This is a genomic window from Brevibacterium permense (assembly GCF_025506275.1).
GTDB lineage: Bacteria > Actinomycetota > Actinomycetes > Actinomycetales > Brevibacteriaceae > Brevibacterium > Brevibacterium permense_A.
In genome coordinates this window covers 1-57,671 of the sequence record NZ_QYCP01000074.1, presented here as the reverse complement: position 1 = coordinate 57,671, position 57,671 = coordinate 1, and the positions used below count along the sequence as shown (strand labels likewise).

48 protein-coding genes and 1 pseudogene (1 of these 49 running past the window's edge) are annotated in these 57,671 nt (G+C 64.8%); 28 read left to right on the top strand and 21 right to left on the bottom strand.

Annotated elements, in window-relative coordinates; translation table 11 throughout:
- Window positions 1-851: the 3' portion of an RNA polymerase sigma factor gene (locus D3I60_RS03990; RefSeq protein ID WP_262774848.1), read on the top strand. Its footprint begins 565 nt before the window's first position; only the last 851 of its 1,416 coding nucleotides appear in the window; its start codon lies off the left edge, out of view; it ends in the stop codon at window positions 849-851.
- Between the two features lie 84 nt (window positions 852-935).
- On the opposite strand, the gene D3I60_RS03985 is transcribed toward D3I60_RS03990, so the two are convergent.
- Window positions 936-1,784, bottom strand: coding sequence for an N-acetylmuramoyl-L-alanine amidase (locus D3I60_RS03985; protein WP_262774847.1), 849 nt, complete (start codon window positions 1,782-1,784; stop codon window positions 936-938).
- Between the two features lie 126 nt (window positions 1,785-1,910).
- Between D3I60_RS03985 and D3I60_RS03980 the strand changes: the two genes are divergently transcribed.
- Window positions 1,911-4,022: a DNA gyrase/topoisomerase IV subunit B gene (locus D3I60_RS03980; protein ID WP_262774846.1), complete on the top strand. Its 2,112-nt coding sequence runs from the start codon at window positions 1,911-1,913 to the stop codon at window positions 4,020-4,022.
- A 58-nt stretch (window positions 4,023-4,080) separates the two neighbouring features.
- On the opposite strand, the gene D3I60_RS03975 is transcribed toward D3I60_RS03980, so the two are convergent.
- Both D3I60_RS03975 and D3I60_RS03970 read right to left on the bottom strand, forming a co-directional pair.
- Window positions 4,081-4,974, bottom strand: coding sequence for a M56 family metallopeptidase (locus D3I60_RS03975; protein ID WP_262774845.1), 894 nt, complete (start codon window positions 4,972-4,974; stop codon window positions 4,081-4,083).
- Window positions 4,975-4,992: 18 nt separating this feature from the next.
- Window positions 4,993-5,355: a BlaI/MecI/CopY family transcriptional regulator gene (locus tag D3I60_RS03970; RefSeq protein WP_092013109.1), complete on the bottom strand. Its 363-nt coding sequence runs from the start codon at window positions 5,353-5,355 to the stop codon at window positions 4,993-4,995.
- A gap of 243 nt (window positions 5,356-5,598) precedes the next feature.
- Between D3I60_RS03970 and D3I60_RS03965 the strand changes: the two genes are divergently transcribed.
- From D3I60_RS03965 to cydC, 3 genes are read left to right on the top strand one after another with little or no spacing between them, the layout of a single operon-like run.
- On the top strand, window positions 5,599-7,170 hold the full coding sequence (locus D3I60_RS03965; protein WP_262774844.1) for a cytochrome ubiquinol oxidase subunit I: 1,572 nt from the start codon (window positions 5,599-5,601) through the stop codon (window positions 7,168-7,170).
- A gap of 12 nt (window positions 7,171-7,182) precedes the next feature.
- Window positions 7,183-8,205 (top strand): cytochrome d ubiquinol oxidase subunit II, encoded by a 1,023-nt coding sequence (gene cydB / locus D3I60_RS03960; protein ID WP_262774843.1) that lies wholly within the window; start codon window positions 7,183-7,185, stop codon window positions 8,203-8,205.
- Window positions 8,202-11,735, top strand: a complete 3,534-nt coding sequence (gene cydC / locus D3I60_RS03955; RefSeq protein ID WP_262774842.1) for a thiol reductant ABC exporter subunit CydC — start codon at window positions 8,202-8,204, stop codon at window positions 11,733-11,735. Before cydB ends, cydC begins: the two co-directional genes overlap by 4 nt.
- 2 nt (window positions 11,736-11,737) lie before the next feature.
- Here cydC and sepH read toward each other — a convergent pair whose 3' ends face one another.
- On the bottom strand, window positions 11,738-12,859 hold the full coding sequence (sepH, locus tag D3I60_RS03950; protein ID WP_262774841.1) for a septation protein SepH: 1,122 nt from the start codon (window positions 12,857-12,859) through the stop codon (window positions 11,738-11,740).
- Window positions 12,860-13,187: 328 nt separating this feature from the next.
- Between sepH and D3I60_RS03945 the strand changes: the two genes are divergently transcribed.
- Complete coding sequence (locus tag D3I60_RS03945) at window positions 13,188-14,300, top strand: ferrochelatase (protein WP_262774840.1); 1,113 nt, start codon at window positions 13,188-13,190, stop codon at window positions 14,298-14,300.
- A gap of 70 nt (window positions 14,301-14,370) precedes the next feature.
- Here D3I60_RS03945 and D3I60_RS03940 read toward each other — a convergent pair whose 3' ends face one another.
- Window positions 14,371-14,598 carry a hypothetical protein gene (locus D3I60_RS03940; protein ID WP_173152927.1) on the bottom strand — a complete coding sequence of 76 codons (228 nt, stop codon included), beginning with the start codon at window positions 14,596-14,598 and terminating at the stop codon, window positions 14,371-14,373.
- A gap of 287 nt (window positions 14,599-14,885) precedes the next feature.
- Here D3I60_RS03940 and D3I60_RS03935 point away from each other — a divergent pair, with 287 nt between their 5' ends.
- On the top strand, window positions 14,886-15,185 hold the full coding sequence (locus D3I60_RS03935) for a DUF4193 domain-containing protein (protein ID WP_135541258.1): 300 nt from the start codon (window positions 14,886-14,888) through the stop codon (window positions 15,183-15,185).
- Between the two features lie 73 nt (window positions 15,186-15,258).
- Here D3I60_RS03935 and D3I60_RS03930 read toward each other — a convergent pair whose 3' ends face one another.
- Window positions 15,259-15,708: a DUF3093 domain-containing protein gene (locus D3I60_RS03930; protein ID WP_262774839.1), complete on the bottom strand. Its 450-nt coding sequence runs from the start codon at window positions 15,706-15,708 to the stop codon at window positions 15,259-15,261.
- A 64-nt stretch (window positions 15,709-15,772) separates the two neighbouring features.
- Between D3I60_RS03930 and dut the strand changes: the two genes are divergently transcribed.
- From dut to D3I60_RS03915, 3 genes are read left to right on the top strand one after another with little or no spacing between them, the layout of a single operon-like run.
- A complete protein-coding gene (gene dut, locus D3I60_RS03925) occupies window positions 15,773-16,246 on the top strand; it encodes a dUTP diphosphatase (RefSeq protein ID WP_262774838.1) in 474 nt (157 codons plus the stop codon).
- A 6-nt stretch (window positions 16,247-16,252) separates the two neighbouring features.
- Window positions 16,253-17,098 carry a DUF3710 domain-containing protein gene (locus D3I60_RS03920; RefSeq protein WP_262774837.1) on the top strand — a complete coding sequence of 282 codons (846 nt, stop codon included), beginning with the start codon at window positions 16,253-16,255 and terminating at the stop codon, window positions 17,096-17,098.
- Between the two features lie 6 nt (window positions 17,099-17,104).
- Window positions 17,105-17,482: an OB-fold nucleic acid binding domain-containing protein gene (locus tag D3I60_RS03915; RefSeq protein WP_139469793.1), complete on the top strand. Its 378-nt coding sequence runs from the start codon at window positions 17,105-17,107 to the stop codon at window positions 17,480-17,482.
- Window positions 17,483-17,547: 65 nt separating this feature from the next.
- Here the strand turns inward: D3I60_RS03915 and D3I60_RS03910 are convergent, their stop codons facing one another.
- Both D3I60_RS03910 and D3I60_RS03905 read right to left on the bottom strand, forming a co-directional pair.
- On the bottom strand, window positions 17,548-18,234 hold the full coding sequence (locus D3I60_RS03910; RefSeq protein WP_262774836.1) for a potassium channel family protein: 687 nt from the start codon (window positions 18,232-18,234) through the stop codon (window positions 17,548-17,550).
- Window positions 18,231-18,905: a potassium channel family protein gene (locus D3I60_RS03905; protein ID WP_101546977.1), complete on the bottom strand. Its 675-nt coding sequence runs from the start codon at window positions 18,903-18,905 to the stop codon at window positions 18,231-18,233. Before D3I60_RS03905 ends, D3I60_RS03910 begins: the two co-directional genes overlap by 4 nt.
- A gap of 136 nt (window positions 18,906-19,041) precedes the next feature.
- Between D3I60_RS03905 and D3I60_RS03900 the strand changes: the two genes are divergently transcribed.
- Window positions 19,042-20,952, top strand: coding sequence for an APC family permease (locus D3I60_RS03900; RefSeq protein WP_262774852.1), 1,911 nt, complete (start codon window positions 19,042-19,044; stop codon window positions 20,950-20,952).
- A gap of 7 nt (window positions 20,953-20,959) precedes the next feature.
- On the top strand, window positions 20,960-22,345 hold the full coding sequence (locus tag D3I60_RS03895) for a class I SAM-dependent RNA methyltransferase (protein ID WP_262774835.1): 1,386 nt from the start codon (window positions 20,960-20,962) through the stop codon (window positions 22,343-22,345).
- Here the strand turns inward: D3I60_RS03895 and D3I60_RS03890 are convergent.
- Window positions 22,335-22,529 (bottom strand): hypothetical protein, encoded by a 195-nt coding sequence (locus D3I60_RS03890; RefSeq protein ID WP_101546980.1) that lies wholly within the window; start codon window positions 22,527-22,529, stop codon window positions 22,335-22,337. The two genes, D3I60_RS03895 and D3I60_RS03890, sit on opposite strands and share 11 nt — an antisense overlap.
- 310 nt (window positions 22,530-22,839) lie before the next feature.
- On the opposite strand from D3I60_RS03890, the gene acnA reads away from it, so the two are divergent.
- Window positions 22,840-25,524 (top strand): aconitate hydratase AcnA, encoded by a 2,685-nt coding sequence (acnA, locus tag D3I60_RS03885; RefSeq protein ID WP_262774834.1) that lies wholly within the window; start codon window positions 22,840-22,842, stop codon window positions 25,522-25,524.
- A 633-nt stretch (window positions 25,525-26,157) separates the two neighbouring features.
- Window positions 26,158-28,098 carry a 1-deoxy-D-xylulose-5-phosphate synthase gene (gene dxs / locus D3I60_RS03880; protein ID WP_262774833.1) on the top strand — a complete coding sequence of 647 codons (1,941 nt, stop codon included), beginning with the start codon at window positions 26,158-26,160 and terminating at the stop codon, window positions 28,096-28,098.
- 60 nt (window positions 28,099-28,158) lie between these two features.
- Here the strand turns inward: dxs and D3I60_RS03875 are convergent, their stop codons facing one another.
- Together D3I60_RS03875 and D3I60_RS03870 are read right to left on the bottom strand one after the other, a co-directional pair.
- Window positions 28,159-29,310 carry an HRDC domain-containing protein gene (locus D3I60_RS03875; protein ID WP_262774832.1) on the bottom strand — a complete coding sequence of 384 codons (1,152 nt, stop codon included), beginning with the start codon at window positions 29,308-29,310 and terminating at the stop codon, window positions 28,159-28,161.
- Between the two features lie 17 nt (window positions 29,311-29,327).
- Window positions 29,328-29,942 (bottom strand): DUF3000 domain-containing protein, encoded by a 615-nt coding sequence (locus tag D3I60_RS03870; RefSeq protein WP_173152837.1) that lies wholly within the window; start codon window positions 29,940-29,942, stop codon window positions 29,328-29,330.
- 168 nt (window positions 29,943-30,110) lie between these two features.
- Between D3I60_RS03870 and hemE the strand changes: the two genes are divergently transcribed.
- Genes hemE through hemQ form a run of 3 tightly spaced genes read left to right on the top strand, consistent with a single transcriptional unit; the run spans window position 30,111 to window position 33,310 of the window.
- Window positions 30,111-31,157, top strand: coding sequence for a uroporphyrinogen decarboxylase (gene hemE, locus D3I60_RS03865; RefSeq protein WP_262774831.1), 1,047 nt, complete (start codon window positions 30,111-30,113; stop codon window positions 31,155-31,157).
- Window positions 31,158-31,161: 4 nt separating this feature from the next.
- On the top strand, window positions 31,162-32,544 hold the full coding sequence (hemG, locus tag D3I60_RS03860; RefSeq protein ID WP_262774830.1) for a protoporphyrinogen oxidase: 1,383 nt from the start codon (window positions 31,162-31,164) through the stop codon (window positions 32,542-32,544).
- Window positions 32,545-32,599: 55 nt separating this feature from the next.
- On the top strand, window positions 32,600-33,310 hold the full coding sequence (hemQ, locus tag D3I60_RS03855; protein WP_262774829.1) for a hydrogen peroxide-dependent heme synthase: 711 nt from the start codon (window positions 32,600-32,602) through the stop codon (window positions 33,308-33,310).
- A gap of 130 nt (window positions 33,311-33,440) precedes the next feature.
- Here the strand turns inward: hemQ and D3I60_RS03850 are convergent, their stop codons facing one another.
- The gene (locus tag D3I60_RS03850; protein ID WP_262774828.1) at window positions 33,441-33,728 is read right to left on the bottom strand and encodes a hypothetical protein; all 288 of its coding nucleotides are present in this window, start codon (window positions 33,726-33,728) and stop codon (window positions 33,441-33,443) included.
- Between the two features lie 143 nt (window positions 33,729-33,871).
- Between D3I60_RS03850 and D3I60_RS03845 the strand changes: the two genes are divergently transcribed.
- The gene (locus D3I60_RS03845) at window positions 33,872-34,348 is read left to right on the top strand and encodes a MarR family winged helix-turn-helix transcriptional regulator (protein WP_262774827.1); all 477 of its coding nucleotides are present in this window, start codon (window positions 33,872-33,874) and stop codon (window positions 34,346-34,348) included.
- A 4-nt stretch (window positions 34,349-34,352) separates the two neighbouring features.
- On the opposite strand, the gene D3I60_RS03840 is transcribed toward D3I60_RS03845, so the two are convergent.
- Together D3I60_RS03840 and msrB are read right to left on the bottom strand one after the other, a co-directional pair.
- Window positions 34,353-34,886, bottom strand: a complete 534-nt coding sequence (locus tag D3I60_RS03840) for a GNAT family N-acetyltransferase (protein ID WP_262774826.1) — start codon at window positions 34,884-34,886, stop codon at window positions 34,353-34,355.
- Between the two features lies 1 nt (window position 34,887).
- A complete protein-coding gene (gene msrB / locus D3I60_RS03835; protein ID WP_262774825.1) occupies window positions 34,888-35,337 on the bottom strand; it encodes a peptide-methionine (R)-S-oxide reductase MsrB in 450 nt (149 codons plus the stop codon).
- A gap of 156 nt (window positions 35,338-35,493) precedes the next feature.
- Here msrB and D3I60_RS03830 point away from each other — a divergent pair, with 156 nt between their 5' ends.
- The gene (locus tag D3I60_RS03830; protein WP_262774824.1) at window positions 35,494-36,693 is read left to right on the top strand and encodes an alpha/beta hydrolase family protein; all 1,200 of its coding nucleotides are present in this window, start codon (window positions 35,494-35,496) and stop codon (window positions 36,691-36,693) included.
- A gap of 10 nt (window positions 36,694-36,703) precedes the next feature.
- On the opposite strand, the gene D3I60_RS03825 is transcribed toward D3I60_RS03830, so the two are convergent.
- Complete coding sequence (locus D3I60_RS03825; protein ID WP_262774823.1) at window positions 36,704-39,409, bottom strand: penicillin acylase family protein; 2,706 nt, start codon at window positions 39,407-39,409, stop codon at window positions 36,704-36,706.
- A gap of 34 nt (window positions 39,410-39,443) precedes the next feature.
- On the bottom strand, window positions 39,444-40,322 hold the full coding sequence (locus D3I60_RS03820) for a DUF817 domain-containing protein (protein ID WP_262774822.1): 879 nt from the start codon (window positions 40,320-40,322) through the stop codon (window positions 39,444-39,446).
- Between the two features lie 288 nt (window positions 40,323-40,610).
- On the opposite strand from D3I60_RS03820, the pseudogene D3I60_RS03815 reads away from it, so the two are divergent.
- Together D3I60_RS03815 and D3I60_RS03810 are read left to right on the top strand one after the other, a co-directional pair.
- Window positions 40,611-41,435: pseudogene (locus D3I60_RS03815) on the top strand (N-acetylmuramoyl-L-alanine amidase); the annotation flags it as partial.
- A 161-nt stretch (window positions 41,436-41,596) separates the two neighbouring features.
- On the top strand, window positions 41,597-42,271 hold the full coding sequence (locus D3I60_RS03810; protein ID WP_262774821.1) for an NAD(P)-dependent oxidoreductase: 675 nt from the start codon (window positions 41,597-41,599) through the stop codon (window positions 42,269-42,271).
- Between the two features lie 10 nt (window positions 42,272-42,281).
- Here the strand turns inward: D3I60_RS03810 and D3I60_RS03805 are convergent, their stop codons facing one another.
- On the bottom strand, window positions 42,282-42,929 hold the full coding sequence (locus D3I60_RS03805) for a hypothetical protein (protein ID WP_262774820.1): 648 nt from the start codon (window positions 42,927-42,929) through the stop codon (window positions 42,282-42,284).
- 31 nt (window positions 42,930-42,960) lie between these two features.
- Window positions 42,961-43,803, bottom strand: coding sequence for a L,D-transpeptidase family protein (locus D3I60_RS03800; RefSeq protein ID WP_262774819.1), 843 nt, complete (start codon window positions 43,801-43,803; stop codon window positions 42,961-42,963).
- A 60-nt stretch (window positions 43,804-43,863) separates the two neighbouring features.
- Between D3I60_RS03800 and D3I60_RS03795 the strand changes: the two genes are divergently transcribed.
- The 4 genes from D3I60_RS03795 to D3I60_RS03780 all read left to right on the top strand — a co-directional run bounded on the left by D3I60_RS03795 (window position 43,864) and on the right by D3I60_RS03780 (window position 48,685).
- On the top strand, window positions 43,864-45,150 hold the full coding sequence (locus D3I60_RS03795) for a DUF6636 domain-containing protein (protein ID WP_262774818.1): 1,287 nt from the start codon (window positions 43,864-43,866) through the stop codon (window positions 45,148-45,150).
- A 192-nt stretch (window positions 45,151-45,342) separates the two neighbouring features.
- The gene (gene leuA, locus D3I60_RS03790) at window positions 45,343-47,106 is read left to right on the top strand and encodes a 2-isopropylmalate synthase (RefSeq protein WP_262774817.1); all 1,764 of its coding nucleotides are present in this window, start codon (window positions 45,343-45,345) and stop codon (window positions 47,104-47,106) included.
- Window positions 47,107-47,183: 77 nt separating this feature from the next.
- The gene (recO, locus tag D3I60_RS03785; RefSeq protein WP_262774816.1) at window positions 47,184-47,912 is read left to right on the top strand and encodes a DNA repair protein RecO; all 729 of its coding nucleotides are present in this window, start codon (window positions 47,184-47,186) and stop codon (window positions 47,910-47,912) included.
- Window positions 47,909-48,685: an isoprenyl transferase gene (locus tag D3I60_RS03780; RefSeq protein WP_262774815.1), complete on the top strand. Its 777-nt coding sequence runs from the start codon at window positions 47,909-47,911 to the stop codon at window positions 48,683-48,685. The genes recO and D3I60_RS03780 overlap by 4 nt, the downstream gene beginning before the upstream one ends.
- A gap of 182 nt (window positions 48,686-48,867) precedes the next feature.
- On the opposite strand, the gene D3I60_RS03775 is transcribed toward D3I60_RS03780, so the two are convergent.
- The gene (locus D3I60_RS03775) at window positions 48,868-50,670 is read right to left on the bottom strand and encodes a DEAD/DEAH box helicase (protein WP_262774814.1); all 1,803 of its coding nucleotides are present in this window, start codon (window positions 50,668-50,670) and stop codon (window positions 48,868-48,870) included.
- A gap of 383 nt (window positions 50,671-51,053) precedes the next feature.
- On the opposite strand from D3I60_RS03775, the gene D3I60_RS03770 reads away from it, so the two are divergent.
- Window positions 51,054-52,436, top strand: a complete 1,383-nt coding sequence (locus tag D3I60_RS03770) for a glycine--tRNA ligase (protein ID WP_262774813.1) — start codon at window positions 51,054-51,056, stop codon at window positions 52,434-52,436.
- Between the two features lie 169 nt (window positions 52,437-52,605).
- Window positions 52,606-53,919: a YibE/F family protein gene (locus D3I60_RS03765; protein ID WP_262774812.1), complete on the top strand. Its 1,314-nt coding sequence runs from the start codon at window positions 52,606-52,608 to the stop codon at window positions 53,917-53,919.
- A gap of 79 nt (window positions 53,920-53,998) precedes the next feature.
- On the opposite strand, the gene D3I60_RS03760 is transcribed toward D3I60_RS03765, so the two are convergent.
- Both D3I60_RS03760 and D3I60_RS03755 read right to left on the bottom strand, forming a co-directional pair.
- Complete coding sequence (locus tag D3I60_RS03760; protein ID WP_167196763.1) at window positions 53,999-55,390, bottom strand: aspartate aminotransferase family protein; 1,392 nt, start codon at window positions 55,388-55,390, stop codon at window positions 53,999-54,001.
- Window positions 55,387-55,872 carry an Lrp/AsnC family transcriptional regulator gene (locus tag D3I60_RS03755; protein ID WP_101547408.1) on the bottom strand — a complete coding sequence of 162 codons (486 nt, stop codon included), beginning with the start codon at window positions 55,870-55,872 and terminating at the stop codon, window positions 55,387-55,389. Before D3I60_RS03755 ends, D3I60_RS03760 begins: the two co-directional genes overlap by 4 nt.
- A 424-nt stretch (window positions 55,873-56,296) precedes the next feature.
- On the opposite strand from D3I60_RS03755, the gene D3I60_RS03750 reads away from it, so the two are divergent.
- Entirely contained in the window at window positions 56,297-57,625 is a 1,329-nt protein-coding gene (locus D3I60_RS03750) for a M24 family metallopeptidase (protein WP_262774811.1), read from the top strand.
- Window positions 57,626-57,671: the final 46 nt, after the last annotated feature.

Below are 57,671 nucleotides of genomic sequence, written 5' to 3'. Positions count from 1 at the left end.
ATGCCGCCGAAGAGGTCGATCTCGCCAAGCGCATCGAAGCCGGAATGTACGCCGAGCACCTGCTCGACGGCGGAGAGGTGACCGACCCGCGCGAAACGATGGACTACAAGTGGATCATCCACGACGGTCGCATCGCGAAGAACCACCTGTTGGAAGCCAACCTCCGACTCGTCGTGTCCCTGGCCAAGCGCTACACCGGCCGCGGAATGCTGTTCCTCGACCTCATCCAGGAAGGCAACCTCGGCCTCATCCGCGCCGTCGAGAAGTTCGACTACACGAAGGGCTTCAAGTTCTCGACCTACGCCACGTGGTGGATCCGCCAGGCCATCACCCGCGCGATGGCCGACCAGGCTCGAACGATCCGCATCCCGGTGCACATGGTCGAGGTCATCAACAAGCTCGCCCGCGTGCAGCGCCAGATGCTGCAGGATCTCGGGCGCGAACCGACCCCGGAGGAACTCGCAAAGGAACTCGACATGACACCGGAGCGTGTCGTCGAGGTCCAGAAGTACGGTCGCGAGCCCATCTCGCTGCACACTCCGCTGGGTGAAGACGGCGACTCGGAGTTCGGCGACCTCATCGAGGACTCCGAGGCAGTTGTGCCCTCGGACTCGGTGAGCTTCACCCTCCTCCAGGAGCAGCTGCACTCCGTGCTCGACACGCTCTCGGAACGTGAGGCGGGAGTGGTGTCCATGCGCTTCGGACTCAATGACGGTCAGCCGAAGACCCTCGACGAGATCGGCAAGGTCTACGGCGTCACCCGTGAGCGCATCCGCCAGATCGAGTCGAAGACGATGGCCAAGCTGCGTCACCCGTCCCGCTCGCAGGTGCTGCGCGACTACCTCGACTGAGTCTCACCTCGGCCGGTCCATGAGACGGATCGGTCAGAAGCGAACGCCCCTGGGATCGTCCCAGGGGCGTTCGGCATTCACGAGTCAGAACCAGTCGACGATGCCGTCGAACAGGGCGTCGGCGTATTTCCTCTGCCCGGATTTCGACTCCATGAGCTTTGCCTCCGACGGGTTGCGCATCTCTCCGCATTCGACGATGACGGCAGGAACCGATGCGTTGTTCAACCCGGCCAGATCCGGGCGACGGCTGATCGCATCCTTTCCATAGGCCTTGTTCGGGGTGAATTCCTCACCCATCGCACTCCCCACGGACTTCGCCAGGTTCCCGGATGCCCTCTCGGTCTTCTCATCCTCACCGGGATCGGCGACGATGATGTGGAAGCCCTTCACCGAACTCGACTCGCTGCCGTTGGCATGGATGCTCACCAGCACGTCCGCGTCGTCGGCGAATGTCCCGCGCTCGTCCACGCACGGTCCGACTCCTGTGTTGTCCTTCCGGCTGAGCACGACCTCGGCTCCGGCGTCAGTCAGCGACTGCTCCAGCTTCTTCGTCACGGCCCAGGTGAAATCGGCTTCCGGATAATCGGAGTTCGTCGAGGTGCCCGTGGTGTTGCAGGCCTTCGTTCCGCCGCGTCCGTCCGGAACCTGTCGGTTGATCTTCTCCGGATGGTCCGCATTTCCGCCGTTGTGTCCCGGATCGATCGCAATGACCTTCCCTTTCAGATCCGCCACTTCCTCCTTCGCCGAGGCGGTCCCTGACTTCGCGTCGTCGCCTCCGTCCGCAACGTTGCCGGCAGTCGGAGACCCGTCGGTCGACTCGGCTGCCTGACTCGTTCGTCCGGGGGCACCTGCGTCCTGGGAGCAGGCCGCCAGTCCGGGCAGGCTGAAAGCGGCGGTGAGAAGGAGACTTGGGACGAGGAGGCGATGCGGCATGACTCCATTGTTTCAGCTCAGGAGTGCCCATGGTCGGGGTCGACCGGATGTATTCCCGACACGAGCCCGAGGGAATAGGGTCCTGAGCGCGCAGCGATTAGAATTTAATCGAACGAGAGGAATTGTGTGGAAGACGAAAGCTACGGCGCCAGGCACCTGTCCGTCCTGTCCGGTCTTGAGGCGGTTCGCAAGCGACCCGGCATGTACATCGGCACGACCGATTCCCGTGGACTCATGCACTGTCTGTGGGAGGTCATCGACAACTCCGTCGACGAGGCGCTCGGCGGACACGGTTCAGAGATCCTCATCGAACTCGCCGCTGACGGATCGGTGGCCGTCACCGACAAGGGCCGCGGCATCCCCGTCGACATCGAACCGAAGACCGGGCTGACCGGCGTCGAAGTCGTCATGACCAAGCTCCATGCCGGCGGAAAGTTCGGCGGCTCCTCCTACGCCGCTTCGGGCGGGCTGCACGGAGTCGGCGCCTCGGTCGTCAACGCCCTGTCCGCTCGCCTCGACGTCGAGGTCACTCGCGGATCGAAGGTGCACAAGATGTCCTTCCGCCGAGGCGTGCCCGGACGCTTCGACGACTCCTCCGGCACAGCGAGCCCCGACAACCCCTTCGAGGCCTTCCAGGAGCCGACCGGTCTCGACATCGTCGGCAAGGCCAAGCGCGGCGCCACCGGAACCCGAGTCCAGTACTGGGCCGATCCGCAGATCTTCCTGTCCAAGGCTCAGTTCGACTACCCGCATCTGGTCGAACGCGCCCGTCAGACCGCTTTCCTCGTGCCCGGTCTCGAGCTGCGCATCGTCGATCGTCGCGGTGTCGCCCGTGACGAGACCGGTGCCGTCATCGAAGAGCGCGAAGAGGTCTTCAAATTCGACGGCGGAATCACCGAATTCGTCGATCACCTCTCCATCGACCCGCCGCTCACCGACACCTGGCGATTGCAGAACACCGGCACCTTCAAGGAGACCGTCCCGGTCCTCAATTCCTCGGGTCACCTCGAGTCAAAGGAAGTCGAACGCGAGGTCGGCGTCGATATCGCTCTGCGCTGGGGGACCGGCTACGACACGAAGCTGAAGTCCTTCGTCAACGTCGTCGCCACCCCACAGGGCGGCACACACCTCGCCGGGTTCGAACAGGCCTGCCTGAAGGCGATGCGCAAGGCCGTCGACGCCAACGCACGCAAGCTCAAGGTCGGCAAGGACAAGCTCGAGAAGGACGATGTACTCGCCGGCATCACCGCCGTTGTCACCGTGCAGCTGGCCGAACCCCAGTTCGAGGGGCAGACCAAGGAGGTCCTCGGCACCGCAGCAGTGCGACAGATCGTGGCGAAGACCGTCGAGTCTCAGCTCGGCGAGGTGCTCGGCTCGACCAAGCGTGCTGAGAAGCAGCAGGCCGCTGTGCTCATGGAGAAAGTCGTGGCTGAGATGAAGTCGCGCATCTCCGCCCGCACCCACAAGGAGAACCAGCGACGGAAGACCGCGCTGGAAGCCTCGTCGCTGCCGGCGAAGCTCTACGACTGCCGTGACAACGGGGTGGAGAACACGGAGCTGTTCATCGTCGAGGGAGACTCGGCGATGGGTACGGCGAAGGCCGCTCGCAATTCCGACCACCAAGCGCTGTTCCCGATCCGCGGGAAGATCCTCAACGTGCAGAAGGCGACCTTGGCCGACATGCTCGCCAATGTCGAATGCTCAGCACTCATCCAGGTCATCGGCGCCGGCTCCGGGCGCAGCTTCGATATCGACGCTGCCCGGTACGGCCGAGTCATCATCATGACCGACGCCGATGTCGACGGAGCGCATATCCGCACTCTCCTGCTGACTCTGTTCTTCCGGTACATGAAGCCGCTGGTCGAGGCCGGTCGCGTCTTCGCGGCCGTGCCTCCGCTGCACCGAGTCGAGGTCGTGACGAAGCGCGGAACGCCCAACGACATCGTCTACACCTACACCGAAGCCGAGCTCCACGCTCTGCTGAAGAAGCTCGAGAAGCAGAAGAAGACCTACAAGGAACCGATCCAGCGGTACAAGGGCCTCGGCGAGATGGACGCCGATCAGCTGGCCGAGACGACCATGGACCCGAGCATGCGCACCCTGCGTCGGGTGACGATGGCGGATGCCGAGATGGCGGAGAACACCTTCGAGCTCCTCATGGGCTCATCGGTCGGGCCGCGCAAGGAATTCATCGTCTCCGGCGCTGCCGTCCTCGATGCCGAACGCATCGACAGCTGATCTCGACTGCTGAGTCAGCACCGCCTCATCTGAGCCCGGACCGAGAATCGGTCCGGGCTCAGATGCCGAATGCGGACGGTGTGACGATGAGCAGGGTCGGCAGGAGCAGCAGCAGAACGGCCAGGCCGATCGACATCAGCCGCACGGGGATCCGCGCCGGATCCAGGGGATGCGACAGGCGCTGGATGCGCTGAGCGGACAGATCACTGCGGTGATCGGGGCTGATCGCGGCGGCCGATCTCACTGCCTGAGCCAGGATCTGCGGATCGACATGGTCCCGGGCCTGATCATCGGCCATGAGTTCGATGAGCCGATTCACCGAGTTTAACCCGATCGCCGTGGCCGAGAAGTACGGCAGGGCCCGATGCCAGGCGGCGAAGGGGATGACGAGCACATCGTGCCGGAAATCCAGATGCGCCCGCTCATGGGCGATGACGGCAGTGCGCTCATCCTCGTCGAGGGCCTCGAGCAGACCGGTCGACAGAACGGCAGTGCCCTTCCGTGGACCCTTGGGCAGGCAGTAGGCGACGGCCTCATCGGTGGTGATGATGCGCGTGTCGGGATAGGCGATCGACGGTTCGCTGAGCAGATGCAGGATCTCGTCGTGGCGCAGGCGAGTCTGCCGAGCCGAATAGAGGGTCAGGATCAGGCAGCCGAGCAGCCGACCGATGAGGAGCACGGCGATGATGAGGAAGATCCAGGCCAAGAGCGACAGCTGTGTGTGGTCCTTGCCCCGGATGAGGTCGAAGAGTCCCTGCGGGAGACTCGTCGTTCCCGGGGCGACCGCGAAGGCGAGCGCAGCGCCGATGAGGGAGAGTCCTCCGGAGAGTCCGACAGCCTGCCAGAGGACGACCTCGGAGATCGGGTCACCGCGGAAACGCGCGAGTGCCGCAGGAATGGGCCATGCCAGCAGAAAAGCCAGCACGGCCAGAACGATTCCCACGATGGTCATTGAGGTGACCGGCCTGAGTCAGGACTGCGTCGAGTGATTGCGCCCGAGCAGATTGCGCAGCGCCTTGGTGTCGGCCTCCGAGACGGTGCCGAGGAAGCGAGCGAGGACAGCCTGACGATCCGGTGCCTGAGACAGCATCTCGGTCATCAGCTCCGCTACGTGATCCTCACGTGTCGATACCGCGACATAGCGATGCGGACGGATGCTGCGATCGCGAGTGACGAAGCCCTTCTTCTCGAGTCGAGACAGGACCGTATGGACCGTTGTCAGCGCGAGCTCGCGATCCGAGAGGACTTCGCGGAGTTCGGCGGCACTCAACCCGTCGTCGTGGACCCAGATGGCGTCCATGACGCTGCGTTCGAGTTCACCCAGTGTTCCCACAGTTCTTTCGCCCTCAATTTCTTTGTCGGTCTGATCGCTCCAGTATATCTCTACAGTCTGTCGAATTCCACATAGACGCGCGAGCGTCGGCAGAGGGGCGACCCTGGTCAGGGGAGCTTGCTCGAGAGCATACTTGGAACCGGGAGTCTTGAATGATGAAACCGCTCGGGCAGTGTTTCTACGGGACGTAGAATTCTACGTGACGTAGAAACATTGCTCGTGTGAAACCTGAATGGAGCACCCATGGAGCTGGACCCGGTCCTCATCGGACGGTGGCAATTCGGAATCACAACGGTCTACCACTTCTGGATGGTGCCGTTGACCCTGGGCCTCGGCATGCTCGTAGCGGTCCTGCAGACGTTCTACCACCGGACCGGGAACGAGGTGTACCTGCGGAGCACGAAGTTCTTCGGCAAGCTCTTCCTCATCAACTTCATCATGGGCGTGGCCACCGGCCTGGTCCAGGAATTCCAGTTCGGCATGGCTTGGAGCGAATACTCCCGCTTCGTCGGCGACGTCTTCGGTGCGCCCTTGGCGTTGGAGGCTCTGCTTGCGTTCTTCCTCGAATCGACGTTCCTCGGTCTGTGGATCTTCGGCTGGGGCCGACTGCCGCGGGCGGTCCACCTCGGCTCGCTGTGGCTGGCCGTCATCGGCACATGGATCTCGGCCTACTTCATCATCGTCGCGAACTCCTGGATGCAGCATCCAGTCGGCGTCGAGATGGTCGATGGTCGGCCCGTGATGACCGACGTCTGGGCGGTCCTCGGCAACAACACCGCCATCGCCGCCTTCACACATACGATCTTCGGTGCCCTGGCAGTGGGCGGATCCTTCCTCCTCGGCATCTCCTGGTACCACCTCTACCACCGGCGCAAGGCCGGAATCGACACCGTCGATGCCGACGGCAAGGTCATCGTGGGCTCCTCGGAGGAGCTGCCCGGACGGGACAAGACGGATCATGCTGTGTGGATCAAGTCTCTGCGCATCGGCGCGATCGTCGGCGTCCTCGCCTTCGCCGGCGTCTCGATCACCGGTGACGTCCAAGCCAAGCTGATGTTCGATCAGCAGCCCATGAAGATGGCCTCCGCCGAGGCGGCCTGCCACGACGGCACTCAGTTCTCCGTCCTCACGATCGCCGACCCTTCGTCGAACGACTGCGACGGAGTGCAGAACATCTTCGAGATCCCCGGTCTGCTGTCCTTCCTGGCCAACGGTGACTTCGACACCCCGGTCCACGGTGTGACGACGCTGTTGCCCGAATATCAGGAGCGCTACGGCACGCATATCCCCGACGACCCGCGGTATGGCGACCATGCCGGCGAACCCATCGACTACCAGCCGATCATGATCGTCACCTACTGGGGCTTCCGCATGATGATCGGCTTCGGCGCCCTGGCCGCCGGTGTCTGCGTCATCGGACTGTGGCTGGCCCGCAAGGGCACGGTACCCGAGTCGAAATGGCTCAGCCGCGGATTCGTCCTGGCCATCACGGCACCGTTCCTCGCGAATTCGGCAGGATGGATCTTCACCGAGATGGGACGCCAGCCCTTCGTCGTCGCACCGAATCCGGCTCAGCTCGACGGAGTGTACATGTACACCCAGGCGGCGCTGTCACCCGAGGTGACACCGGCGATGCTGCTGTTCTCACTGATCAGTCTCACCTCCGTCTACGGAATTCTGATGGTCGTCGAACTGCGGCTGATCACGAAGTACGTCAAGGGGGGAGTCGCCTCGGCGATGCCCGAACTCGACCAGACGAATACGAAACCCACGATCACCGACAACGGCGACGACGTCCTGTCGTTCGCGTACTGAGGGAAGGTCACGATGGAAATCCTCGCCACAATCTGGTTCGTCCTAATCGTCGTGCTCTGGATGGGATACCTGTTCCTCGACGGCTTCGACCTCGGCGTGGGCATGATGATGCCCTTCCTCAGCCGCAGCGAACGCGGCAAGCGCGTTCTGCTCAACTCGATCGGTCCGGTCTGGGAAGGCAACGAGGTCTGGCTGATCACCGCGGCCGGAGCGATGTTCGCCGCCTTCCCGCACTGGTACGCCTCACTGTTCTCCGCGCTCTACATTCCACTGACCATCTGCCTGCTCGCGCTGATCTTCCGCGCCGTGGCCATCGAATACCGCGGCAAAGGCCACTCGGAGAGATGGAAGACCTTCTGGACCTGGGCCCTGGCCGTGGGATCGGCCGGAACAGCCTTCTGCATCGGTGCGATGCTCGCACTGACGACCATCGGGCTGCCGCTCAATGATCGTGGCGACATGATCGGCGGTGCCTTCGCCTGGATGTCGTGGCCGGCGCTCGTCGGCGGACTCGGCGGACTCGGCTTCTCTCTGGCCCACGGGCTCATCTTCCTCGGTCTCAAGACTCAGGGCGAGGCCCGGGCGCGGTCGCGGCGCTGGGCCGGTCGGATCATGCTGCCGGCCGCGATTCCGTTCCTCATCTGGTTCGCCTCCTCGATCACCCAGCGGACCTGGCTCGTCGTTCCCGTGCTCATCGCGATCGTCGCTCTCATCTTCGCGTTCGTCGCGGTCCGCGCCGGTGCCGAGAAGCGCGCCTTCATCCTGCACGGGATCTACCTCATCGCCGGTCTGACCGCGGTCTTCGCCGGTGTCTTCCCGAACGTCCTGCCCTCGACGATCGACCCGGCGAATTCGCTGACGATCGCTGCGGCATCCTCGTCGGACTACACCTTGAACGTCATGCTCATCGTGACGATCGTGATCCTGCCGATCATCATCGCCTACCAGATCTTCAGTTACCGGATGTTCCTCGGCCGCATCGCCGAGACCCACATCCCCGAAGCTCACAAGCTGCCGGTGGCGATCCGATCGTGAGCTCACCCCTGTCGATCCTGCTCGAGTTGCCGACCGGTCGGCGGGGGTTGGCACTGTCAGTGCTCTCCGCCCTGAGCCGGTCGGTGGGAATCGTCCTCATCGCCGAAGCCCTGGTGAGAGCCATCATCGGCCACAGCGCGCCCGGGCTGTGGGTGGTCCTCGGAGCCCTCGGCGCGCTGCTGCGCGGCGGCGGTCTCTGGCTCGACCGCAGTCTGGGCACCAGCCTGGCAGCCGTTTCGAAACAGGGTCTGCGGCGCTCGATCCTCTCCGGTCTGCTGCGCGGACGGGGACGCCCACGGACGAATGCGGCGGTCACGGTCACCCGCGGAATCGACGATCTCGATGACTACTTCACCACGGTGGTGCCTGCCCTGACCGCGGCCGCAGTGGTGCCCATCGTGCTGCTGGTGCGCATCGTCTTCAGCGACGTCCTCTCAGCGGTCATCATCGCGGTGTGCCTGCCGTTGGTGCCGATGTTCATGGTGCTCATCGGCCGCTACACGGCGGAGTCGACCTCGGAGACCATGGCGGCTCTGGAGCGGCTGTCGGATCACCTGGCCGAACTCGCCGAGGGGCTGCCCGTCCTCATCGGCCTCGGCCGTTCTCGCGATCACGCGCGCCGGCTGCGAGAACTGGGGGAGCGCTACCATCAGGCGAACCTCACGACGCTGCGCATCGCGTTCCTCTCCAGTTTGGCACTCGAGCTCATCGCCACGATCTCGGTGGCGCTCGTGGCAGTGGTCATCGGTCTGCGCCTGGTCAACGGGACGATGGAGCTGGGCGATGGCCTGTTGGTCCTGCTCATCGCGCCCGAATGCTTCATCCCTCTGCGGGAGCTCGGGGCCGGCTACCATGCGAGCGAGAACGGACGCGAAGCTCGTGAGAGGGCCCGGTCGCTGCTGTCGGAGACCCGGTCGGCAGATGCGGAGACTCCGTCGGCGGAGTCGGCGACGGCGAGATCACGCGCACTCGATATCTCCGGCCGTCCGGGGGACCAATGGGTTCGCTACGCCGACGGCACACTCATCACGTGGTCTGGCGACATCGACACCCGGCCGGGAGTGACGACGATCAGCGGCAGGTCCGGAACCGGCAAGACGACCGTGCTCGGTGCGCTGGTCGGCAGTCTGCCTGTCGATGCGCACACCACTGCCTCTCCGATGAGCGCGGCCTACGTGCCGCAGGCTCCACGCATGTTCGCCGAGACCATCGGTGCCGAACTGGCGCTCTTCGGACTCGACGACGACCAAGCTCGGACGGCCCTGTCCACCGCCGGACTTCCCACCGATCTGCGTGTGCAGACGACGGCGCTGAGCCCCGGTCAACAGCGTCGGCTGGCCCTCGTGCGAGTACGGCACCGCCTCGATGACGGAGCACAGGTGCTCGTCCTCGACGAACCGACTGCCCACCTCGACGCCGATAATGCCGCCATCGTCATCGAGATGATCGCCGAGGCGGCCGCCACCCACCGCGTGATCCTCGCCAGCCATGACGAACAGGTACGCGCGCTGGCCGACACAGAGATCCGCACTGAGAAGATGCACTTCGAAGCGGCAGAGAACGGTGTACCTGCGGGCTCGAAGGCAACCGCGATCGTAGATCAGGCTCGCACCGACGTTGCCGAGGTTCCTGTTGCGCAGGCGTGGACTGAAGTTCCGGCTCCGGCGGAGCGGACGGGTTCGGGCTGCGAGCCCGGTCTTCGGTCCGGCGTCGAGCCGAGCCCGAACATCTCGACGCAGCACTCCGAAGGCGAGTCCTGGACAGCTGCACTGCGACGTCGCTGGTCGATTCTGGGCTCGAGCCTGCCGCTGTTCACCCCGACCATGCTGGTGGCCGCGCTCACCGCCTGCGCGTCCAGCCTCGCGGCCATCGCTCTGACTGCCGTCTCCGCATGGCTCATCGTCGAAGCTTCGTACCAGCCGCCGATCATGCTGCTCATGGTCGCCATCGTCGGTGTGCGCTTCTTCGGACTCAGTCGCTCCGTGCTGCTCTACGCCAGCCGGTTGAGACTCCACTCGGCGATCTTCGCCGCGCTCACGAAACTGCGCACACGTCTGTGGGAGCACTTCGAGCGCGTCGGCATGAGTGATCGGCGTCTGCTGACCTCGGATTCGGCGCTGCGCGCCATGGTCGCCGACGCCGACGACGTCCGAGACCTGGTGCCCCGGACTCTGTTCCCGCCTTTCGTCTCCATCATGGTCGTCATCGGCGTGAGCATCACCGCAGCACTTCTCGACGTGAGGTCACTGGTCTGGTTCGTCCTGGTGGGCGCCGTCAACCTCGTCATCGTCCCGATTCTCGTCATCCGGGCGGAGAGCCGGTTGGCGTACGGAATCAGGGAGGATCGCAACCGGATCCTGTCCGTGCTCACTCGCGCTCTGCACGCAAAGGACGATCTGCGCACTAACCGGGTCGACTCTGCGGTCCTCGGCCTGTTGGCCGACTTGGAGGCCGACCTCGAGAAGAAGCAGAAGGCCTCTGCCCGCAACTTCGGGCTCGCCCAACTGTGGCTGCAGCTGAGCACGTTCACCACCGCAGTGATCCTGGCGGTGTCCACGGATGCTCCGACCGAGATCGTCGCGGTGCTCTCCCTCATGACCTTGGGCCTGGGCGAAGTGTTCGCTTCGGCACTCGAAGCGTTCCGCCAGCTGCCCGCCCTGGGATCGGCACTGGACTGTCTGCCCGATGCAGACAGTGCGGCGGACCGCGAAGCCGAGGTTTCGAAACGCGACGTCGAAGTGCAGGCTCCTGCTGCCGGAACGACGGCCGGCGAGAGCGACGACTCGTCGCGCCGCTCTGGCCCGGTTGAGCTTGTCGGCGTCGGCGCCCTCGAATTCGATGAGATCACCGTCGGTTGGGACGATCAGGCTGTCGTCGCAGGACTTGCCCTGAGAGCTCAACGCGGCAGTTGGACCGTGCTGTGCGGTGACAGCGGAACCGGTAAGACGACGAGCCTGAGTGTGCTCCTGCGTTTCCTCGACCCCTGGTCCGGCAGCTACCGTGCCCGTGACCGGAGCGGGACCGACCACGATATGCTCATCTACTCACCCGAAGACCTCGTCGGCCGAATAGCCTGGTGCCCTCAGGAGGCACACGTCTTCCGCTCCACAGTGCGCGGCAATCTCGCCCTCGCCGGGCGGTCGGTTCCCGGGGACGACGAGATGATCTCCGTGCTGAGAGCGGCAGGACTGAGCGACTGGGCCGATGCAGAGGGGCTCGACCGGTGGGTCGGCGACCACGGAGCGGAGATCTCCGGCGGTCAGCGACAGCGATTGGCGGTGGCCAGAACCCTGCTGACCGGAGCCGATGTGATCGTCCTCGACGAACCGACAGCGCACTTGGACGATGAGACGGCTCGGCTGCTCATCGACGATCTCCGTCGGAGCTTGGGCGACCGCACGGTCGTCATGGTCACCCATGACAGGAGACTGATCTCGGACGGCGATGAGGTCGTCGACCTCGGCACAGTCGAACCGGGTGCAGCGGACCTCGGCTCACGCGATCCCGAGGGCGAACACTCGAGAGTCTGAGGTCAGTCCCGCTTCGACCCGAACATGATCTCGTCCCAGCTCGGGATCGAGGCACGCGAGGTCTTCTTCGACTTCGGCTTCGGATCCTTCGCCGAGGCGGAGTCCTTGAACTGGTCGTCGTGATCGCTCACTCCGGGCTCATTGAGCAGGGAGAGCTGATTCTCATCGTCGAAGACGCCGACCTTCTCGGTCGGCTCCTGCGGTTCCTCAGCCGAGGCAGCCGCATCTTCGAAGGCGAAGACTTCGTCATCGGTGGCGGCTTCGGGCTGGCCCGGAGCGGTGTGCGCTCCCTGCGGGTGAGTCTCGGGGTCCTCGGTTACCGCGCGCAGACGGGTCCGCGGCTCCTCCTCGGCGTGGCGGCGCTTGCGCAGGTTCTCCAGAATCCGACCGGTCTCGGCCTGATGATCGCGGGCTTGCTGCGACGGCGCCGAACCCGCGGTGGGGCGCACCGGTCCGTCTGCGGCGATCGACGCGGACGACTGATCGGTCGCCGGGAGGACATCGACCTCCTCGGTGTTCCTCTGTCGTTCGGCACCGCTGCCGTAGTTCGGGATCGGTCCGGTGTCGGTGGGACCGGAATCGGCGAGCCACTTAGCCTCGTCGTCGATCGGTGTCAGCGAACGGCGGTAGTAATGCCAGCTGGCGGTGCGGACACGATCAGCGGCGGTGAAGCTGAGCTGGATGTACCAGTTGCCGTCCTGCTGCTTCCAGGAATCCCACTCCATCGTCTCGATATCGACGTCGCGCATCGCCAGGCGTTCCTGACACAGCTCGATGAGCGGAGTCGGCTCGCCGTTGGGATCATGATCGGAATAGATGGGATGACGGCTGGCGAGGTAGGCGGTGCGTTCGCGTTCGGCCATCGCCGGACCTTCGTAGGTGCGCACGTATTCGATGTCGGCACCGGTGGCGGCCACGACCTCCTCGGCGTCCATGCCGCCGCGGATCATGGCCTGGATCTCTTTCGGGCGCACGGGAGTCTCGGACTTGGGGTGGGAGCGGTCCCTGCGGACCGCGGCGAAGAGAGCCTCATCGAGGACGACTCGGTACTGAAGCCCGTTCTCGTCGTTCAACAGCAGATGTGTGCCGTCTGCGTTGACTCCGTTCAAGATCAGTTCACGCATTGCCTTAAGCTCCTTTGTCGCGTCTCAGAAGCATCGTGTCACGTTCGGCGCGTCGTGCCGGGCAGATTTCCGCGCGAGTCGCGAAATCACGGGGCGGATCGGGAGCCGGCGGGGTGATTCTGTGAGCCTGGCCACGCGCGTGCGAGAAATATGCGATAGGGGAACCCGTGCGTCGGCTCGGACAGCGTGGCCTCCACGCCGCCGGCGTCGCCACGACACCGGCGAGGGCGGGCGTCGGACCCTCAGGTCGGCGTCTGCACCGTGAGTGGGCGCGGCTCACTTTGCGGACAGCGGGCCGAGCGGCTCTACAGTCTGTAAAATCGGGAAGGTGAATACGACTGCACCCATCGACGCCCTGATCCTCATGTCATTCGGAGGGCCGGAGGCCCCAGAAGAAGTGGTTCCATTCCTGCGCAACGTCACCGCCGGCCGCGGGATTCCCGAGGAACGGCTCGAGGAGGTGGGGGAACACTATTTCGGTTTCGGAGGCAAGTCTCCGATCAACGATCAGAACAAGGCACTGCTGGCCGCGTTGCGCGACGAACTCGATCGCCGCGGAATCGAGACCCCGCTGATCTGGGGCAATCGCAACTGGGATCCCTATCTCACCGATGAGGTGCGCAAGTTGGCACAAGACGGTGCCACGCAGTTCCTCTCGATCGACACCTCCGCGTATTCCTCCTACTCGTCGTGCCGACAGTACCGCGAGGACTTCGCGAAGACGATCGACACTCTCAAGGACGAGGGTCTCACCGTCTCGATCGACAAGATCCGCCAGTTCTACAACCATCCCGGCTACGCCGACGCCTGCGCCGACTGCCTCAACAACGGCCTCGCCGGTTTCCGGTCGAAGGTCGGGCAGATCGATTCGGCCAAGCACCGGATCCTCTTCGTCACCCACTCGATCCCGAACGTTATGCAGGACGCTTCAGAAGTGACCACCAACGGCTATCGGGCCCAGCACGAAGAACTCATCGACCACCTCATGGGGCGCATCGATGAGGCCGATCGTGTTCCGTCCGAACTCGTCTACTGCTCGCGTTCCGGCTCACCTGAGGTGCCATGGCTCGAACCCGATGTCAACGACCGGATGGCCGAACTCGCCGAGGACGGGGTGACCGGTGTCGTGCTCGTGCCCATCGGTTTCATCTCCGACCATATGGAGGTCGCTTTCGACCTCGACACCGAAGCGAAGGAGACTGCTGAAGAACTCGGTCTCGACTTCACCCGGGTCGACACCGTCGGCACCCATGACGCCTTCGTCAGAGGACTCGTCGACCTCGTCGAGGAGCGCGTGGCTCAGCTGCGCGGGGGAGACGTCGACGTTCCGGCTCTGCCCGGGACGAAGGCTCTGGTGCCCGGCAGCGGAGCCTGCAGCATCGACTGCTGCCGCGGCCGCATCGAACGTGCTACCTACCCGAACTGGGCCATGGCGAACTGAGTTCTGAAGACGAATGAGCCCTCCCTCACCGAATCGGTGAGGGAGGGCTCTTCTCTCTGCGTGTGTTCTTTCAGTGGTCCTCGGGGCTCGGGATGACCGGCAGGGCACCCGTCTCGGCCTGGATCACCTCGGCGATGGGACCGGTGTCGACATCGTTGCGTCCGGCCAATTCCATCAGGTTCTGCAGGTCGTCGATGAGATTTTCGACGAGGAAGTCGTCACCGGCAGAACGGGCCTCGTGAATGCGATGACGGACATCATCGATTCGTGTGTCGAGCTGATCAGCGAATTCACTCATTGTGGATCCGTCCTTCCTCGGGCCGCCTCCACAGGGGACGAACCCGGTATTCGACCGACAGAGCGTGCTGTCGGTGCTGTCTATCACAAGCATTCTTGCAGAGCATTTCGTGAACTCTATGTGTGCTCTGTCCATGCGGGCAAGCTGGTGACGAGAATCACCGCATCAGGTGCTCATTCCATCTTGCCAACGGCAAGCATACAGTGCACAATGCTGGGGACACATCTCGGAAGAGGAGGATATGCTCCTCTTCGGCACCCCCTCCGGACAGAGAGCGATGAGGCCATATGGCAACAGACTACGACGCACCTCGCAAGCAAGACGATGAGATCAAAAGCGATTCGATCGAGCAGCTCAAGGCCCAGCGTTCCCAGGCTCAGGCGAGCAAGATCGACGAAGACGAGACTGCAGTAGCCGAAGGCTTCGAACTTCCCGGTGCGGACCTGTCGAACGAAGAGCTCTCCGTTCGGGTCCTGCCGAAGCAGAACGACGAGTTCACCTGCATGGAGTGCTTCTTGGTCCGCCATCGTTCGCAGCTTGCGACCGAAGAAGGCGGTGTCCCCATCTGCACAGACTGTGCAGGCTGAATCGCTTCTCTTCGCGAACACCCGAAAACGGACCGCACCCTCGAAAGGGTCGCGGTCCGTTCTTCTCCCCTTACTACCTGACGGCGGCCAGTTTGTGGGGGTGACGGCTCGAGACGAGCCAGTAGGGGGTCGGATCCGTCTCATCGTCGAGATCGATGCGGACGACGGACTTCGCCCACGGGCGGATCTTGAGGAAGGCGCGGGCGTCGAGATCGACTCCGCGGGCCTGCCGGGCCTCCTCGCCGTCGAAGGCGACCGCACCCGGAACGAATGTGCGGTCGATATGAGCCTCGCCGACGAACAGCTGTCGTTCGGTGACGATGATCGTCAGCGTCAGCGAATTCAGCCACCAGGCGAAGAGGACGAAGCTGACGACGGGAAGGATGATGGTGCCGAGCTGCCAGACGGGCATGACCATGAGCGCCGTCGACAGAGCAGCCACCACGACGAGGATCCACATGCCGACCGAGGGGCGGACCTTCTCCTGATAGACCACATGGGTTCCGGATTGAGTTGTTGCCATGCGGCCATTGTCCCATAGCGAGAAGTTTGGCCACGCTCAGGCTGGAGCGTTAGAGTGCATCTTTGTGACGGAAACCGTGAAGATCAACCTCCAGCTCCTCGACGCGGGCATGAGCGCGCCCGGCTACGCGCATGCGAGCGACGCCGGTGCAGACCTGCATTCGGCGATCGACTTCGTGCTCGAACCGTTCGAGCGCCGTGTCGTTCCGACCGGAATCGCGATCGCCCTGCCGGAAGGCTATGCGGCATTCGTGCATCCGCGTTCGGGCCTGTCGAGCAAGCACGGAGTCACGGTCGTCAATGCGCCGGGCACCATCGACGCCGGCTACCGCGGCGAGATCAAGGTGCCGCTGATCAACCTCGACGCGAAGACTCCGCTGCGCTTCGTGCGCGGCGACCGCATCGCCCAACTTGTGATCCAGAAGATCGCTCACGCCGACTTCGACATCGTCGAATCCCTTGAAGACAGCGCCCGCGGCGCCGGGGGATTCGGATCCACCGGCGGAATCGTCGCCGGCTTCAGCGAAAAGGAGAAGTGAGGACTCATGGGACTGTTCTCCCGGTTCAAGAAATCCACACCGACCGATGACGACGTCCGCGCCGACGACGAACTCACTGACGACGATGAGCTCGACGCTCAGGACACCGACGCCGAGGCGGCCGATCGTGCAGATGACGACGCCGATGACGACGAGGCTGAGTCCGCAGAGGCAGCCGAGTCCGATGACGAAATCGACGAGGAAGAAGCGCTGCTGGAGAAGTCCGCACCCTTCGACCGGTCCGAGAAGGGCCCCTTCGACATCTCCGAGGAGTACCCGGAGCATGACCGCCTCGACCTCGGCGCGCTCAAGGTGCCCGTCGTCGACGGCATGCAGGTGCGCCTGGACACAGACGACGATTCTCAGCGCGTGCTGGCCGTCACCCTCATCCACGACGGTGGAGGCATCCAGCTGCAGGCGTTCGCGACACCACGCTCCGAAGGCCTGTGGAACACGGTGCGCGGTCAACTCGCCGAATCCGTGACCAAACAGGGTGGGGAATCGACCGAGCTGCACACCTCTCTCGGCAAGGAGCTGGCCATCGAGGTTCCGGCGAAGACGGAATCCGGTCGCCCCGGCAAACGCGCCATGCGCTTCGCCGGCATCGACGGACCACGCTGGTTCGTCCGCGCAGTGTTCTCCGGCAAGGCCGTGACCGATGACGAGGTGCGTGCCGAACTCTCCGCACTCTTCCGCGGAGTCGTCGTCGATCGCGGTGAGGAAGCGATGGCTCCCCGCGAGCTCATCGCACTGACCGCACCGCAGGTCGACCAGGACGAGGCGGAGGAGAAGAAGGACGAGGACGAGCTCAACCCCTTCGAACGCGGCCCCGAGATCACAGAAGTCCGCTGAGCGCTGATGCGGAACCTCATCCCTCGCCTCGTGCGCGACTTCGGATCTCGTGAGGCCGAGGCCCGGGCCGATCTGCGACTGGTCAGCCAGATCCCCGGGGTCATTCCGGTCGAAGAGCTGGAGGCGCGAAAGACCTCACGCATCGCCGGAGTCGTTTCAGCGACCACTCAGTCGTGCAGTGCCGACAGCCCCAGGCTCGACATCACCGTCGCCGACGGCACCGGCGAAGCCCGCGCCCAATTCCTCGGACGCCGGGAGATCAGCGGCATCCGTCCCGGATCTCTCATCGTCTTAGAAGGACGGTTCTGCGGCAAGGACGGAGTGCTCACCGCACACAATCCCGTCTACGAACTCCTGCAGACCCGCGACGACTCCGACGACTGACCGTCCCTAGGGGCCGGGCAGCCGTCGGCCGCAGAACTGACGCTTTCGGCCGCAGACGACCGGGCTCAGCCCTCTGCGTTCTCGTCGGTCTTCGCAGTCTCCTGCAGCAGAGTGAGCAGCGCCGGCTCCTGATCGGGGGAGGAGAGGAAGAACAGTTCGTCTCCGGCCTCGATGACATCATCGGCGCTGGGAGCGAACGCCCGCGAATTGCGGATGATCGCCACCAGCACGGTATCGAGCGGGAATGTGATCCCACCGACGCGCTCGGCCACGAGCTCGGCGTTCTCGTGCACGGTGAACTCGAGCAGTCCCGCCTGCCCGCGTTCGAAGCTCATGAGGTGGACCAGGCCGCCGACTTCCACGGCCTCCTCGACGAGCGCGGTCATCAGGCGCGGAGTGGAGACGGCGACATCGACCCCCCAGTTGTCGTCGAAGAGCCATTCGTTCTTCGGATTGTTCACGCGCGAGACCGTCCGCGGCACCCCGAACTCGGTCTTCGCCAACAGGGATAGCACCAGATTGGTCTTGTCATCTCCCGTCGCGGCCACGACGACATCGGCTTCCTCCAGCCCTCCCTCGGCGAGACCGGCGAGTTCGCACGCATCGGAGAGCAGCCATTCGGCACCCGGAATGCGCTCATGGCCCAGCGCCTCCTTGCTCTGGTCGATGAGCAGGACTGAATGGTCCTTGTCCAGCAGCTCCCTGGCTACCGAACGTCCGACGGAGCCGGCTCCTGCGATGATGACCCTCATTCTTCTTCCTCTACGGTTCGCACGGGCTGATCGAGGATCCGTTCGATCTCGCCGAGGCGGTCGACCGGAGCCATGAGATGGACGAGGTCGCCGTCCTGGAGGAGCAGATCATCGTGGGCGACGATGCCCTCAGACAGGCGGGTGACATAGGCGACCCGAGCCTTGGTCCGTGTTTCGATCTCCTTGATCGGACGGGCTACCCAGCCAGGATCCAGATGCACCTCCGCCAGGACGAGGTTGCCGGAGGGCTCACGGTATTCGGTGATCGACCCCTGCGGGACGAGCTTGCGCATCACCTGCTCGGCCGTCCACCGCACAGTGGGCACGGTGGGGATGCCGAGACGTTCGAAGACCTGCGCGCGGTCGGGATCGTAGATGCGGGCGGCGACATTGCTCACCCCGAAGGTCTCACGAGCGACACGCGCGGCGAGGATATTCGAATTGTCACCGCTGGAGACGGCGGCGAAGGCGAAGGCCTCGGCGGTCTTCGCCTGGGACAGGGTCTCGCGGTCGAAACCGACGCCGGTGATCGTCGAACCGCTGAAATCCCGACCGAGCTTGAGGAATGCGTCGGGGTCCCGGTCGACGACTGCGACGGAGTGCCCATTCGCATCAAGGGCTTTGGCCAGGGAGGCCCCGACTCGACCGCAGCCCATAATCACGAAGTGCATGGGTAATCCTTCCCGCAGTGATCTACCATTGGTTGCCGTGGCCAGCAGTTTTTCTGATGCCGTCAAAAGACTACTCGTTGGACGGCCCTTCCGCAGTGAGGACAGGCGTGCGCCTGCGCTGAAGAAGCGCATCGCGATGCCCGTCTTCGCCTCCGACATGCTCTCATCGGTGGCCTACGCCCCCGATGAGATCCTGCTGGCACTGTCGCTGACCTCACTTGTGGCCCTGACCGTCGCCCCCTGGATCGGTGTGGCCGTCGGCATCGTCATCCTCGTGATCGTCGCCTGTTACCGCATCAACGTCAAGGCGTACCCTGCCGGCGGCGGTGACTACGAGGTGGCCTCGAAGAACCTCGGCTCCGGTGCCGGGCTCGTCGTCGCCGCGGCCCTCCTCGTCGACTATGTGCTCACCCTGGCCGTGTCGATGACGGTCTTCGCCGCCTACATCACCACGGCGTTCCCGATGCTCGCGCCCTACCGTGTGCCCGTAGCCATTGTCGGTATCCTGCTCATCTGCTTCGCCGGTCTGCGCGGTTCCCGGGCCACTCCGATGCTGCTGGCCGTGCCGACCTACCTGTTCCTCGGTGCCGTGTTCCTCACGATGTCGGTCGGTCTCATCCGCGTCGGGCTCGGTGACACCCCGCATGCCCAGACCGCCGACTACACGGTCGTGCACAGCAACATCGGCGATCAGGCGACGCTCGGCCTGGCCACCGTCCTCATCGTCCTGCGCGCGTTCTCGTCCGGAGCGGTCGCGCTGGCCGGTGTGCAGACCGTGGCCACAGCGGTTCCGGCGTTCAAGAAGCCGCGCGGCAAGAACGCCGGCAACACCCTGCTTCTGTCGGGACTGCTCGCCGCCCTCATGCTCACGGGGCTGACCTATCTGGCGTCGGTCACTGGAATCAAATACGTCGACGACCCGCATCTCTATCTCGTCCGCGGCGACGGCAGCCCGGTCAGTGCCGAATACGAACAGGAACCCGTCCTCGCGCAGCTGGCGCACGCGATCTTCGACAACGCGCCGGCGATGTTCTTCATCGTCGTCCTCATCACCGCGCTCGTGCTCATCGCCGCTGCGAACACTGCGGTCGAGGGTTTCCCGGGACTGGCCTCTCGGTTAGCCCGCGACGAATTCCTGCCAAGGCAGCTGGCGACGAAGGGCGATCGACTCACCTTCTCCAACGGCATCCTGCTGCTGGCCGCAGCGGCGATCGTCCTCGTCGTCGCCACGTCCGCCTCGGCGACGGTGCTCATCCAGCTCTACCTCGTCGGGGTCTTCGCCAGCTTCGTCCTCGGCCAAGCGGGAATGGTCCTGCACTGGCGCAAACGGCTGCGCCTGGTCATCGATTCGAAGACCCGGATACGGATGCACTTCAACCAGGTCGTCAACGCCGTCGGCTGCGTGCTCGCCGCCGGCGTCCTCATCGTCGTCATCGTCTCGAAGTTCCTCGCCGGCGCCTGGCTGGCGGTCGTCGCCATGGCCGGTCTCTACCTCGTCATGGGCGCCATCCACCGCCATTATTCGCGTGTGGCCCGCGAGCTCGCCCCCGACGCGGACGTGAACTCACGGACGATCCCGTCGAACACCCACGCCATCGTCGTCGTCAGCGAAATCGACAAACCGACGATGCGGGCCCTCTCCTACGCCCGGGTGACCCGGTCGAGCCAGCTCGAAGCCGTCACTGTGGCCGTGGACGAAGAGGCCGCGGCCGGTCTGCAGAAACGATGGAACGAGATGGAGCTGCCGGTGCCGCTGACCGTGCTCGGCTCGCCGTACCGCGAACTCGTCCGCCCGATGCTCGCCCATATCCTCGCCATCCGCCGCAGGTCGCCCAGGGACCTCGTCATCGTCTACATTCCGCAGTTCGTCGTCGGTCGCTGGTGGGAGCACATCCTGCATAACCAGGTGGCTCTCAAACTGCGCACCCGATTGCTGTTGGTGCCCAATGTCGTCGTGGTGTCCGTGCCCTGGCGACTGAAATCCTTCTCTCGACAGTACGGCGGAGACGGACCCGATTCCGACACCTCGCTGTACAGACAGGCCTAGAACACGCATGAACGACACTTCGGTTCCCGCCCAGGACCTCACCCTCGACATCGAGGCACCGGCGGCCGGCGGCACCTCCATCGCCCGACACGACGGTCAGGTCGTCTTCGTCTCCGGGGCCCTGCCCGGTGAGAAGGTCCGAGTCCGCACCGAGGCGGGGCCGCCTGCCCGGTTCCTCCGCGCCGCTGTCACCGAGGTGATCGAGGCCTCGGCTCACCGCGTCCCCGATCGTCGTCTCGACTATGTTCCCGGCGATTCTGTCGACGGTTCCGGTGCGGGGTTCGCTGCAGGCCCCGGTGCTGGGGCCGTGCCGCCTTCGGCCGGGTTCGGCGGAATGGAATTCGCCCACGTCGACCTCGCCCACTCCCGTCGGCTCAAGGCCGAGGTGCTGAATGACCAGCTTCAGCGCATCGGACATATCGACCGCGCCGCTGAGGTGCTGCCCGCGCCGGGCGAGACGGACGGCACGGACTGGCGCACCCGCGTGCAGCTGGCCGTCGACGATGAGGGCCGCGCCGGAATGCTCGCCCCCAGATCACACGAGGTCATCCCCGTGACCACGCCCCCTCTGGCCGCCGGGCCCTTGCACGATCTCGACATGACGACACTGCGTGTGCCGGGAGTCCGCCGACTCGAATTGGCGTGGGCCGGCGACCATGGTGCGCTCATCGTCCGTGGTCGGCCCACTGTGCAGGTCCTGGACGAGATCGAGTCCTGGCTGCCGACGTCGTTCTCCCTCCTCGCCGAGGCGGCCGGATCGGAGAAGAGTCATGGTCGTGGTCGCGGGGGTCGTCCCCGTGGTCGCGGTCGTTCCCATGCGCCCGCTCCGTTCCTGCGCGTGATCCGCGGAGACCGCACCCTGACCGAAACGGTCGACGGTCGTGACTTCACCGTCGGCGCCGACGGATTCTGGCAGGTCCACCGGGATGCGGCTGCACTGCTCAGCTCGGAGGTCGTTACAGCGCTGCCTGCCGATGTCGAGGCGATCACCGACCTCTACTGCGGGGTCGGGCTCCTCGGCATCATTGCCGCCCGGGATGCCGGAGCGCCTCTGTTCGGGGTCGAAGGGGTGGAGGCAGCCATTGCTCATGCTCGAGACAATGCCGCCGATCTCGAGTCCCGATTCCTCGCTCTCAGCGTGGATCGGGCCCGATTGCCCGATTCGGACGTCATCATCCTCGACCCGCCACGGGCGGGCGCCGGGAGGAAGGCCGCCTCGGCGATCATCGAATCAGCGGCAAGGACCGTGGTCTACGTGTCCTGTGACCCGGCCACGCTGGCCCGGGACCTCGCGGCGCTCACCGGCGGGGGATTCTCGATCTCGAGCCTCACCGGATTCGACCTCTTCCCGCTGACCTCGCACTTGGAGACGGTGACAGTCCTCAGGCGGTGACCGACCGGCGGGGGAGGAGGACGAGCGCGATGAGGGCGATGAACGTCGTGAGGAAGCCCCACAGTCCCCACCAGCCGCCCGACCGGCCCTTCTCCTTTGCGAATGAGCTGCAGACCACGGCGAAGATGATGCCGACGAGCAGTGCGCCGAAGCCGAATCCGGCGCCTAGGGTGAACGGGTCCATAGGATCTCCTCGGGGATGGCAGGCGAGTGCGCTGCTTCTTTGAGTGTGCTGTCCACGCTAGGCCGCGCGACCCGGCCGCGGCCCTGGTGATGACCGCACGAGGGCCTGCGGAAAACCCGATCGCAGGGTTTCGCGCCTCTGTGTGCCATGGTGGTCAAAGCCCCTCAAATGCGATAGAATTTATCTTGACGTCAAGATACTTTTGGAAACATATGTGTCGCGTAAATCGGTGCGTGATGCAAGGGTCCGACCGCCGAGTCGAACGGACCCGGTTTCTTGGATGAGTGTCGGATGAAACAGGAGAATCACGATGAGCAACGTCGATACGTTCAAATCGAAGAGCACCCTGACCGTGGGCGATAAGGATTATGAGATCTATCGCCTGGACCAGGTCAAAGGGTCCGAGAAGCTTCCCTTCAGCCTCAAGGTGCTGTTGGAGAACCTGCTGCGCACGGAAGACGGCGCAAACATCACTTCGGAACATATTGAAGCCCTCGGCAGCTGGGACCCCAATGCCGAACCCGATACAGAGATCCAGTTCACCCCCGCCCGCGTGGTGATGCAGGACTTCACCGGTGTGCCCTGCATCGTCGACCTCGCCACCATGCGCGAGAAGGTCGTCGAGCTCGGCGGCAACCCGGATCAGGTCAACCCGCTGGCTCCGGCCGAGCTGGTCATCGACCACTCGGTGCAGATCGACCGCTTCGGCACCGCCGACGCCGTCGAACTCAACATGGACATCGAATACCAGCGCAACGGTGAGCGCTACCAGTTCCTGCGCTGGGGCCAGACCGCATTCGAAGACTTCAAGGTCGTGCCTCCGGGCATGGGCATCGTCCACCAGGTCAACATCGAGCACCTGGCTCGCGTGGTCATGCCGCGCGAGGTCAACGGAGTCCTCCGTGCCTACCCGGACACCCTCGTCGGAACCGACTCGCACACCACGATGGTCAACGGCCTCGGTGTGCTCGGTTGGGGCGTCGGCGGTATCGAGGCTGAGGCCGCCATGCTCGGCCAGCCCGTGTCGATGCTCATCCCGCGCGTCGTCGGCTTCAAGCTCACCGGTGAGATCCCCTCCGGCGTCACGGCCACGGATGTCGTTCTCACGATCACCGATATGCTCCGCCAGCACGGAGCCGTCGGCAAGTTCGTCGAGTTCTACGGCAAGGGCGTCGCCGAGGTGCCGCTGGCCAACCGCGCCACCATCGGCAACATGAGCCCCGAGTTCGGTTCGACCGCAGCGATCTTCCCGATCGACGAAGTCACCATCGACTACCTCAAGCTCACCGGCCGGTCGGAAGAGCAGATCCAGCTCGTCGAGGACTACGCCAAGACGCAGGGACTCTGGCACGATCCGGAGAACGAAGTCGAGTACTCCGAGTACCTCGAACTCGACCTGTCCACCGTGGTGCCTTCGATCTCCGGACCGAAGCGCCCGCAGGACCGCATCGAGCTCTCCGATGCCAAGAGCCAGTTCGCCAAGGACATCCACAACTACGCCGCTCCCGGCGAGGAGTCGAAGTCCGTGGACGTCAGCACCGCTGACGGACGCAGCTTCGAGCTGGCCAACGGTGCCGTGGCGATCGCTTCGATCACGTCCTGCACCAACACCTCGAACCCCTCGGTGATGATGGCCGCCGGCCTGCTGGCACGCAATGCCCGCAAGCGCGGACTCAACTCGAAGCCGTGGGTCAAGACCTCGATCGCACCGGGCTCGAAGGTCGTCACCGAGTACTACAACAAGGCCGGCCTCATCGAGGACCTCGAAGCGCTGAACTTCTACATCGTCGGCTACGGCTGCACCACCTGCATCGGCAACTCCGGTCCGCTGGACTCGGAGATCTCGAACAGCATCCAGGACAACGACCTCTCGGTCACCGCAGTCCTGTCGGGCAACCGCAACTTCGAGGGCCGCATCAGCCCCGACGTGAAGATGAACTACCTCGCTTCGCCTCCGCTGGTCATCGCCTACGCACTGGCCGGCACCATGGACTTCGACTTCGAGAACCAGCCTCTGGGCAAGGACGCGCAAGGCGTCGACGTCTACCTGGCCGACCTGTGGCCCTCGCCTGAAGAGGTTGAGTCGGTCATCGCCTCGTCGATCTCGACCGATATGTTCGATAAGGAATACGGTCGCATCTTCGACGGTGACGAGCGCTGGCAGCAGCTCGACACCCCCGAAGGCAAGGTCTTCGAGTGGGACGATGAATCGACCTACGTGCGCAAGCCCACCTTCTTCGACGGCATGGGTCTCAAGCCCGAAGCCGTCAAGGACATCAAGGGTGCCCGCGTGCTCGCGAAGCTCGGCGACTCGGTGACCACCGACCACATCTCGCCCGCAGGTTCCTTCAAGGCCGACACCCCGGCCGGAAAGTACCTCGTCGAGCACGGCGTCGAGCGCAAGGACTTCAACTCCTACGGCTCGCGTCGCGGCAACCACGAAGTCATGATCCGCGGAACCTTCGCGAACATCCGTCTGCAGAACCAGCTCCTCGACGGAGTCCAGGGTGGCTTCACCCGCGACTTCTCGCAGGAGGGCGGACCGCAGACCACGATCTACGACGCCTCCGTGAACTACCAGGCCGCCGGCACCCCGCTGGTCGTCCTCGGTGGCAAGGAGTACGGCTCGGGATCCTCGCGTGACTGGGCTGCCAAGGGCACGAAGCTGCTCGGCGTCGAGGCCGTCATCACCGAAAGCTTCGAGCGCATCCACCGCTCGAACCTCATCGGCATGGGCGTTCTGCCACTGCAGTTCCCCGCCGGCGAATCCGCTGATTCGCTCGGACTCGACGGCACCGAGACCTTCTCCATCGAAGGCGTCACGGAGCTCAACGAGGGCAAGACCCCGGCGACCGTCAAGGTCACCGCCGAGAAGGAAGACGGCACGAAGGTCGAATTCGACGCCGTCGTCCGCATCGACACCCCGGGTGAAGCCGACTACTACCGCAACGGCGGCATCCTGCAGTACGTTCTGCGTCAGCTCGCAGAAGCCTGATCGCAGGAGACGCTGAGGTGCTGTGAGTCTCGGACTCTCGGCGGTCGGTTCGCGCTGAGGCGCTGATCCGGAGCAGATCGAAGGCCGGTGGGATGTTTCCCACCGGCCTTCGTCGTGCCCGGACGCGTGCGACGGTGCCGTTGATCGAGCATCCCTCACCGTTCGCGTCACGTCCTCGACGCAGTTCGGCATCCGTCACCGCTAGTGACAAAACTCACCGCTGCCAAGGAATCCGTCACCGTTAGTGACAAATCGCCTCGTTTCAGCGGTGCGCTGTGCGGCGAAGGGTGAGGGATGGTCACTTTCGAGCGGGGTTGAGAGTGAGCCTGAGCGCGTCCGCGGGAATCCGTGCGCTGGTGGTCGGCCGCCTCGGCGTGGGTGGGTGTGGGCGCGAATGCGACCATGACTCATCGGCAGTCGCTCAACGCCGTGCTACGACGGGGTGGTGTGCCACGAACGGTGAGTGGTGCGTTCGCAATGGTGTGAATAGCCGGCGCCGAGGCGGTGTGACGGGAAGGCTGAGGGGTACTGCAGAGCGGCGGTGTGCCGCGAAGGGTGAGGGACGCATCTGTGAGAGATAGGATGGGGCGGATGGAATCTGTCCGCCAACGATGTCGTCAGAACTGAGGCCGCATGACCTTTCTCGAATCCCTCGGCTCGCCCGCCGATCTGCGTCGACTCGACGCCTCAGAATGCGAAGTGCTGGCCAAAGAGATCCGCGACTACCTCATCACGACCGTGTCCGGCACCGGCGGACACCTGGGACCCAACCTCGGCGTCGTCGAACTGACGATGGGCATCCACCGCACCTTCGACTCTCCGCGAGACACGATCATCTTCGACGTCGGCCACCAGACATATGTGCACAAGCTGCTCACCGGTCGGCGGGAGGAGTTCTCCACCCTCCGGCAGCGCGACGGCCTCTCCGGCTACCCGAGCCGGCGTGAGAGCGAGCACGACGTCGTCGAGAACTCCCACGCCTCGGCCTCCCTGTCCTGGGCCGACGGCATCGCCAAGGCCCGCCAGCTCACCGGTGAGCGAGACCGCCACGTCGTCGCCGTCATCGGCGACGGAGCCCTGACCGGGGGAATGGCCTGGGAAGCGCTCAACACCATCGCCGCCGACACCTCCACCCCGCCGAGGCGGTTGGTCATCGTCGTCAACGACAACGGTCGCTCCTACGCCCCGACCGTCGGCGGATTCGCCGCCCACCTTGACGAACTGCGCACCACCTCGAGCTACGAGAGGCTGCTCACCTGGGGCAAGGAGACACTCCGCCAATCCGGCCGACCCGGCCGCGCCGCCTACAGCGCCATCCACGGCGTCAAACGCGGACTCAAAGACATGGTCAGCTCACCCGAGACCGGAATGTTCGACGAACTCGGCATCAAATACTTGGGCCCCGTCGACGGACACGACCTGCCCTCGGTCGACAAGGCCCTCCAACTGGCCAAACAGTTCGACGGCGGCCCCATCATCGTCCACATGATCACGCAGAAGGGGCACGGATTCGACCCGGCCGTCAACGACGACGCCGACCAGTTCCACTCCGTCGGCGTCATCGACCCCGTCACCGGGAGATCGACACCGTCGAAATCGACGTCATGGACCTCCGTGTTCGGCACCGAGATCTGCGCACTCGCCGAGGAACGCGAGGACATCGTCGCCATCACCGCCGCCATGCTCCTGCCCGTGGGGCTGGCGAAATTCGCCGAGGAGTTCCCCGACCGCGTCTTCGACGTCGGCATCGCCGAACAGCATGCGGTCGCCTCGGCCGCGGGCCTTTCCTACGGCGGGTTGCACCCCGCCGTGTGCATCTACTCCACGTTCCTCTCCCGCGCCTTCGACCAGGTGCTCATGGACGTCGCCCTCCACCGCCAGGGCGTGACCTTCGTCCTCGACCGCGCTGGAATCACCGGCCCCGACGGAGCCAGTCACCACGGAATCTGGGACATCGCGATGCTGCGCGTCGTCCCCGGACTGCGCCTGGCCGCACCGCGTGACGCCGCACGGCTGACCGAAGAGCTGCGCGAAGCCGTCACCGTCTCGGACGCCCCGACCGTGGTGAGATTTCCCCGCGGCAGCGTCGGGACCGACATCCCCGCGCTGAGGCGGCTCGACGACGGCGTCGACATCCTCCGTGAGGGGCCGACCGGGTCGAGGTCCGATGTGCTCATCGTCTCCGTCGGACCCTTCGCCACGTTGGCCGGTGACGTCGCCGACCGCCTCGCAGAGCAGGGACTGAGAGCGACGATCATCGACCCCAGATGGGTGCTGCCAGTGCCCTCATCCGTCATCGACCTCGCGGCCGACCACAGTCTGGTGGCCGTCATCGAAGACGGAGTGAAGATCGGCGGTGTGGGTTCACAGATCCGCTCCGACCTGCGCGAAGCCGATTCGCGGATCGGGGTGCTCGAACTCGGCGTGCCCGACGAGTTCCTGCCGCAGGGGACACGTGAAGAGATCCTCGCCGAGGTGGGCCTCGACGTCGACACGATTGTGTCCGAAATCCTCAGGGCCCTGCCCGCCGAGGTGGCCGATCGAGCCGATCAGAGTTCCCGCCGCGCGGTGTGAGATCTGGCCCCCAGGGGCAACGCGGGCCCGACGCTCGAACCGCGGGACTTGAGCGTGAGTTCAGGCCTGGGGGAGTCCGGCCAGGGTCTTCTTCAGCACGGGGGCACTGAGCTCGATCTGCCAGGGTCGGGCTCCCGCCTCGGCGAGGTAGCCCTCGACGTCGACGTTCGGCTCCGCGGCCAGGGACTTCACGATTGCCGGCTGGAGGAGCACATCGTGGGGGATCGTCAGCTCTTCGGAGAGCTCCGACATTGCGGCCTTGAGCGCCGCCACCCGCTCTTTGAGCTCCGCCGGGTTGAATTCGCTGCGTTTCGAGCGTCCGCGCTCGGACCGTCCCGGCAGCTCTTCGGCCGCCAAACGGGAGGCCTTGCGGTAGGCACGGAAGAGTCGGGCCGCCTCGGCACGGGAGAGCCTGCGCCACTGAGCCAGGATATCGTCGCTGGACTTCACACCGGATTGGGCGAGCGCGACTAGCTCACGATCGCGCAGGATCTTCGTGGGAGCCAGATCGGCCTCACGGGCCATGGAGTCACGGGCCTGCCAGAGCTCACGGACTCGGGCGATGTCGCGGCGGGACCTGATCTTCGACAGTCCATGCGTGCGTCGCCACGGCTCATCGAAATGCTTCGGCGTGAAATCGAGCAGATGCGTGAACTCCTGCTGCGCAAACTCCCACCGGTCAGAGTCGAGAAGCTGCTGGTGGAGGATGTCGCGGATCGGCAGGAGCACTTCGACGTCGAGGGCGGCATAGTTCAGCCACTCCTTCGGCAGCGGACGCGTCGACCAATCGGCGGCCGAATGCTCTTTCGCCAGCCGCACCCCCAGGGTGCGTTCGGCGACCGCGGCCAGCCCGAACTTCTCCCATCCGAGCAGCCTGGCGGCCAGCTCGGTGTCGAACAGAGCCGCCGGGCGCATTCCTCGCTCCTGCAGGCACGGCAGATCCTGTGTCACCGAATGGATGACCCACTCGTCGGAGCCGAGAGCCGGGTTGAGGTCGCTGAGGTCACCGAGCGTCTCGGAATCGAGGAGGAAGGTGCCCGCGCCTTCGCGTCGCAGTTGGACGAGGAAGGCACGCTGTCCGTATCTGATGCCGGAAGCGCGTTCGGCGTCGACTGCGATCGGACCGTTGGCGGCGGCTAGATCGGCAATCGAGGAGGAGAGGTCCTCTCTGGTGTCGACGACGTCGGGGATGCCGTTCGCGGGTGTTTCCAAAAGCGGTAGTTCAGTTGTCATCGACGGCGCCCGGGCAGGGCTGTGACTCCTTCAGGAAGTGGTGGCAGTCCGGCGACTGTGCTGAGCAGATCGATCCAGGCCTCGAAGTGATTGCCGATCAGATCCGGTTCGTCAATCACGGGTGTCCACGAGGCGCGCAGCTCCAAGTCTATCGTGGCCGGGCGGTCGGCCAAGGTGCCGAAGCTCTCGGACAGCACGCGTGTGGTCGTCCCGCCGGCGGCGAGCACTTGGCAGTCGTTGGCATCGAGGGCATCTTCGAGCCAACTCCATGCCACATGCCCGAGCATCGTCTCATTGCCGAGTTCGTGTTCGAGTTCGGCGCGGATATAGGAGACGACCCGGAACGAGCCTTCCCACTCCTCGGGGGCGGCGGGGTCGAAGAGGACGACGATGCGGCCGGTGGCGAGTTCGTCGATGGCCTCGCCGCTGGCTCGCAGAAAGGTCTCATCGGCGCTGACCTCGGCCCCGAGCGCATAGGAGTAGGGGGCCAGACGGGCCGGGGCGGGAATCTCGGAAATCGACACGTTGTTCGTGCTGCGCGCCTGACGCAGCACCGACGTCACGGCGGAGAACTCTGCCGGAATGCGATTGAGAGGTGAGGTGTTGACCACAGTTGCCACGATAGATCAGCCGTGCGGACAGAGGAATCATCCACGCCGAGGCGGCCCCGGACAATCCGTCGGACCGTGTCCTCGGCCGAATGCTGAGACGGCAAGACGGCCCGTCTTGAAACCGCCGTCGAGTGGGCATGAGCGATCGAAGAATGGGAAGATGGCCCCATGACATCACCCCTGTTGGCTGCCCTGCGTTCGGAGCCGGTTTCGCACACTCCCGTCTGGTTCATGCGGCAGGCCGGCCGCTCCCTGCCTGAGTACCGCAAGCTGCGCGAAGGCACTCAGATGCTCGATGCCTGCCGCGACCCCGAGATGGTCTCCGAGATCACCCTCCAGCCGGTCCGTCGTCACGGCGTCGACGCAGCCATCTTCTTCTCCGATATCGTCGTCCCGCTCCAGGCCGCCGGGGTCGATGTGGAGATCGTTCCCGGCGTCGGCCCGGTCATCGCCTCCCCGGTGCGCTCCCGCGCCGATATCGACGCCCTGCCCGATCTCGACGCCGCCGATATCCCGGACATCACGGAATCGATCCAGCGGGTGACCGCCGAACTCGGCGATGCCACCCCGCTCATCGGGTTCGCCGGTGCCCCGTTCACCCTGGCCAGCTACCTCATCGAAGGCGGTCCGAGCAAGAACCACGAGAAGACGAAGTCACTCATGGTCTCCGACCCCGAGGCGTTCTCGGCCCTGCTGAGCAAGCTTGCGAAGATGTCGGCGACATTCATCGACGTGCAGCTGAACGCCGGCGCCAAGGCCTTCCAGCTCTTCGACTCCTGGGCAGGCTACCTCGCTCGGGAGGACTACGAGAACCACGTCCTCGAACACTCCACTGCAGTCTTCGACGCACTGTCCGGACACGATGTGCCCAGCATCCACTTCGGGGTGCAGACCGGTGAGCTGCTCGGCTCCATTGCACTGGCCGGATCGACGACCGTCGGCGTCGACTTCCGCGTCGACTTGGCCGATGCCGCCACTCGCGTCAAGCCCGGTCAGGCACTTCAGGGCAACTTGGACCCGGCCCTGCTCTTCGCCCCGTGGGAGGCGCTGTCCGCCCGCGTCGAGGCGATCGTGCGCAAGGGGCTCGAACTCGACCGCGGCTTCGTCTTCAACCTCGGCCACGGCGTCCTGCCCGACACCGACCCCGAGGTGCCCGGACGCGTCGTCGAACTCGTCCACCGCGTCTCGGCCGAGATCCTCGGCAGCCGCGGCTGATCGAATGTCTCAGATCACCGTCGTCGGAGGAGGGATCTCCGGACTCGTCGCCGCCTATCGTCTCTCCGCCGACCACCGAGTGACCGTGCTGGAAGCCGGCGACCTCCTCGGCGGCTGTCTGAAAGCGACCACTCTCGATAGTGCCGTACCCGTGGGCATCGACGCGGGAGCCGAAGCGAGCCTCAACCGGCGTCCGGAGACCAGGAACCTGGCCGCCGAACTCGGCCTCGACTCGGTGTTCCCCTCGACCCGGCACAGATCGCAGGTGCTCAGCCGGGGAAGCCTGCACGCGATTCCCAAACGGACGATCATGGGTGTGCCGGCCGAAGCGGCCGAGGTCGAATCCCTCATCGGCACCGAGGCCGCCGCTCGCTTGGCGGCCGAACGGATCACCCCGCCGATCGAGGGTGATGACGTCTCGCTCGGGGACTTCCTGTCCGCGCGCCTCGGCGACGCCATCGTCGACGAACTCGTCGACCCGCTGCTCGGCGGCGTCTACGCCGGTCGCTGCCGGGACCTGTCCCTGGCCGAAACGGTGCCCGCGCTGCTGCCCGCCGCCGTCGAGGGCACCTCGGTGCTCGACCTCGTCACACAGCTCCTCGCCGCTCGCGACGCCCAGACCGCGTCGGCAGGGAACCCGGAACCGGTGTTCATGAGCTTCGAAGGCGGAATCAACCGCCTCATCCCGGCCCTGCACGAGGCGATCGTGCTGGGCGGCGGGACGGTCCGTCTCGGTGCCGGTGTCACCGGGATCGACCGGGACGGTGAGAGGTGGATCGTCCGCGGCCAGGGGGACGACATCGAATCCGATGGGCTCGTTCTCGCCACGCCCGCGCATGTGACCGCCGGGCTGCTGGCGTCGGTGGCCCCGGAATCGGCGAGCCGCCTCGGCGAGATTCCCTATGCCTCCACTGCCTTGGTCGCCGCCCTCGTCGACCTCGGGGGAGTGGAGCTGCAGGGCTCGGGGTTCCTCGTCCCCGCGACCGAGGGCACGTTCATCAAGGCCTCGACTTTCGTGTCGAACAAATGGCCGTGGACGGCTGACCATATCCCCGCGGGGACGGCCCTGGTGCGGATGAGCATCGGACGCTTCGGCGACGGACCCGAGGTGTGGAGCAGATTCTCCGATGAGGAGATCGTCGAACGCGCCTTCGCCGACTGGCAGACGATCACCTCCCGTCCGGAATCGCAGCTGCTGGGCTCGGAAGTCCAGCGCTGGAACTCCGCACTGCCGCAGTACCTGCCCGGCCACGCCGGACGCCTCGCTGTCATCGACGCCGAGATCGCGTCGCTGCCCGGCCTCGAACTCGCCGGATCCGCCTATGGGGGAGTCGGCATTCCCGCCTGCATCGCCCGCGCGGACGCCGCGGCCCAGAGACTGAACTGACCCGCAGTCGACCATCATGACACTTCAGAATGAAGAGCAGACAGAAGGAGCAGATATGAGCGAATACACTCAGCCCACCGACACCCAGATCGAAGAAGCGAACGAGCAGACGCGGTATATCGCCTACTCCGTCTTCGCCTCTGCCGGAGAACTCGGCGATGCCGACCGCAGAGAACTCGCCAATGAGCTGCATGCGGCTCTCGAGCCCCTGAAGGAACGCGGTCTGATCGTGCGCGGAATCTACGACGTCTCCGCCCTGCGCGCCGATGCCGACGTCATGTTCTGGTACCACGCCCCCGAAATCGAGGTCGTCCAGGCCGCATACTCGGCGATCCGCCGCAGCCTGATCGGCGGAGTGCTCGAACCCGTCTGGTCCGTCGTCGGAATCCACCGCCCGGCGGAGTTCAACAAGGCGCACCTGCCCGCGCTGCTGACCGATCCCGAACCCGGCGATTACATCTGCGTGTACCCGTTCGTGCGGTCCTACGACTGGTACCTCCTCGACCCCGCCGAACGGGCGAAGATGCTGCGCGACCACGGCATGGCCGCCGCCGGGTACAAGGACATCAAGGCGAACACGATCGCCTCCTTCGCCCTCGGCGACTACGAATGGCTGCTGGCCTTCGAGGCCGCCGAACTCCATCGCATCGTCGACCTGATGCGCGACCTGCGCAACACCGAGGCGCGCCTGCATGTGCGCGAAGAGGTTCCGTTCTACACCGGACCGCGTCGCGAACTCGTCGACATCATCTCCGGCTGGCGCTGACCGAACGTCATTGACCCGATCGGGACTGAGGCAGAGAGCAGGTCGCCCGGCCGGGGCCGAGACAGCGGGAAAGGGCCGCCGCACCGATTCGGTGCGGCGGCCCTGCGTATGGTCGGGGAGCGACCGGCGGCTACTTGATGCCCTTCTTCACCACATAGGAATGGCCGTTGGCGTCGGTGCGCATCTCCAGCCCCATGGCATCGAGCTGCTGGTGTCGCAGCGTCTCGTCCTCGAAGTATCCGCCCGGGCGCGTGTTGTCTACCTGCGCCGGCCCGACGATCTTGCGGAAGAAGTTGTTGAGCCAGCCCACTCCGCGCTGAGACTCCGGATACTGGTTCTTCTTCCGTGCCGAATTCTTCTGCTTCTTGTCCTGCTTCCGGTTCGAACCATCGGGTGAAGGCTGCAAGGCGGACGACATAGCGAGGATCCTATCGACGAGGTGCCGCTTGGGCGAGGACTGGGCAGGTTTCACCTATAGTGTACACTAACCATTAGGGCACTAAGTAATATTCGAAGAGTATGCACGCCCTGGTTGCCGACACGGAGGATCGACGACACACGATGCTGGAATCCGAAGGTTCGACGGAGCCGCTGGACAACCCGCTGGCGCTGGAAAGCCAGATCTGCTTTGCTCTGGCGGTGGCGTCCCGCGGGGTGATCGGCGCGTATCGCTCCGTGCTCGAACCCATCAGTCTGACGCATCCGCAGTATCTGGTCATGCTTGCGCTGTGGCAGCACGAGAAGCTGCCGATGCGCGAGATCGCTCGACTGCTGCGACTCGAACCCGCGACTGTGTCCCCGTTGGTCAAACGCCTCGAAGCGCTGGATTATGTGACGAGAACGCGCAGCGACAGCGACGAGCGGATCGTCGAGGTCACCCTCACCGACACCGGCCGTGAACTGCGCAAGACCGCCGAGGCGATTCCCGGGACGATGATGGCCAAGCTCGGCATGGACGTCGACGGAGTGCGTGAACTGCACGCTGTGATGCAGAAGATCATCGCCTCCGTCGACGCCGCTGCCGAGGCCGAGGGCTGACCGGTCAGCCGGCCGGGCGCTCCATGGGGGTGTGCGCGATCCCGTCCTCGTCGAAGCACGGGCCGTTCGGGGCGAAGCCGAGGGACGAGTACAGCCCCTCGAGGTGCGACTGTGCGTTGAGCGTCAGCGGGGCAGTCGACCAGGCGTGGACGATGTCGCTGAGCAGTCGGCGGCCCCAACCCTGACCGCGGGCGTCGGGGTGGGTCGCGACGCGACTGATGCTGCGTGCTCCCGGCCTGGCCGCCGGTCCGTCGGGCACCTCCGCCGGCAGCAGACGGGCATAGGCCCATGGCGAGAGATCACGTCCGTGCTCGGCGCCGTGAGTGTCCGACATCGCCGTGGCCGGTCGCTGGTAGAAGAAGTGCAAGGTCTCCGGCAGTGAGTCCACCCCGTCGGGGTCGAGGAACACGCACTCCTGTTCGACGACGAAGACCCGGGAGCGCAGCTGCAGAATTCCGTAGAGCTCCGTGGGCCGGAGCTCGTCGAAGGTCTTCACGACGAGCTCGGTCGCCTCGGTGCTCTGATTGTCCCTCGCCACCTCAGCTGTCCGCAGCGTCGGTGTTGAGCTTCAACGAGATCGAGTTGATGCAGTAGCGCTGATCGGTGGGAGTGCCGTAGCCCTCGCCCGAGAAGACATGGCCCAAATGCGAGTCGCAGTTCGCGCAGCGGACCTCGACGCGTTCCATGCCCATCGAGGTATCGCGGATGTAGCGGACCCGGTCCTCGGCCAGAGGCGCATAGAACGACGGCCATCCGCAGTGCGAGGCGAACTTCGTATCGGAGGGGAACAGGTCGGCTCCGCAGGCCCGACACTGGTACATCCCGGCAGCGGTCTCATCGTTGTACTCACCGGTGAAGGGACGCTCGGTCGCGCCCTGGCGCAGCACCGCGAACTCCTCGGGAGTGAGCACGTCCTGCCAACGGATCTCCTCAGCCGCGGCCTCCTCGTTCGTCGAAGTTCCAGCGTTGATATCTGATGACTGAGTCATCGTGACCTCCGGTCTCTGTCAGTGACGGTGATTGCGGCGAGGAGGAGACGATCTCCGCCCCTGGTGAGCGCAACAGCGAGTGACACTCGCTCATTCCGCACAACAGCGTTTGGTGCCTGATCATTCCGTAGGCAACAATGAACACAGGAGGTTTTCATGGTCCGCGACACGAAGTTCCCCGCCCGCCTGCTCGCCGCCGGTATCGGCGTCGGCGCCGGACTCGGTGCCCTGATCTCTGTGGCGTCGTCGGGTCTGGCCGCCTACTTCGCCCGCAAGATCATCGTTCCGGAGAACGCCCCGGAAGAACTCGACATCCTGCACATCGACGGTTTTCCGCCGAATATGCGCATTCAGCTGCCCGCCGATGAGGAGACCACGGTGCCCGGCACCTATGGTCTCTACTTCAATCAGGGTTCGGGACATGCCGTCGTCGGCGACATCGTCGAGTACGATCCGCGCTCGCGCACCGTCTCCCGAGAGATCCTGTCCGTCACCCGCGGCGATATCCGACGGGCCTGGCGGGGACGTTGGACCGGAGTCGTCTATCCTGATCCGATCGCTGCCGGAGTGAATTTCGAAGACATCGAGATCCGCTCCGACGCCGGGGACCTGCCCGCGTGGCTGCTGCCGACCGACCATCCGGAACCACAGGACACCTGGGCGATCCTCATCCACGGTCGTGCCAGCACCCGCGCCGAGGGACTGCGTGCCGCTCCCGTGCTCAACACCCTCGGGGTGCCCTCGATCGCGATGTCCTACCGCAACGACGCCGAGGTGCGGGTGGAGACCACATCGCGCTACGGGCTCGGCGACACCGAATGGATCGACGTCGACGCCGCCATCGACTTCGCGGTCGGACACGGAGCGAAGAACGTCGTCCTCTTCGGCTGGTCGATGGGCGGAGCCATCGCCCTGCAGGCGGCCTCCCGCGGACGCAACCGCAGATTCGTCACCTCGCTGGTCCTCGACGGACCCGTCGTCGACTGGGTGAACGTGCTCGACGGTCAGGCGAAGAAGAACCTGCTGCCGACACCGATCGCCAAACTCACGCTCGAGATGATCACGCAGCCATGGGCACGGCCGATCACCGGACTCGAGACCCCGCTCGATCTCGATCGCATGGATTGGGTGACCCGTGCCGCCGAACTCGATGTGCCGGTTCTGCTCATCCACTCCGATGACGACGAATTCGTTCCCTCCGGCCCCTCCCACGCGCTGGCAGGTGTCAGACGGGATCTGGTCACGATGCCCTCATACGGCAAGGCCCATCACACGAAGGAATGGAACATCGACCCGGTGCGCTGGGAAGACGATGTCGCGAACTTCCTCGAAGCGAAGATCCTGCCCAAGGACTGAAACCCCGTTCTCACGGCTCGAGAGTGAGTGTGTCCTCTGCCGCCGCAGCCACGGCCTCCTTCGAGTACGGCCACGGTCGATTGACATTGGCGGCCCAATCGTTCGTCTGATCGTCGTAGTGCGGGTGGAAGGCATGCCCCGACGCGCCCGTGAGGTTGATCCAGTTCGAGGCGTCGAAGTTCGACAGATCGACCGTCTGACGCATCGACGGCACCCAGTTCGTCTCATAGCCGACCGAGGCATCCCACCCGGTGGCATGGACGACGCCCGAACCGCCGGAGACTTCATAGGGGCCGCGGTTGAACAGCTTCTCCACCGGTGTGATCCCGGATTCGCCGAGGCTGGCGTTGCGGATCGTCAGGCGGTGCAGGATTCCCCACCGCCACGTCACGGGCTCCGGTCCCAGCAGGTCCTCCGTCTCCGCCCAGGCCGTCTTCATGGCCTTGCGCAGAGCCGCGTCCCGACCTTCGACGCCCTTGCTCGACCACCACTGTGAATCCGGGTCTTCGAGCAGTTCCGAGAGCACGAGGTACCACCGTGAACCGCCGGCGGGGGACACCCCGTCGGGCAGCTTCGAGCTGATCGTCTGCTCGAGCAGCGTCTTCGTGAGCACATTGAAGTAGGCGGCGCCCGCGCTGTTCGCGGAGTCGAAGCCGTTCCAGCTCTTCAGCAGCTTCTTTGCCTCTAGGATGTCCTCGTCACCATGGGAGTGGATCTTCACCGCTTCGGGTACGAGCTTCGCGGCGAACGGATTCTGGTCGTCGTTCTGGATCTCCGCCATGTCCATCGGCCGCAGCTTCCGGCCCTCGTCGACCGCGTCCTTGATGCGTTTCGTGATGCGGCGGGCACGATCTCCGTAGTCGAAGTCCTCACCGAGCTGCACGGTCTCACCGGGGGCGGCGACCGGGTTGTTCGCGGTGACGATCCATCCGCGTTCGGGATTGTACAGGTGTGGGAGATCCTCGAAGTCGAACCAGCCCTGCCAATCCTCGTCGGATTTCCACCCGCGGCGGGGCACGGTGCCGTCGGCCTTGCCTCGGCGTGGGATCATCCCGGGGGCCTGATAACCGATGTTCCCGGCGACATCGGCGTAGACGAGGTTCTGGGAGGGCGCGTCGAACAGGGATGCCGCGTGCCGGAATTCCTGCCAGTTCGTGGCCCTGTTGATGGCGAACACCGCCGAGGCGGTTGTGCCCGTACGCAGAGCCGTCCAATCGAGGGCGAGACCATAGTGTTCCTCGGCCGGTCCCGATTTCGGGTCCTGCGCATCCGCCCCGGTCGTCGCATCGAGTGCTTTGCGATACGTGCCGTCGAGCTTCGACACGAGTGGGCCGTTGCGGGTGGAGCGGATGGTGATCTCGCGCGGGTTCTCACCCGCGACCTGGATCGTCTCCTTGCGCACCTGCAGCGGTTCGTCGCCGTCGTCGTGGATGACCTTCCCGTCGCGGATCTTCTCCACCACGAGGTCGGTGACATCGGCGCCGAGGTTCGTCAGGCCCCAGGCGATCGACTGGTTGTGGCCGATGACGACTCCCGGCAGTCCGGAGAAGGAGAATCCGGTGACGTCGAAGGGGCACTCATCGGTGACCTTCTTGCATCGCAGTCCCACCTGGTACCAGACCGAGGGCATCGCCGGGGCGAGGTGCGGGTCATTCGACAGCAGCGGTCGACCGGTATTCGTGTGCTCCCCGGAGATCACCCACGAGTTCGACCCGATATCATCGCTGTTCTGTCCCAGCATCGGCGGCAGCGATGTGAGCGTATTCCGCAGTTCGAGGAGATCATCGGTGGGGACGGCCGCCTCGGTGTCGGTGTTCCCCGTTCGGGGTGCCTCGGTGACGGTGCCTCCGGCCTGTGCCTCATCGTCCTCCCGTGCACGGTCGTCGACTCGCGGCTTCTGTTCGACGTCGTCGCCGCTGCGGTCCTTCGGCGCCTTGTCGCCGGCTCTGCCGCCGAGGATCGTCGGACGCGTGGCATATGGGTAATCCGGATAGAGGTCGCTCATCTGCTCGTCGGTGAGCTCCGAGCCGAGGATCGACCGGTCGATCTCGTCTTCGAGGTTCGATCGCAGATCCCACGCCATGGCCTTGAGCCAGGCGACGCTGTCGACCGGGGTCCATTTCTCGACCTCGGTGCTGCCGGTCTCGAGGCCGAGGACGGCGTATTCGAGAGACAGCTCGGTGGGGGATTTGTCCTTGAGGTAGGCGTTGACGCCGTCCGCGTAGGCCTCGTAGTAGCCCAGACTCGTCTTGTCGAGCTTCTTCACCTCCTGCTCGGCGACCTTCCGCCAGCCGAGCGTGCGGATGAAGGTGTCGGTGCCCAGCTGGGATCTGCCGAAGAGTTCGGAGAGTCGTCCCGAGGTGACGTGTCGGCGGAAGTCCATCTCCCAGAACCGGTCCTGAGCGTGGATGAACCCCTGAGCCAGGAACAGGTCGTGGGCGGTTTCGGCCTCGATGGTGGGAACACCCGAATCGTCACGGTGGATGGTGACCGGCGCGTCGAGACCCGGCAGCGAGATCTCGCCGTCGGTGGTCGGAAAGGAGCGGCGGACGAGGAACAGTCCGACGAGGGCGAGGATGAGAGCGAGGACGAGGACTCCGGCGATGACGCGCAGCAGCACACGAGCACTGACCGACAGGTTGGAACCGCTGGTTGGGCGGAGCACCTTGAGCAATGCGCTCGATTCCTTCTCATTCTGCGCATCGGGTGCCGCCATGAGTCTCCTTCGGCCGTCCTGAATGTTTCGGTTCTCAGCAAGTATAGGTGTCCGGAGGCTCGGGTCTGTGGACCTCAGGCGGCCTGGGTCTGTGGACGAAGGTCACGAGAACGACGGAGATCATCATGAGCAGGAACCAGGCCACCAGCTTCGTCAGCGGTACCAGGTGCCAGCCGTCGTCCTGACTCGGATACAGCCAGGCACCGGCCGCGGTCCCGATGTTCTCGGCCACCCAGATGAAGAAGGCGACGAGGAGGAAGGCCAGCAGCACGGGCATCGTCAGTGTCCTGCGATGGATATGGAAGTACATGCGGCAGCGGAAGAAGACGATGACGGTGGCCAAGACGAGGAGCAGTCGGAGGTCGACGATGAAGTGGTGGGTGAAGAAGTTGAGGTAGATGGCGGCGGCGATGATCGCGGTCAGCCACCTCGGCGGGTAATGGCTGAACCGCAAGTCGAAGAGACGGTACACGCGGACGATATAGGAGCCGACGGCGGCGTACATGAACCCGGTGAACAGCGGCACCGCGCCGATGTGGAGGACCCCGCCGGGGGCGTAGTTCCATGAACCCACGGCGGTCTTGAAGATCTCCATGCCGGTGCCGACGATGTGGAAGACGATGATGACGATGAGCTCGCGACCGGTCTCGAGTCGAGCGACGAGCATGCCGATCTGGATGAGCACGGCGAGGATGACGAGGAAGTCGTTGCGGGCGATGGCCGCGTCATCGGGGTAGAGCCAAGCGGTGACGATGATCGCTAAGAGCATCAGAGCGCCGAAGAGACACGCCCACGCCTGTTTGATTCCGAAGGCGAGGAACTCCCGTATTCCAGCGGGGACGCGGGGGAGAACGCGGTCGGCGAAGGCGTCGAGGACTGTCTCGAGCCGAGTGAGTTCGCGGCGATCAGCCATATGGGTCCTTCGACGGGGACGCGGGGAATGTGGAGTGCCAGCGTATCGCGCGATTGGGCCGGGCTGCCGGAGCGGGCAGTGTGACATCGCCGTGTCCGAAGGAGGTGAAATCCTGAATAGAACTTGCGAGTCACCTGCACGGAAAATGGCAATGCCATTGATCTGTGCATCAGTGTCGCAGGAGTGCTGCGACGCTGCGGCGCCGACAAGGCAGTGTCGACGGCGACGCGAACCCATTGGCGTCCGTTAGTACCAGAAGGCGGACAGACTGCAGAGGAAGCAGCCCCGATGAAACCGATCCGACTGCACCACCGACAAGACGTCGACTTCGAAGGGCGTCTCATCCACCACACCGCCGGATCGAACTCCTATACGAAGGCACAGGCCCCGGGCATCATCCGCGGCTACCTCGCTGACCACACGAAAGAACGAAGCTGGTGCGACCTCGGGTACAACTTCCTCGTCGACAAATACGGCACCATCTCCGAAGGCCGTGCAGGCAGCATCGACCTGTCTGTGACCGGAGCCCACGCCTCCGGATTCAACTCGTACACGATCGGCATCAGCGTGCTGGGCACATACACAGGGTCCGCGCCGAGCACTGCAGCCCAGAATTCCGTCAAGCCGCTCATTGCGTGGAAGGCCAACCAGTACGCCTTCAACCCGACGGGAAAGATGACGCTCACCTCCGGCGGAGGAAGCACGAGCCGGTATCCCGAAGGCAGGAAGGTCAGCCTCAATGTGGTCTCCGGCCACCGGGACACGAGCTACACCGCCTGCCCGGGAAATGCCTTCTACTCGCGACTCGGATCGATCCCGTCCGGTGCGAAGTCGATGCAGTCCGATGTCGGCGTCTATCAGCGCATCGCCAAGGGCACCGTGCACTGGTCGTCGAAGACAGGGGCGCACCTGAACAAGGGCGGAATCCGCAACGGGTACAAGCACGCCGGATACACCAAGGGCTTCCTCGGCTACCCCAGCAGCGATGAGAAGACCTTCAAGTATCGCAAGAGCGCCTACTACCAGAGCTACGAGAACGGGATGATCACGTGGTCGTCGGCGATGAAGGGACAGCCGATGTGCGGCGAGATGCTCAAGAAGTGGAAGTCCCTCGGCTGGGAACGCAGCAAGCTCGGACTGCCGATGACGGACCAGTTCCCCTCGGCGGGCAGGATCCGTCAGAACTTCGAACAACGGGTACATGACCTACACGAAGAGTCAGGGCGTCCAGGTCTATCTCACCTGACCGAACGCAGGGGACATAGACTCGCCTCATGCACATCCTCCTCTTCGGCGCCTCCGGCCACGTCGGCACCGGGCTCGCCCAGCAGCTCAGTCCGCAGCACACAGTCACCGGCATCGTCCGCCGCACTCCGGACACGGAGACGGCATACGAACCGGTGACTGTGCCGGACTGGGCGGACGAGCCGGAGGCGGTCACCTCGGCGCTCGCCTCCAGTGAGCTGCCGTCGGTCGATGCCGTCATCGCCGCCATCGGCGGGTGGTACATCGACGAACCGGTGCTCGACCGAGGTCTGGAGAAGTTCGACGCGGACTATGACTCATACCTGCGCGGGCACTTCACGGCTTGTGCGATCTCGCAGTCCCTGGCCACCGACCGGATGAGCGGGGGCCAGGGACTCGTCCATCTGGCGCTCAACGGCGTCGCCAGCGTCGAAGCGCTGGCGGGGTCAGGGGCGATCAGTGTCTTCGGTGCTGCGCAGAAGATGCTCATCGAGGTCGCCGCAGCGGAATCGACGAGCGTGGCCTTCCGCGAGCTGCGGATCATGGCTCCCATTGGTGGCGATGATCGCAATGATCTGTCCGGGGGAGTCGAAACCATCCATCTCACCGAGGTGGTCGACGGGATCACCGCGATCCTTGACTCACCCGATCGCTTCGAGGTGAGCACCGAGATCCACGCGAACGCTGGGACCTCTGCCGGCTGACTGCTTCGACTCAGGCGCGAGTGTAGCGGAGGAAGACCTGGTCGTCCTCGGTGCGCACATCGATGAGGCGCAGATCGATCTCGGCCTCGAGTCCGGAGAAGTGGCTGCCGGGAGTGCGGATATAGCAAGGGCTCACGCTCAGATGCAGTTCCGCACCCGGATAATGCTCGAGCAGCCGGAAAGCGAGATTCGGACCCGACTCGCACAGCAGCACTGCCTCATCGGAGGTCTGCGATCCTGTACCTGTGGACGAAGCGTGGTCCGTCCGGGTGGTCGACCGATCCAAGGCGGGCCTGGACGTCCGCGATTCGGGGGACGGTGCCGTCGGCAGTGAGGCAGCCACCTCGGTGATGGTGTCTGCTGTGAAGTGCTGGGCACGATAGTGGAGGCCGCGGCCGTCGAGCTCGCTCTGCAGGGCCGTCGGATCGGACTCGGTGAGCACGTGCACGGGGGTGTGCTCCAGCGTTTTGCCTGCGGCGTTGATGACGGGCAGCTGCGGATTCAGCGCGGTGCGGCGGTCGACGATGATCGCATTCGCGCTGCGTCGCAGGGCGAGGAAGCGCCGGAAGTCAGCGTCCGTGGACACCCCGGTCGACCAGCCGTTCTCGGCGACTGATCCGTTGATCGACTGGACGAGGGAGATGATGAGACGGCGCACGGGCTCCTGCTCTTCTGCTTCTTCGGCTCTGCTATTTCTTGACTTCGGGTGCCGGCCCCATGGCGATGCGCGGGTGAGCGTCGGGATCGATGGTGCGCATGATCCACTTGAGGTCCGCCTCGTCGAGGGTGACGCAGCCGTTCGTGCCGGAATCGTGGTCGAGGTGCAGCCAGATTCCGCCTCCCTTGTCCCAGCCCATCGGTCGGGTCTTGTCCGTCGGCGGAGTGCCGGGTCTGCGGTTGTAGTCGATGGCGATGATGTAGTCGAAGACCGATTCGTAGTCCGCCCCATAGGCCACCGTCGCCGAGGAGGGCAGGCGATTGTCCTGGGTGTACGGCAGGTCGGTGCCCGGGTTCGCCTTGAAACCGCCTGCGTCGCTCAGCGTGAACACTCCGATCGGGGTGGTCTGATCGCCCTCGCGGCGATCCTTCAGCCATCCTTCGGAGCCGTTGTGGGTGTCGAAGGTCTTGAGCTTCTTCCACTTCTTGTCCGTGAACTCATAGAAGCTCAGGCTCGACTTCTCCGAAGCGGCTGTCGGCGAGGTCGCGACGAGGACCTGCGAGGTCTCTGCCGGGATCTGGTCGGTGAACTCCTTCGTCAGACCGGGGACAGGGACGGGGTGGACCGGTCCGGTCGCCTCGGTGCCGGACTGATCGGATGCAGTCGAATCGGAGTCGGTTCCGGTGGGGGACTCCTGGGCCGGGGCTGCGAAATCACCGAAGCTCGTCTGCTGCGCCGGAGCGGCGAACCCGGCGGATTCGACCGTCGAGGAATCGTCCGTGGCGTCGTCGGCATCGGCCCCGCAGGCGGTCACCAGCAGAGCGCAGGCGAGAAGCGCGGGCACTCCCGCGCGCCGGAGGACTCCATCGGACATGAGGTCATCATCTCACGAGGCATGAGAACTCGCCGGTAGCGACTATGCGAAAATGACACCATGAGCATTCCACCTGTGCCGAACCATCCTCCGCGCCCCGGGCGTCGGAAGCCGGCCGAGGAGTCTCCGGAGTCGATCACAACCCAGTTGTTCATCGGCGACGATGAGTCCGCGGCCGCTGATGGCTCCACCCAAGCACTCACCCCCGCAGAACTGCAGAGGCTGCGGTCGATGGTCGAATCCGACGGCACCGATGCCACCGAGGTGCTCAGCCTCGAAGAGCTGCGCGGACTGGCCGCCGCCGATGGATATCAGACCGGAGGGCTGCCGGCCGCGCCGCGCAAGGTGAACTCCGACGATATCGCCGCTGCTGAGGCGCCCTCGGCTCCGAAGCAGTGGAACCCGCTGCCCGGCTCGCAGTCGGCGCCTGCGGACGCGCACCAGGCCGAGCCGCATTCGCAGCAGCCCGAATCGCACCCGCATCAGGGAGATCCTCACCCGCACCAGGGGCAGTGGGGTGGAGAGTTCGGTGCCGGCGGTCAAGCCGCAGCATCGCAGCCGCAGGCCGCCGGGCCGGTGCAGTCGCCGGCGGGACCCGATCACGCTCAGCCCGGCACGGGTCGCCCCGGCGGCCCCGGATACGGACAGGCGGGCCACGTTCCCGCCTACAGCGGTGCCTATGCCGCCGGCTATGCGCCGGCCGGACCTGCCGGTCCCGGAGGAACCGGCGGACCGGGAGGGCCGGGAGGCCCCGGCGGACCGGGGAGCCCCGGCGGCTCGCGCGACCCCTATGGTCGGCGGAACGATACGAAGAAGGTCCCCGCGTGGCTGTGGGTGCTCGCTGCCATCGCGCTCATCCTTGCCCTCGGCATCGTCGGCTATATCGTCTGGGACTCCACCCAGGGTGCCGACACCTCCACCGTCGGACCCACGGACGAACCGTCGATCGGTCAGACCGATGACCCCGAGCCGTCCGATTCGGGCAGCTCGAAGGCTCCCGTCGCCGAAGAGACCTTCACATCCCCGTCGGGAAATATCGCCTGCACCATCGACTCCGAACGAGCGCGCTGCGTGATCAAGGACTACGAGTACTCACCGCCGGAGAAGCCCGACGACTGCAAGCTCGACGACTGGGGCTCCATCGTCGTGGCGAATAAGGAAGGCTCAGGCTTCTCCTGCGTCGAGGCTCCCGAGAGCAACGGCCCGGCACGCGTCCTCGGCTACGGGGATTCGATCTCCGCGGCGGGGATGACCTGCACCTCCAGCGAAGAGGGCATGACCTGCAAATCCGACGACACAGGAGTCGGATTCAACGTCCGCCGCGCCTCGGTCGACTTCCTCAAGTAGGATCCCTGCGCCGCCTCGGCGATCTTAGGATGTGGACGGGATTCGGACGGAACGCGGAAGGGGGACTACGGTGATCGTGTGGCTCATAGGTTCCTCCTCCTTCCTTGCCGCGACGAGTCCTGAACGGACAGCACGCTCGTCGCGGAGTCCTCGTATGCTGGTCAAGCGCTGAGAAACTGAGATAGAGGAACAATGAAACTGCAGAAGCCTTCTCCCATGCCGTTCGGCAAGTACAAGTCGTTCCAGGACCGCATTGCGCTGGATATGCGCGATCGCACCTGGCCCGACCAGATCATCAGCAAGGCGCCTCGCTGGCTGAGCACCGACCTGCGCGACGGCAACCAGGCGCTCATCGATCCGATGACACCGGACCGCAAACGCAAGATGTTCGATCTGCTCGTCAAGCTCGGCTTCAAGGAGATCGAGGTCGGGTTCCCGGCCGCCAGCCAGGTCGACTTCGACTTCGTCCGCGAGATCATCGAACAGGACGCGATTCCCGATGACGTCCGGATCTCCGTGCTCACCCAGGCTCGTGAGGACCTCATCGAACGTACTGTCGAATCCCTCGTCGGCGCGAAGATGCCCACCGTGCACCTCTACAACGCAACCGCGCCGGTCTTCCGCAAGGTCGTCTTCGGCTTCGACGGAGACGGCTTCGACCAGACTCGCGATATCGCATTGCAGGGCACTCAGGCCGTGATGAAGCACGCCGAGACTCTGCTGTCCGACGCGGACTTCGGCTACCAGTATTCGCCGGAGATCTTCGTCGACACCGAACCCGAGTTCGCCCTCGACATCGTCGGCAGCGTTCTCGACATGTGGCAGCCTGCAGCCGGCCGCGAGACCGTCGTCAACCTGCCGGCCACGGTCGAACGCGGCACACCGAACACCTACGCGGACCAGATCGAATGGTTCTGCCGCAATATGCCCTACCGTGACGAAGTGGCCGTGTCCCTGCACCCGCACAACGACCGGGGCACCGGCGTGGCCGCTGCGGAGATGGGAATGATGGCCGGCGCCGACCGAATCGAAGGCTGTCTGTTCGGCAACGGTGAGCGCACCGGCAACCTCGATCTCGTCACCGTCGCTCTCAACCTGTACACGCAGGGCATCGACCCGGAGCTCGACTTCTCCGATATCGACGAGGTCATCCACACCGTCACCGAATGCAACCAGATCGGTGTCCACGAACGTCACCCCTACGGCGGCGACCTCGTCTTCACCTCGTTCTCGGGCTCGCACCAGGACGCGATCAACAAGGCCTTCGCCGATCGTGAGAAGAAGGCGAACGCCCAGGGCACCCCCGTCGACCTCATGGAATGGGACATGCCCTACCTGCCGGTCGACCCGAAGGACCTCGGCCGCAGCTACGAGGCGATCATCCGTGTGAACTCGCAGTCCGGCAAGGGCGGAGTGACCTACCTGCTCAAGAGCGAGTACGGACTCGACCTGCCGCGTCGGATGCAGGTCGAATTCTCCCGTGCCGTGCAGCAGCACACCGAAGCCGGCGGCGAGGTCACCGCCGAGGAGATCCGCCGTATCTTCAACTACGAATACCTGCCCGCCGAAGACCCAGAGAAAGCATGGGGCCGCTTCCAGATCGTCGGCCTGCGCACCGAATCGGGCAATGTCGACGGTGGCGGCTCATCGGCAGAGCGCATCGAGGTCGACCTCATCGTCGACGGTCAGGAACGCACCTACGAAGGACGCGGCAACGGACCGATCGACGCGCTGGTGAAGATCCTCATCGACCAGTTCGACGTCGACGTGCGACTCCAGGACTACTCCGAGCACGCCATCGGCTCCGGCGCTGACACCAACGCCGCAGCCTATGTCGAACTCGCCGTCGAAGACCGCGTCGTCTGGGGCGCCGGTCTGCACCCGAACATCACGAAGGCCTCGCTCAAGGCCGTCGTCTCGGCCGTCAACCGTGCGGCTCGCGACCGTCAGAGCTGAGGCTGCGCGGTCGATCTCACAGCAGTCGCAGAGCGCGGCGGGGTGATTCCCCGCCGCGCTTAAGCGATAATGGGCGGGTGCACAACTATCGTGATGAAGGCATCGTGCTCCAGGGGCACAAGCTCGGCGAAGCCGACCGCATCGTCACCGTGCTCACTCGCAGCCACGGCCTCGTCCGCGCCGTCGCGAAGGGGGTGCGACGGACGAAATCGAGGTTCGGCTCCCGTCTCGAACCCTTTATGCTCGTCGACCTGCAATGCCACGTCGGGCGCAGCCTCGACATCGTCACCCAGGTCGAACTCGTCGAACCCTTCGCCCGCGGAATCGCCACGGACTTCGATGTCTATTCGGCCGCCTCGGTGATGGCCGAAACGGCGCGCAGCATCACCGAAGCCGAACCCCAGTCCCGCACGCATTTCCTCCTCCTCGTCTCTGCCATCCGTTCGCTGTGCAACCGGGAACACCCGCCGAGGCTGTCCCTCGATGCGTACCTGCTGCGCGCGATGTCCGTGGCCGGGTGGGCACCGAGCCTGCTGGACTGCGCCCAGTGCGGGAACCCCGGACCCCACCGCGCGTTCTCCGCAGCCTTGGGCGGTGCCGTGTGCACGAACTGTCGCCCCTCCGGTGCGGCGCTGCCCGACACCGATGCGCTCGAGCATATGGCCGCGCTCCTGTCCGGCGACTGGGAGCGCGCCGAGGCCTCCGACCTGCACGATCAGATCGACGGGTCGAAGCTGGTCTCGGACTGGGTGTCCTGGCACCTCGAGCGCAATATCCGATCACTGAGAGTTCTGGAGAGCACATGAGCTACCCCGCACCACCGGCCCACCCCAGCGGAGCGAGACCTCCGCGCATCGACGCGAAGTTCGTGCCCCGGCACGTCGCTATCGTCATGGACGGCAACGGTCGGTGGGCGAATCAGCGGGGGCTGCCGCGCACGGAAGGGCACAAAGCCGGGGAAGCTTCGCTGCTCGACGTCATCCACGGCGCGATCGAGATCGGCGTGGACTTTCTGTCGGCGTATGCGTTCTCGACGGAGAACTGGAAGCGCTCACCCGAAGAGGTGCGCTTTCTCATGGGGTTCAACCGTGACGTCATCCGCCGCCGCCGCGATGAGCTCAACGCCCTGGGCGTGCGGATCGTGTGGTCCGGCCGGCGCGGTCGGCTGTGGCGTTCGGTCATCGACGAACTCGAGACGGCCGCGGAGATGACGAAGAACAACACCGGTCTCGTGCTCCAGTTCTGTGTGAACTACGGCGGACGCTCCGAGATCGTCGACGCGATCAATGAGATCACCGCCGAGGTGGCCGCCGGGAAGCTCAAACCCGGCAGGGTCTCGGAGAAGACCGTCCGCTCCCGCCTCTACGCACCCATCGTGCCCGACGTCGACCTGTTCATGCGGTCCTCGGGGGAGCAGCGGACCTCGAACTTCCTGCTCTGGCAGTCAGCCTACGCCGAGATGGTCTTCCAGGATGTGCTGTGGCCCGACGTCGACAGGCGCACCCTGTGGGCGGCGATCGAAGAGTACGCCCGCCGTGACCGTCGCTTCGGCGGCGCCGTCGACACCCCCTCGGCCTGACGCGAAGGCTGAGGACTGCGGCGCAGCGTCCACGGGTTTCTGAGGCTCGGCCGGTCGGTTCCGCTCTGCCGACGACGAGGGCCCCGCAGCATCATGCTGCGGGGCCCTCGTCATGGTTTCGGCCGGATCGACGCTTCAGGGTCTCACGACTCCTGGGAAGTGACGGTCATGACGCGATCGGATCAGTAGTGGTCGCGGGAGCGGTCGTTCCGTCCGCCGAACTTCTTGCCGCCTCGGCGATCGCCCCGGAAGTTGCGGCCGTCACCGGGCTGCTTGTCGAAGTTGCGCTTCTTGAACGGGCGACCCGGGCGACCGGAATCCGGACGGATATCGATGGGCCGGCCCTGGATCTCGGTGTGGGAGAGCTTGCGCAGCACTGACGGATCGAGGTCCTTGGGCAGGTCGACGAGCGTGTGGTTCGAACGGATGTCGATATGGCCGATCTGCTTCGAGGTGATTCCACCTTCGTTCGCGATCGCACCGACGACGGCGCCCGGCTGCAGGCGCTCATTGCGTCCGAGGGCCAGACGGTAGGTCATCATGTTCTCATCACGGGCACGCCCGCCACGGCCCGGACGGCCGCCGTCACGACCGCCGTCACGGTCACGGTCTCGGCCCTGACGACGTGCCGGTTCGGGCATCGGCTCGGCCTTGAGTGTGTTCGACTCGAGGACGAGGGACGCCAGCGCGGCGGCGATGTTCGAGGCCGGCACATCGCGGGAGAGCGAATACTGCTCGATGACGTCGGTGAGTTCGGACAGTTCGGTCTGCGCGAGCACATCGTCGATGCGCTTCGTGAACTTGTCGACGCGAGTGTTCGTCAGCTCTTCGACGCTGGGCAGAGTCAGCGGTTCGACCTTCTGCTTCGTGGCGCGCTCGATCGAGCCGAGCATGCGCTGCTCGCGCGGAGTGACGAAGAGGATCGCCTCACCGGAGCGTCCGGCACGACCGGTGCGGCCGATGCGGTGGACGTAGGACTCGGTGTCGTGCGGGATGTCGTAGTTGACGACGAGCGTGATGCGCTCGACGTCGAGACCGCGGGCGGCCACATCGGTGGCGACGAGGATGTCGATCTTCGCCTCACGCAGCATGTCGATCGTGCGCTCACGTGCCTGCTGCGGGATGTCGCCGTTGATCGCGGCGGTCTTGAACCCGCGGGCACGCAGCTTCTCGGCCAGCTCCTCGGTGGCCTGCTTCGTGCGCACGAACATGATGATGCCCTCGTACTCCTCGACCTCGAGGATCCGAGTCAGCGCATCTAGCTTGTGCGAATGCTGAACCATGAAGTAGCGCTGGCGGATGTTCGCACCGGTCTGCGACTTCGCAGCGATCCGGACTTCCTTCGGGTCGTCCAGGTACTTGCCGGTGATCCGGTGGATCGAGGACGGCATGGTGGCCGAGAACAGTGCCACCTGACGGTCGGGACCGACCTGGCTGAAGATCTCTTCGATGTCTTCGGCGAAGCCCATCTTGAGCATCTCGTCGGCCTCATCGAGGATGAGGTGCTTGAGGCTGCCGAGCTTGAGCGATCCCTTCTTGAGGTGATCGATGACGCGACCAGGGGTGCCGACGACGACCTGCGCACCACGGCGTAGACCGGCCAGCTGCGGGCCATAGGCCTGACCGCCGTAGATCGGGAGCACGGAGAAGTCGGACAGCTCCGTGGCGTAGGAGGTGAAGGCCTCAGCGACCTGGATCGCGAGTTCGCGAGTGGGGGTGAGTACGAGAGCGAACGGGCCGTCGTCGGCGCGCCCCGCCTCGGCGAGGTCGGACAGGGCCGGCAGGGCGAAAGCCGCAGTCTTGCCGGTTCCGGTCTGGGCGAGACCGATGACGTCACGACCCGACAGGAGGGTCGGGATCGTCTCGGCCTGGATGGGGGTGGGGATCTCGTAGCCCTGCGCCTCTACGGCCTTGAGCACGAGCGGGTGGAGTCCCAGTTCGGAGAATCTCGGAGTGGTTTCGTCGTTTGCGGACACATCGGTCATGAGTGATCTCTCTCACGTAGGCACACACTTGATCGCAGATGACTGTAGTGGCGATCTACCCTGCGGCCGCTTGTGCAATCATCGTGAGCAATCTGGGCCGAAACCGTAGAGATCCAAGAACTCGCTTGGACAGACGTGAAGACGTCGGTACGGAGAAAGGTTTGGGTGTACCCCAAGTCTACATGCCACACCCTCGCCGAGGCGGCCCCGGAGTGGGAATCCGAGTGTGAGATCAGTCGCCTCCGGTGGGCTCCTGCCGTCGCCGAGGGCAGGAGTCAGGGAGGGTCGGGTCGGTGTTGAGGAAGCGACGGCGTGACCAGTTAGGCTGGTACCTGCGAGCCACGGCAGCCGGCCGTCGGCGAACTGAAACAAGGAGAGAACTAGTGGCACAGTCCAAGTTGGATGCCGTCATCGCCCTGGCCAAACGCAGAGGATTCGTCTTCCAAGCAGGAGAGATCTACGGCGGTTCCCGCTCGGCATGGGACTACGGGCCGTTGGGCGTGGAGCTCAAGGACAACATTAAGGCCCAGTGGTGGCAGCAGTTCGTGCGCGGTCGCGAAGACGTCGTCGGCCTCGACTCCTCGATCATCCTGCCCAAGCGGGTCTGGGAAGCCTCCGGCCACGTCGCCACCTTCGTCGATCCTCTCATCGAGTGCCTCAACTGCCACAAGCGCCACCGCGAGGACCACCTCGTCGAGGCGTATGAGGCGAAGAACAAGAAGGCTCCGGAGAACGGAATGGCCGATATCGTCTGCCCCGACTGCGGCACCCGCGGTCAGTGGACCGAGCCGCAGGAGTTCTCCGGCCTGGTCAAGACCTTCCTCGGACCCGTCGACTCCGAAGCCGGACTCCACTACCTGCGTCCGGAGACCGCGCAGGGCATCTTCGTGAACTTCAACAATGTGCTCACCGCTGCCAGGAAGAAGCCGCCGTTCGGCATCGGCCAGATCGGCAAGGCGTTCCGCAATGAGATCACCCCCGGCAACTTCATCTTCCGCACCCGCGAGTTCGAGCAGATGGAGATCGAGTACTTCGTCCACCCGGACGAGGCCGACGACTTCTACAAGCAGTGGGTCGAAGACTGCTGGTCCTGGTTCCTCGATCTCGGAATCTCCGAGGACAACGTCCGCCGCCTCGACGTTCCCGCCGAGGACCGTGCGCACTACTCGGCGGGCACCATCGACATCGAATACCGCTTCGGCTTCCAAGGGTCCGAGTGGGGCGAGCTGATGGGTGTGGCCAACCGCACCGACTACGACCTCGGCACCCACACCGAAGTCTCGGGAGCGAAGCTGCAGTACTTCGACCAGGCCAGCGGAGACCGCTACACTCCGTATGTCATCGAACCCTCCTTCGGCCTGACCCGGTCGATGATGGCCTTCCTCGTCGAGGCCTACAGCGAGGACGAGGCGCCGAACACGAAGGGCGGCGTCGATAAGCGCGTCGTGCTCAAGCTTGACCCTCGCCTGGCTCCGGTCAAGGCTGCGGTGCTGCCGTTGAGCCGCAACGAGAAGCTGACGCCGGCGGCGAAGGATCTCGCTGCGACGCTGCGTCGACGTTGGAACATCGACTTCGACGATGCCGGCGCCATCGGCCGTCGCTACCGTCGCCAGGACGAAATCGGAACGCCGCTGTGCATCACCGTCGACTTCGACACCCTCGATGATCAGGCAGTGACGATCCGCAAGCGTGATGACATGAGCCAGGAACGCGTGAGCATCGATCAGGTGGAGAAGTACCTGGCCGACCACCTCGCCGGAGCCTGACCCCAACTACTACCTGACGGCGGCCCAGCAACCTGGCGCCAGGTTGCTGGGCCGCCGTCAGGTAGTTTTGATAATGGCTGGCCGCCTCGGTGAGCACCAGCCTCCATTCCGCCCTGGTCGACCGCCCCGCATCTTTCCGGTCGGCCGTCCCTGAAGGACCGCCATGCATATGACGTCCGCACACGAACCGAAGGCCTCGCCGAAGGTTCGCCTGATCATGCTCGCCTGCCTCGTCCCGCTCATCGTCGTCACGATCGCCGGACTCTTCGTTCTGTGGCCGTCGGGACCGGACAAGGACCTGCCCGGTGGCGGTCCGACGACGAACGCGGCCGAGGGGACCACCGACACGAAGGTCACCGTCACCGCCGTCGACGCTTCGGACTGCGACCCGGGGGAGACGGACCCGATGGTCCGCGCCGACTGCACGACGTACACCGTGGAGGCGAACGGACAGGAAGGCAGCCTCTACGTCACCCCCGACGCGGCCAAGGCCGGCGTCGATGTCGGAGACACGATCAAGGTCCTCGACTTCACGCAGTCACCGGACCGGGCGGAGATGGGCACCGACTACGTGTTCATCGATTTCGACCGCAACGTCCCGATGCTCGCCCTGGCGATCATCTACGCGATCGTCGTCCTCCTCGTCGCCGGTCTGCGGGGACTGCGCGCACTGATCGGACTCGGATTCGCCGGTGCCGTGCTGTTCGTCTTCATGCTCCCGGCGATGCTCGACGGCAAACCGCCGGTGCTGGTGGCCATGGTCTCTGCGAGCCTGATCATGGTCATCGCGCTCTACCTGGCACACGGAATCTCGGCGCGAACGTCGACGGCGCTGTTCGGAACGGTGCTCGGCATCATCATCACGGGCATCCTCGGTGCGTGGATGACGTCCTGGGCGAATCTGGGAATCGCCTACTCGGAGGACGGGTACCTGCTGGTCGATACGACCGATCTGGGCATGACCGACATCATCGTGTGCGCGATCCTCATCACCGGACTCGGAGTGCTCAACGACGTCACGATCACGCAGGCCTCGGCGGTGTGGGAGCTGGCAGCCGCTGCCCCGGAGATGAAACCCGGTCAACTGTTCTCCCGGGCGATGCGCATCGGGCGTGACCATATCGCCTCGACCGTCTATACGATCACGTTCGCGTATGTGGGCTCGGCGCTGATGACGCTCATCATTGTCTCCGCACACGATCAGCCGCTGTTCGACACGTTCACGCTAGGAGACATGTCTGTCGAGGTGGTGAGCATCCTCGTGTGCTCGATCGGTCTGGTCATCGCGATTCCGCTGACGACCGGACTCGGTGTCCTCGTGGTGCAATCGGGAGTGCGCCCGCCGAGGCGGCCCACCGGATCCGTTTCTGCGCCAGACGCGATCACGGCTGCGGACCCAGGCACGATCACGGCTGCCGACCCCACGGAGGAACGGCCGCCGGTGACCCGTCGCGAGGCCCGTGAACGCGACCAGAACCGCTGAACTTCGCCCCGGAACTACCTGACGGCGGCCCAGCAACCTCGCGCGAGGTTTCTGGGCCGCCGTCAGGTAGCAATTGGGGTCAGAACATAGTCCAGGCTTCCTGCAGGACGCCGCGGATGATCTGCTCCATCTCGTCGAACTCGTTCTGACCGACGGTCAGCGGAGGCGAGAGCTGGATGACCGGGTCGCCACGGTCGTCGGCGCGACAGTACAGACCGCTCTCGTACATCTTCGCCGACACGAAGTTCTTGAGAATCCGCTCGGACTCCTCTTCGGTGAACGATTCCTTCGTATCCTTGTCCTTGACGAGTTCGATTCCGTAGAAGAATCCCTCACCGCGGACGTCACCGACGATCGGCAGGTCCTTGAGCTTCTCGAGCGTGAACTTGAACGCCGCAGCATTCTCGTGCACGTGGTCGTTGAGCTTCTCCTCTTCGAAGACGTCGAAGTTCGCCATCGCCGCGGCACAGGCGACGGGGTGACCGCCGAAGGTGTAGCCGTGGTAGAAGGTCTCGTCTCCGCCGGGGCCGAAGGGCTCGAAGAGCCGATCGGAGGCGATCATCGCACCCAGCGGTGCATAGCCGGAGGTGATGCCCTTGGCCGAGGTGATGATGTCGGGAACATAGCCGAAGTCGTTGCAGGCGAACATGTCGCCGATGCGACCATAGGCGCAGATCGTCTCGTCCGAGACCAACAGCACATCGTACTCGTCGCAGATCTCGCGGACCCGCTCGAAGTATCCGGGAGGCGGCGGGAAGCAGCCGCCGGAGTTCTGCACGGGCTCGAGGAAGACGGCGGCCACGGAGTCGGCACCTTCGAACTCGATGGCCTCACCGATGCGGTCGGCGGCCCAGCGGCCGAAGGCCTTTTCATCGTGGGCGAGGTGCTCAGGTGCCCGGTAGAAGTTCGTGTTCGGTACCTTGTGCGCACCAGGGACCAGCGGAGCGAACTGCTCACGCAGACCCGGCAGCGAGGTCACCGACAGCGCACCGTGCGGCGTGCCGTGGTAGGCGGTGGCCCGCGAGATGATCTTGTGCTTGCCGGGCTTGCCGACGAGCTTGAAGTAGTTCTTCGCCAGCTTCATGGCCGACTCGACCGAGTCGCCGCCGCCGGAGGTGAGGAAGACCCGGTTGAGATCGCCCGGCGCATAGCTGGCCAGACGTTCCGAGACCTCGATCGCCTGCGGGTGGGCGTACGACCACAGCGGCATGAACGGCAGCTTCAGCGTCTGGTCATACATCGCCTTCGCGATCTGCTCACGACCGTGCCCCACCTGAACGGTGAACAGGCCGGCGAGACCGTCGAGGTACTTCTTGCCCTTGTCGTCGAAGATGTGGTGACCCTCGCCGCGTACGATGACCGGCGCCTCACCACCGTTGAACAGTGCTTGGTGTGGTGACATGTGCATCCACACGTTGTTGCGGATGGCATCCTGGTAAGGAGTGCCGGCTCTAGTGACATTGTCTGTCATCGCGTCCCCCAGTTGTATTTCTGCTTTTCGAGTGAGAGGTACATGAAGAGCTCCGTATCCACGACGGCATCGATCGAGCGGAGCTCCTCATTGACGAACTCGATCAGATGCCGATCCGATTCACACACGATCTCGACCAGGAGGTCGAACGAACCGGCGGTGACGACGAGGTAGTCGATCTCGTCATAGTCGTGCAGCTTCTCGGCGACCGCGGAGATGTCCCCGCGGACCTTGAGCCCCACCATCGCCTGCCGCGCGAATCCCAGACTCAACGGGTCGGTCACGGCGACGATCTCCATGACGCCCGAATCGATGAGCCGCGACACCCGCTGGCGCACGGCGGCCTCGGACAGGCCGACGGACTTGCCGATGGCCGAATAGGATTTCCTTCCGTCGTGCTGCAGCTCGACGATGATCGCCTTAGACTTCTCGTCGAGATTCCCCAATCGGGAACCGCTGCCGTTCGGCAGAAGCGGGTCCATTCTTCACCTCCGTGATGTGCGTCTCAGGACAATCTATCACCGAATCTGCTGAAATGCGCTGTTGTGCATGCGAATTCAGTCGAAACTGAAAATTTTTGGTTCTGGATTCGTCAATATCGCCGAGGCGGCCGACGGGTATCCGCGCCAAGTGCCGTTGCCTCAACACCCGGATCCGCCGATGGCAACCACCTGCAAACGCCGCTGGCAACCACCCGAATCCGTCGTTCGCCGACCACCCGAAGTGGCGGTTGGAGGATCGCCTGGGACCGGCGTCGGCAGTCGTCCATATCCCTGTTGTGAAGGACTGCGAATCGCCGTTGCGAAAGCCCGCGGATCCCCGCAGGCGCGCGGATCGGCAGACCGTCGACAACACGCGCATCGACAGTGATTGACAGTATGTGAGAGAGATCACCACACTGGGATCATGAATGAGGGTGAGCTGTTCTACGGCGGCGACGACAATCGCCCGGACGTGCACGGGATGCGTCCCGGAGCCGAGCAGGGGCAGGCCGGCAAAGAAGTCAAGGCGCGGCCGCAGCCGGTTCCCGGCGAGGTCGATACGATCGGCGCGAACGAACTGTCGTTCAGCGCCGAGGAGTACCTCGGGCGGATCGCCTCGGTGCGCAACCGGATGGTCGACCAGGGCTTGGCCGCGCTCATCGTCACCGACCCGGCGAACATCTACTACCTCACCGGCTACAACGCGTGGTCCTTCTACACCCCGCAGCTGCTCTTTGTGCCGTCGTCGGGACCCATGACGCTGTTCATGCGCGATATGGACGCGCGGGGAGCCTCGCACACTTCCTGGCTGCCACCGGAGGACATCGTCGGCTATCCCGAACGGTATGTTCAGCGTCCGCATATCCACCCCTTCGACTGGGTCGCCTTCGCCCTGCGCCAACGGTGGGAGGTCGCCCGCGCCTCCACGTCTCCGGTCGGCGTCGAGATGGATTCGCATTTCTTCTCCCCACGTGCCTTCCGGGCGCTGGTCAACGGCGTGCCCGAATGGCGCCTCGTCGACTCCTTCGAACTCGTCAACTGGATCCGCGCGATCAAATCTCCGGCGGAGATCGCGCTCATGCGCAAGGCCGCGAAGGTGACCACCGCTGCCATGGACGCGGCACTGGGCACGATCGGCGTCGGCGTCGGCCAGAACGAAGTGGCGGCCGCGATCTCCGAAGCCCAGACCAGAGGCGGCGACGGGGTCTGGGGCGACTACCCCTCGATCGTCCCTCTCATGCCCACCGGCGAAAGCGCGGACACCCCGCATCTGAGCTGGACAGATCGGAAGTTCGAACGCGACGAATCGGTGAGCATCGAACTCGCCGGAGTCCACCGCCGCTACCATGTTCCGCTGGCTCGCACCGCGGTGACCGGGCGACCGAAGCAGGAGCTCGTCCGCCTTGAAGGCGTGGTCGCCGAGGCGCTGACCGCGGTTCTCGACGTCGCCGCCCCCGAGGTGCCCACCGCGGAACTCGCCCGCACCTGGAATCGAGTGCTGGCTCTGTCAGGCCTGGAGAAACCCAGCCGCCTGGGCTACTCGATCGGGATCGGCTACCCGCCCGACTGGGGCGAGCGGACGATCTCGATCCGCACCGAGGACGATCAGATCCTCGAAGCGGGAATGACCTTCCACCTCATCGGCGGAATGTGGATGAACGGCTACGGAATCGAGCTGTCGGAACCGGTGCTCATCACCGACACCGGCTGCGAACCGTTCACCCATTTCCCGCGTGAGATCATCCGCGTCTGAGGCCTTCCGCGATCGCGCCTCGTGCGCAGCCCGCCCGCCCCGGCAA

Bases quoted from the DNA above. Each gene is read 5' to 3' on its own strand.
- D3I60_RS03905 (WP_101546977.1), bottom strand. From the start codon at position 18,905: ATGCACTTCGTGATTATGGGCTGCGGTCGAGTCGGGGCCTCCCTGGCC.
- D3I60_RS03800 (WP_262774819.1), bottom strand. From the start codon at position 43,803: ATGTCCGATGGAGTCCTCCGGCGCGCGGGAGTGCCCGCGCTTCTCGCC.
- D3I60_RS03750 (WP_262774811.1), top strand. From the start codon at position 56,297: ATGAATGAGGGTGAGCTGTTCTACGGCGGCGACGACAATCGCCCGGAC.
- D3I60_RS03795 (WP_262774818.1), top strand. From the start codon at position 43,864: ATGAGCATTCCACCTGTGCCGAACCATCCTCCGCGCCCCGGGCGTCGG.
- hemE (WP_262774831.1), top strand. From the start codon at position 30,111: ATGACATCACCCCTGTTGGCTGCCCTGCGTTCGGAGCCGGTTTCGCAC.
- D3I60_RS03820 (WP_262774822.1), bottom strand. From the start codon at position 40,322: ATGGCTGATCGCCGCGAACTCACTCGGCTCGAGACAGTCCTCGACGCC.
- D3I60_RS03975 (WP_262774845.1), bottom strand. From the start codon at position 4,974: ATGACCATCGTGGGAATCGTTCTGGCCGTGCTGGCTTTTCTGCTGGCA.
- D3I60_RS03775 (WP_262774814.1), bottom strand. From the start codon at position 50,670: ATGACCGATGTGTCCGCAAACGACGAAACCACTCCGAGATTCTCCGAA.
- hemQ (WP_262774829.1), top strand. From the start codon at position 32,600: ATGAGCGAATACACTCAGCCCACCGACACCCAGATCGAAGAAGCGAAC.
- D3I60_RS03825 (WP_262774823.1), bottom strand. From the start codon at position 39,409: ATGGCGGCACCCGATGCGCAGAATGAGAAGGAATCGAGCGCATTGCTC.
- D3I60_RS03935 (WP_135541258.1), top strand. From the start codon at position 14,886: ATGGCAACAGACTACGACGCACCTCGCAAGCAAGACGATGAGATCAAA.
- D3I60_RS03845 (WP_262774827.1), top strand. From the start codon at position 33,872: ATGCTGGAATCCGAAGGTTCGACGGAGCCGCTGGACAACCCGCTGGCG.
- dxs (WP_262774833.1), top strand. From the start codon at position 26,158: ATGACCTTTCTCGAATCCCTCGGCTCGCCCGCCGATCTGCGTCGACTC.
- D3I60_RS03985 (WP_262774847.1), bottom strand. From the start codon at position 1,784: ATGCCGCATCGCCTCCTCGTCCCAAGTCTCCTTCTCACCGCCGCTTTC.
- D3I60_RS03920 (WP_262774837.1), top strand. From the start codon at position 16,253: ATGGGACTGTTCTCCCGGTTCAAGAAATCCACACCGACCGATGACGAC.
- D3I60_RS03900 (WP_262774852.1), top strand. From the start codon at position 19,042: ATGCCCGTCTTCGCCTCCGACATGCTCTCATCGGTGGCCTACGCCCCC.
- D3I60_RS03830 (WP_262774824.1), top strand. From the start codon at position 35,494: ATGGTCCGCGACACGAAGTTCCCCGCCCGCCTGCTCGCCGCCGGTATC.
- msrB (WP_262774825.1), bottom strand. From the start codon at position 35,337: ATGACTCAGTCATCAGATATCAACGCTGGAACTTCGACGAACGAGGAG.
- D3I60_RS03765 (WP_262774812.1), top strand. From the start codon at position 52,606: ATGACGTCCGCACACGAACCGAAGGCCTCGCCGAAGGTTCGCCTGATC.
- D3I60_RS03890 (WP_101546980.1), bottom strand. From the start codon at position 22,529: ATGGACCCGTTCACCCTAGGCGCCGGATTCGGCTTCGGCGCACTGCTC.
- D3I60_RS03910 (WP_262774836.1), bottom strand. From the start codon at position 18,234: ATGAGGGTCATCATCGCAGGAGCCGGCTCCGTCGGACGTTCGGTAGCC.
- acnA (WP_262774834.1), top strand. From the start codon at position 22,840: ATGAGCAACGTCGATACGTTCAAATCGAAGAGCACCCTGACCGTGGGC.
- D3I60_RS03930 (WP_262774839.1), bottom strand. From the start codon at position 15,708: ATGGCAACAACTCAATCCGGAACCCATGTGGTCTATCAGGAGAAGGTC.
- cydB (WP_262774843.1), top strand. From the start codon at position 7,183: ATGGAAATCCTCGCCACAATCTGGTTCGTCCTAATCGTCGTGCTCTGG.
- D3I60_RS03940 (WP_173152927.1), bottom strand. From the start codon at position 14,598: ATGAGTGAATTCGCTGATCAGCTCGACACACGAATCGATGATGTCCGT.
- D3I60_RS03755 (WP_101547408.1), bottom strand. From the start codon at position 55,872: ATGGACCCGCTTCTGCCGAACGGCAGCGGTTCCCGATTGGGGAATCTC.
- D3I60_RS03965 (WP_262774844.1), top strand. From the start codon at position 5,599: ATGGAGCTGGACCCGGTCCTCATCGGACGGTGGCAATTCGGAATCACA.
- hemG (WP_262774830.1), top strand. From the start codon at position 31,162: ATGTCTCAGATCACCGTCGTCGGAGGAGGGATCTCCGGACTCGTCGCC.
- D3I60_RS03895 (WP_262774835.1), top strand. From the start codon at position 20,960: ATGAACGACACTTCGGTTCCCGCCCAGGACCTCACCCTCGACATCGAG.
- D3I60_RS03850 (WP_262774828.1), bottom strand. From the start codon at position 33,728: ATGTCGTCCGCCTTGCAGCCTTCACCCGATGGTTCGAACCGGAAGCAG.
- D3I60_RS03780 (WP_262774815.1), top strand. From the start codon at position 47,909: ATGAGCTACCCCGCACCACCGGCCCACCCCAGCGGAGCGAGACCTCCG.
- leuA (WP_262774817.1), top strand. From the start codon at position 45,343: ATGAAACTGCAGAAGCCTTCTCCCATGCCGTTCGGCAAGTACAAGTCG.
- D3I60_RS03915 (WP_139469793.1), top strand. From the start codon at position 17,105: ATGCGGAACCTCATCCCTCGCCTCGTGCGCGACTTCGGATCTCGTGAG.
- D3I60_RS03810 (WP_262774821.1), top strand. From the start codon at position 41,597: ATGCACATCCTCCTCTTCGGCGCCTCCGGCCACGTCGGCACCGGGCTC.
- D3I60_RS03760 (WP_167196763.1), bottom strand. From the start codon at position 55,390: ATGACAGACAATGTCACTAGAGCCGGCACTCCTTACCAGGATGCCATC.
- sepH (WP_262774841.1), bottom strand. From the start codon at position 12,859: ATGCGTGAACTGATCTTGAACGGAGTCAACGCAGACGGCACACATCTG.